Annotated in this window: 56 protein-coding genes and 1 tRNA gene (2 of these 57 cut by a window edge); 26 read left to right on the top strand and 31 right to left on the bottom strand. The window is 67.3% G+C overall.

Going from position 1 to position 54,803, the window contains the following annotated elements; genetic code table 11:
- On the bottom strand, positions 1-616 hold the 5' end (the start) of the coding sequence (locus AC3ANX_RS15230; RefSeq protein WP_488334105.1) for a TonB-dependent receptor. It extends 1,814 nt beyond the left edge of the window; only the first 616 of its 2,430 coding nucleotides appear in the window; it begins with the start codon at positions 614-616; its stop codon lies off the left edge, out of view.
- A 110-nt stretch (positions 617-726) separates the two neighbouring features.
- Positions 727-4,140, bottom strand: a complete 3,414-nt coding sequence (locus tag AC3ANX_RS15225) for an acyl-[ACP]--phospholipid O-acyltransferase (RefSeq protein WP_488334104.1) — start codon at positions 4,138-4,140, stop codon at positions 727-729.
- Positions 4,141-4,262: 122 nt separating this feature from the next.
- Between AC3ANX_RS15225 and AC3ANX_RS15220 the strand changes: the two genes are divergently transcribed.
- The gene (locus AC3ANX_RS15220; protein WP_488334103.1) at positions 4,263-4,865 is read left to right on the top strand and encodes a TetR/AcrR family transcriptional regulator; all 603 of its coding nucleotides are present in this window, start codon (positions 4,263-4,265) and stop codon (positions 4,863-4,865) included.
- Between the two features lie 221 nt (positions 4,866-5,086).
- On the opposite strand, the gene AC3ANX_RS15215 is transcribed toward AC3ANX_RS15220, so the two are convergent.
- The 3 genes from AC3ANX_RS15215 to hflK all read right to left on the bottom strand — a co-directional run bounded on the left by AC3ANX_RS15215 (position 5,087) and on the right by hflK (position 8,738).
- A complete protein-coding gene (locus tag AC3ANX_RS15215) occupies positions 5,087-6,634 on the bottom strand; it encodes a Do family serine endopeptidase (RefSeq protein ID WP_488334102.1) in 1,548 nt (515 codons plus the stop codon).
- 98 nt (positions 6,635-6,732) lie between these two features.
- Positions 6,733-7,596: a protease modulator HflC gene (gene hflC / locus AC3ANX_RS15210; protein ID WP_488334101.1), complete on the bottom strand. Its 864-nt coding sequence runs from the start codon at positions 7,594-7,596 to the stop codon at positions 6,733-6,735.
- Positions 7,593-8,738 (bottom strand): protease modulator HflK, encoded by a 1,146-nt coding sequence (gene hflK, locus AC3ANX_RS15205; protein WP_488334100.1) that lies wholly within the window; start codon positions 8,736-8,738, stop codon positions 7,593-7,595. Before hflK ends, hflC begins: the two co-directional genes overlap by 4 nt.
- A 71-nt stretch (positions 8,739-8,809) precedes the next feature.
- On the opposite strand from hflK, the gene AC3ANX_RS15200 reads away from it, so the two are divergent.
- The 4 genes from AC3ANX_RS15200 to AC3ANX_RS15185 are packed head-to-tail and all read left to right on the top strand — an operon-like array spanning position 8,810 to position 10,983.
- Positions 8,810-9,775, top strand: a complete 966-nt coding sequence (locus tag AC3ANX_RS15200; RefSeq protein WP_488334099.1) for an Mrp/NBP35 family ATP-binding protein — start codon at positions 8,810-8,812, stop codon at positions 9,773-9,775.
- Positions 9,775-10,203 (top strand): CoA-binding protein, encoded by a 429-nt coding sequence (locus AC3ANX_RS15195; RefSeq protein WP_488334098.1) that lies wholly within the window; start codon positions 9,775-9,777, stop codon positions 10,201-10,203. The genes AC3ANX_RS15200 and AC3ANX_RS15195 overlap by 1 nt, the downstream gene beginning before the upstream one ends.
- A 34-nt stretch (positions 10,204-10,237) precedes the next feature.
- Positions 10,238-10,570 carry a PilZ domain-containing protein gene (locus tag AC3ANX_RS15190; protein ID WP_488334097.1) on the top strand — a complete coding sequence of 111 codons (333 nt, stop codon included), beginning with the start codon at positions 10,238-10,240 and terminating at the stop codon, positions 10,568-10,570.
- A gap of 59 nt (positions 10,571-10,629) precedes the next feature.
- Positions 10,630-10,983 (top strand): hypothetical protein, encoded by a 354-nt coding sequence (locus AC3ANX_RS15185; protein WP_488334096.1) that lies wholly within the window; start codon positions 10,630-10,632, stop codon positions 10,981-10,983.
- A gap of 219 nt (positions 10,984-11,202) precedes the next feature.
- On the opposite strand, the gene AC3ANX_RS15180 is transcribed toward AC3ANX_RS15185, so the two are convergent.
- The 3 genes from AC3ANX_RS15180 to AC3ANX_RS15170 form a co-directional block, all read right to left on the bottom strand.
- Complete coding sequence (locus AC3ANX_RS15180) at positions 11,203-12,270, bottom strand: aspartate-semialdehyde dehydrogenase (RefSeq protein ID WP_488334095.1); 1,068 nt, start codon at positions 12,268-12,270, stop codon at positions 11,203-11,205.
- A 345-nt stretch (positions 12,271-12,615) separates the two neighbouring features.
- Positions 12,616-13,902, bottom strand: coding sequence for a homoserine dehydrogenase (locus AC3ANX_RS15175; protein ID WP_488334094.1), 1,287 nt, complete (start codon positions 13,900-13,902; stop codon positions 12,616-12,618).
- A 134-nt stretch (positions 13,903-14,036) separates the two neighbouring features.
- Positions 14,037-14,990: an isopenicillin N synthase family dioxygenase gene (locus AC3ANX_RS15170; RefSeq protein WP_488334093.1), complete on the bottom strand. Its 954-nt coding sequence runs from the start codon at positions 14,988-14,990 to the stop codon at positions 14,037-14,039.
- Positions 14,991-15,097: 107 nt separating this feature from the next.
- Between AC3ANX_RS15170 and AC3ANX_RS15165 the strand changes: the two genes are divergently transcribed.
- The 4 genes from AC3ANX_RS15165 (at position 15,098) to AC3ANX_RS15150 (ending at position 18,009) form a co-directional block, all read left to right on the top strand.
- On the top strand, positions 15,098-16,375 hold the full coding sequence (locus AC3ANX_RS15165) for a multidrug effflux MFS transporter (protein ID WP_488336967.1): 1,278 nt from the start codon (positions 15,098-15,100) through the stop codon (positions 16,373-16,375).
- An 81-nt stretch (positions 16,376-16,456) separates the two neighbouring features.
- Entirely contained in the window at positions 16,457-16,804 is a 348-nt protein-coding gene (locus tag AC3ANX_RS15160; RefSeq protein ID WP_488334092.1) for a DNA primase, read from the top strand.
- 141 nt (positions 16,805-16,945) lie between these two features.
- Positions 16,946-17,647 (top strand): hypothetical protein, encoded by a 702-nt coding sequence (locus AC3ANX_RS15155; RefSeq protein WP_488334091.1) that lies wholly within the window; start codon positions 16,946-16,948, stop codon positions 17,645-17,647.
- Positions 17,648-17,673: 26 nt separating this feature from the next.
- Positions 17,674-18,009, top strand: a complete 336-nt coding sequence (locus AC3ANX_RS15150) for a DMT family protein (protein WP_488334090.1) — start codon at positions 17,674-17,676, stop codon at positions 18,007-18,009.
- Here AC3ANX_RS15150 and AC3ANX_RS15145 read toward each other — a convergent pair.
- Entirely contained in the window at positions 17,965-18,183 is a 219-nt protein-coding gene (locus AC3ANX_RS15145; protein WP_488334089.1) for a hypothetical protein, read from the bottom strand. The genes AC3ANX_RS15150 and AC3ANX_RS15145 overlap by 45 nt on opposite strands.
- 70 nt (positions 18,184-18,253) lie before the next feature.
- Between AC3ANX_RS15145 and AC3ANX_RS15140 the strand changes: the two genes are divergently transcribed.
- Positions 18,254-18,961 (top strand): Crp/Fnr family transcriptional regulator, encoded by a 708-nt coding sequence (locus tag AC3ANX_RS15140; protein ID WP_488334088.1) that lies wholly within the window; start codon positions 18,254-18,256, stop codon positions 18,959-18,961.
- Positions 18,962-18,985: 24 nt separating this feature from the next.
- Here the strand turns inward: AC3ANX_RS15140 and AC3ANX_RS15135 are convergent, their stop codons facing one another.
- Positions 18,986-19,666: an RBBP9/YdeN family alpha/beta hydrolase gene (locus AC3ANX_RS15135; RefSeq protein WP_488334087.1), complete on the bottom strand. Its 681-nt coding sequence runs from the start codon at positions 19,664-19,666 to the stop codon at positions 18,986-18,988.
- A gap of 197 nt (positions 19,667-19,863) precedes the next feature.
- Between AC3ANX_RS15135 and AC3ANX_RS15130 the strand changes: the two genes are divergently transcribed.
- The 5 genes from AC3ANX_RS15130 (at position 19,864) to AC3ANX_RS15110 (ending at position 22,970) form a co-directional block, all read left to right on the top strand.
- Entirely contained in the window at positions 19,864-20,601 is a 738-nt protein-coding gene (locus AC3ANX_RS15130; protein WP_488334086.1) for a TlyA family RNA methyltransferase, read from the top strand.
- A 100-nt stretch (positions 20,602-20,701) separates the two neighbouring features.
- A complete protein-coding gene (locus tag AC3ANX_RS15125) occupies positions 20,702-21,259 on the top strand; it encodes a TspO/MBR family protein (RefSeq protein WP_488334085.1) in 558 nt (185 codons plus the stop codon).
- A gap of 26 nt (positions 21,260-21,285) precedes the next feature.
- Positions 21,286-21,549: an accessory factor UbiK family protein gene (locus AC3ANX_RS15120; RefSeq protein ID WP_488334084.1), complete on the top strand. Its 264-nt coding sequence runs from the start codon at positions 21,286-21,288 to the stop codon at positions 21,547-21,549.
- A 111-nt stretch (positions 21,550-21,660) separates the two neighbouring features.
- Positions 21,661-22,161 (top strand): type III secretion system chaperone family protein, encoded by a 501-nt coding sequence (locus tag AC3ANX_RS15115; protein ID WP_488334083.1) that lies wholly within the window; start codon positions 21,661-21,663, stop codon positions 22,159-22,161.
- Between the two features lie 53 nt (positions 22,162-22,214).
- Positions 22,215-22,970, top strand: a complete 756-nt coding sequence (locus AC3ANX_RS15110) for a pyrroline-5-carboxylate reductase family protein (protein WP_488336966.1) — start codon at positions 22,215-22,217, stop codon at positions 22,968-22,970.
- A gap of 3 nt (positions 22,971-22,973) precedes the next feature.
- Here the strand turns inward: AC3ANX_RS15110 and mtnA are convergent, their stop codons facing one another.
- The 5 genes from mtnA to AC3ANX_RS15085 form a co-directional block, all read right to left on the bottom strand.
- On the bottom strand, positions 22,974-24,005 hold the full coding sequence (gene mtnA / locus AC3ANX_RS15105; protein ID WP_488334082.1) for an S-methyl-5-thioribose-1-phosphate isomerase: 1,032 nt from the start codon (positions 24,003-24,005) through the stop codon (positions 22,974-22,976).
- Between the two features lie 53 nt (positions 24,006-24,058).
- A complete protein-coding gene (mtnC, locus tag AC3ANX_RS15100; protein WP_488334081.1) occupies positions 24,059-24,706 on the bottom strand; it encodes an acireductone synthase in 648 nt (215 codons plus the stop codon).
- Entirely contained in the window at positions 24,703-25,242 is a 540-nt protein-coding gene (locus AC3ANX_RS15095) for a 1,2-dihydroxy-3-keto-5-methylthiopentene dioxygenase (protein ID WP_488334080.1), read from the bottom strand. Before AC3ANX_RS15095 ends, mtnC begins: the two co-directional genes overlap by 4 nt.
- Positions 25,239-25,856: a methylthioribulose 1-phosphate dehydratase gene (locus AC3ANX_RS15090; RefSeq protein ID WP_488334079.1), complete on the bottom strand. Its 618-nt coding sequence runs from the start codon at positions 25,854-25,856 to the stop codon at positions 25,239-25,241. The genes AC3ANX_RS15095 and AC3ANX_RS15090 overlap by 4 nt, the downstream gene beginning before the upstream one ends.
- 21 nt (positions 25,857-25,877) lie before the next feature.
- Positions 25,878-25,951: transfer RNA gene (locus AC3ANX_RS15085), tRNA-Gly, on the bottom strand.
- A 76-nt stretch (positions 25,952-26,027) separates the two neighbouring features.
- On the opposite strand from AC3ANX_RS15085, the gene AC3ANX_RS15080 reads away from it, so the two are divergent.
- Both AC3ANX_RS15080 and AC3ANX_RS15075 read left to right on the top strand, forming a co-directional pair.
- Complete coding sequence (locus AC3ANX_RS15080) at positions 26,028-26,378, top strand: low affinity iron permease family protein (protein ID WP_488334078.1); 351 nt, start codon at positions 26,028-26,030, stop codon at positions 26,376-26,378.
- A gap of 43 nt (positions 26,379-26,421) precedes the next feature.
- On the top strand, positions 26,422-27,723 hold the full coding sequence (locus tag AC3ANX_RS15075) for a methyltransferase family protein (RefSeq protein ID WP_488334077.1): 1,302 nt from the start codon (positions 26,422-26,424) through the stop codon (positions 27,721-27,723).
- On the opposite strand, the gene AC3ANX_RS15070 is transcribed toward AC3ANX_RS15075, so the two are convergent.
- The 7 genes from AC3ANX_RS15070 to AC3ANX_RS15040 form a co-directional block, all read right to left on the bottom strand.
- Positions 27,720-29,093, bottom strand: coding sequence for a glutamate--cysteine ligase (locus AC3ANX_RS15070; protein WP_488334076.1), 1,374 nt, complete (start codon positions 29,091-29,093; stop codon positions 27,720-27,722). The genes AC3ANX_RS15075 and AC3ANX_RS15070 overlap by 4 nt on opposite strands.
- 74 nt (positions 29,094-29,167) lie before the next feature.
- Positions 29,168-29,863, bottom strand: coding sequence for a WecB/TagA/CpsF family glycosyltransferase (locus tag AC3ANX_RS15065; RefSeq protein ID WP_488334075.1), 696 nt, complete (start codon positions 29,861-29,863; stop codon positions 29,168-29,170).
- A 320-nt stretch (positions 29,864-30,183) separates the two neighbouring features.
- The gene (locus AC3ANX_RS15060; RefSeq protein WP_488334074.1) at positions 30,184-31,395 is read right to left on the bottom strand and encodes a hypothetical protein; all 1,212 of its coding nucleotides are present in this window, start codon (positions 31,393-31,395) and stop codon (positions 30,184-30,186) included.
- Positions 31,396-31,556: 161 nt separating this feature from the next.
- On the bottom strand, positions 31,557-32,600 hold the full coding sequence (locus AC3ANX_RS15055) for a glycoside hydrolase family 99-like domain-containing protein (protein WP_488334073.1): 1,044 nt from the start codon (positions 32,598-32,600) through the stop codon (positions 31,557-31,559).
- Positions 32,597-34,045: a lipopolysaccharide biosynthesis protein gene (locus AC3ANX_RS15050; protein WP_488334072.1), complete on the bottom strand. Its 1,449-nt coding sequence runs from the start codon at positions 34,043-34,045 to the stop codon at positions 32,597-32,599. The genes AC3ANX_RS15055 and AC3ANX_RS15050 overlap by 4 nt, the downstream gene beginning before the upstream one ends.
- Complete coding sequence (locus tag AC3ANX_RS15045; protein WP_488334071.1) at positions 34,042-35,163, bottom strand: glycosyltransferase; 1,122 nt, start codon at positions 35,161-35,163, stop codon at positions 34,042-34,044. The genes AC3ANX_RS15050 and AC3ANX_RS15045 overlap by 4 nt, the downstream gene beginning before the upstream one ends.
- A gap of 105 nt (positions 35,164-35,268) precedes the next feature.
- Positions 35,269-35,412, bottom strand: coding sequence for a hypothetical protein (locus AC3ANX_RS15040; RefSeq protein WP_488334070.1), 144 nt, complete (start codon positions 35,410-35,412; stop codon positions 35,269-35,271).
- Between the two features lie 81 nt (positions 35,413-35,493).
- Between AC3ANX_RS15040 and AC3ANX_RS15035 the strand changes: the two genes are divergently transcribed.
- Complete coding sequence (locus AC3ANX_RS15035; RefSeq protein WP_488334069.1) at positions 35,494-36,786, top strand: O-antigen ligase family protein; 1,293 nt, start codon at positions 35,494-35,496, stop codon at positions 36,784-36,786.
- Positions 36,787-36,817: 31 nt separating this feature from the next.
- Here AC3ANX_RS15035 and pepF read toward each other — a convergent pair whose 3' ends face one another.
- Positions 36,818-38,677 (bottom strand): oligoendopeptidase F, encoded by a 1,860-nt coding sequence (gene pepF, locus AC3ANX_RS15030; protein ID WP_488334068.1) that lies wholly within the window; start codon positions 38,675-38,677, stop codon positions 36,818-36,820.
- 152 nt (positions 38,678-38,829) lie between these two features.
- On the opposite strand from pepF, the gene AC3ANX_RS15025 reads away from it, so the two are divergent.
- Entirely contained in the window at positions 38,830-39,369 is a 540-nt protein-coding gene (locus AC3ANX_RS15025; RefSeq protein ID WP_488334067.1) for a hypothetical protein, read from the top strand.
- Between the two features lie 37 nt (positions 39,370-39,406).
- On the opposite strand, the gene AC3ANX_RS15020 is transcribed toward AC3ANX_RS15025, so the two are convergent.
- Positions 39,407-40,399 carry an aldo/keto reductase gene (locus AC3ANX_RS15020; protein ID WP_488334066.1) on the bottom strand — a complete coding sequence of 331 codons (993 nt, stop codon included), beginning with the start codon at positions 40,397-40,399 and terminating at the stop codon, positions 39,407-39,409.
- A gap of 92 nt (positions 40,400-40,491) precedes the next feature.
- On the opposite strand from AC3ANX_RS15020, the gene AC3ANX_RS15015 reads away from it, so the two are divergent.
- Both AC3ANX_RS15015 and AC3ANX_RS15010 read left to right on the top strand, forming a co-directional pair.
- On the top strand, positions 40,492-41,391 hold the full coding sequence (locus tag AC3ANX_RS15015; protein WP_488334065.1) for a LysR substrate-binding domain-containing protein: 900 nt from the start codon (positions 40,492-40,494) through the stop codon (positions 41,389-41,391).
- Positions 41,392-41,455: 64 nt separating this feature from the next.
- Positions 41,456-42,412: a bifunctional helix-turn-helix transcriptional regulator/GNAT family N-acetyltransferase gene (locus AC3ANX_RS15010; RefSeq protein ID WP_488334064.1), complete on the top strand. Its 957-nt coding sequence runs from the start codon at positions 41,456-41,458 to the stop codon at positions 42,410-42,412.
- On the opposite strand, the gene AC3ANX_RS15005 is transcribed toward AC3ANX_RS15010, so the two are convergent.
- From AC3ANX_RS15005 to groES, 4 genes are all read right to left on the bottom strand, one after another.
- Positions 42,409-42,972, bottom strand: a complete 564-nt coding sequence (locus AC3ANX_RS15005) for a Uma2 family endonuclease (protein ID WP_488334063.1) — start codon at positions 42,970-42,972, stop codon at positions 42,409-42,411. The two genes, AC3ANX_RS15010 and AC3ANX_RS15005, sit on opposite strands and share 4 nt — an antisense overlap.
- 36 nt (positions 42,973-43,008) lie before the next feature.
- The gene (locus AC3ANX_RS15000) at positions 43,009-43,581 is read right to left on the bottom strand and encodes a Uma2 family endonuclease (RefSeq protein ID WP_488334062.1); all 573 of its coding nucleotides are present in this window, start codon (positions 43,579-43,581) and stop codon (positions 43,009-43,011) included.
- Positions 43,582-43,792: 211 nt separating this feature from the next.
- Positions 43,793-45,439 (bottom strand): chaperonin GroEL, encoded by a 1,647-nt coding sequence (gene groL, locus AC3ANX_RS14995; protein ID WP_488334061.1) that lies wholly within the window; start codon positions 45,437-45,439, stop codon positions 43,793-43,795.
- A gap of 113 nt (positions 45,440-45,552) precedes the next feature.
- Complete coding sequence (groES, locus tag AC3ANX_RS14990) at positions 45,553-45,840, bottom strand: co-chaperone GroES (protein ID WP_488334060.1); 288 nt, start codon at positions 45,838-45,840, stop codon at positions 45,553-45,555.
- Between the two features lie 219 nt (positions 45,841-46,059).
- Between groES and sppA the strand changes: the two genes are divergently transcribed.
- From sppA to AC3ANX_RS14965, 5 genes are all read left to right on the top strand, one after another.
- Positions 46,060-47,931 (top strand): signal peptide peptidase SppA, encoded by a 1,872-nt coding sequence (sppA, locus tag AC3ANX_RS14985; RefSeq protein WP_488334059.1) that lies wholly within the window; start codon positions 46,060-46,062, stop codon positions 47,929-47,931.
- Complete coding sequence (locus AC3ANX_RS14980; protein WP_488334058.1) at positions 47,925-48,488, top strand: GNAT family N-acetyltransferase; 564 nt, start codon at positions 47,925-47,927, stop codon at positions 48,486-48,488. Before sppA ends, AC3ANX_RS14980 begins: the two co-directional genes overlap by 7 nt.
- A gap of 61 nt (positions 48,489-48,549) precedes the next feature.
- Positions 48,550-51,474, top strand: a complete 2,925-nt coding sequence (gene ileS / locus AC3ANX_RS14975) for an isoleucine--tRNA ligase (RefSeq protein ID WP_488334057.1) — start codon at positions 48,550-48,552, stop codon at positions 51,472-51,474.
- Positions 51,471-52,004 (top strand): signal peptidase II, encoded by a 534-nt coding sequence (gene lspA, locus AC3ANX_RS14970; RefSeq protein ID WP_488334056.1) that lies wholly within the window; start codon positions 51,471-51,473, stop codon positions 52,002-52,004. Before ileS ends, lspA begins: the two co-directional genes overlap by 4 nt.
- Complete coding sequence (locus AC3ANX_RS14965) at positions 51,997-52,413, top strand: DUF3035 domain-containing protein (RefSeq protein ID WP_488334055.1); 417 nt, start codon at positions 51,997-51,999, stop codon at positions 52,411-52,413. The genes lspA and AC3ANX_RS14965 overlap by 8 nt, the downstream gene beginning before the upstream one ends.
- Positions 52,414-52,521: 108 nt before the next feature.
- Here AC3ANX_RS14965 and AC3ANX_RS14960 read toward each other — a convergent pair whose 3' ends face one another.
- From AC3ANX_RS14960 to AC3ANX_RS14950, 3 genes are all read right to left on the bottom strand, one after another.
- A complete protein-coding gene (locus tag AC3ANX_RS14960; protein WP_488334054.1) occupies positions 52,522-53,286 on the bottom strand; it encodes a TorF family putative porin in 765 nt (254 codons plus the stop codon).
- Positions 53,287-53,470: 184 nt separating this feature from the next.
- The gene (gene metC, locus AC3ANX_RS14955) at positions 53,471-54,688 is read right to left on the bottom strand and encodes a cystathionine beta-lyase (protein WP_488334053.1); all 1,218 of its coding nucleotides are present in this window, start codon (positions 54,686-54,688) and stop codon (positions 53,471-53,473) included.
- Positions 54,685-54,803: the 3' end of a sulfurtransferase gene (locus tag AC3ANX_RS14950; RefSeq protein WP_488334052.1), read on the bottom strand. Its footprint extends 724 nt past the window's final position; the window shows 119 of its 843 coding nt (coding positions 725-843); its start codon lies beyond the right edge, outside the window; it ends in the stop codon at positions 54,685-54,687. The genes metC and AC3ANX_RS14950 overlap by 4 nt, the downstream gene beginning before the upstream one ends.

Genomic DNA, 54,803 nt, shown 5'->3' with positions numbered 1-54,803 from the left:
CGCCGAGATCGCCGCTGTCGACGCGTACGAAGGTGCGGTACGTGTTGTAGCTGCCGAACGTCTGCGAAATCGTGCCGCCGCGCTCCGCCTTGGGATCGCTCGAGAAGGTGTCGATCGTGCCGCCGAGGTTGCTGGTCGAGGCGGTGCCGAGATCGCCCGCACCACTCGCCAGCGTGACGCGGCCGACATTCTCCGAGATGATCGCGCGCTGCGGCGAGAGGCCGTTGTAATTGCCATAGGTCTGGTCGCCCAAGGGGATGCCGTCGAGCGTGTAACCGAGCTGCTGCGCGTTGAAGCCGTGGATGAACAGCGAGATGTTCTGTTCGTTATTGCCCCACGGATCGGCGGTGAGGAAGGTGACGCCGGGCAGTGTCTGGATCGCCTTCAGCGGGTTGATGCCGGGCAGCTCCTTCTGGATCTGCGTGCCGTCGAGCTCCACCACCGAGCGCGTGCGCCGGCCGGTGACGACGATCTGGCCTTCGCCGCCGTCGGGGGTGGCCGCACCCTCGGCGGGGGCGACATCCGCCGCCGGTGCCGCCGGAACGTCCTCGGCATGAGCGGCGACCGGCAGGAGTGCGGTCGCCAGCGCGAGCATCGATACGGCGTAGCTGTTCATTCGTCGGCCCCTTACGGCATTGCAATCGAGCCGGCGGGTAGGAGCGACGAAAGACGTTACGGCGTCAGCATGGTTTCAGTTCCGTGAATTTGTGCATCTGCGAAGAGGTGTCACGTCTTTGCATTAGTCTCGCCCGATGCCATCGCGCCCATCGTGACGTAATCGGTCTTGCCAGTGCCGAGCACCGGCAGCGCCTCGACTGTGCGAATGTCGCGCGGGATCGCCAGTTCCGCCACACCGTTGGCGCGGCCCCAAGCCTGCAGATCGGCGACCTTGGCGTCCTTCTGCGTGGTGAACAGAACGAGTTGCTCGCCCTTCTTGGCGTCGGGGCGCGTCACCACCGCGTGGGCAGCATCGGGCCAGACCGCCGCCACATAGCCTTCTACCGCCGGCAGCGAGACCATCTCGCCGCCGATCTTGGCGAAGCGTTTGGCGCGGCCCTTGATAGTGACGAACCCGGCCGCGTCCACATCGACGATATCGCCGGTGTCGTGCCAGCCGCCCTCGGCCGGTTGCAGCACGCCCGGTTTGTCCGCCTTGAGATAGCCCGCCATCACGTTCGGCCCGCGGATCGACAGTTTGCCGCCGCCCTCGATGCCGGGCACCGCGTTGAGCTTGCCCTCGATATTGGGGAGCAGCCGCCCGACGCTGCCGGTCTTGAAGTGCATCGGCGTGTTGACCGCGATCACCGGCCCCGCCTCGGTCGCGCCATAGCCTTCGAGGATGCGCAGCCCGAACTTCTCCATCCAGGCCTTGCGCGTCTCGTCCTTCACCCGCTCCGCGCCGGCGACGACGTAGCGCATCGAATAGAAGTCGTAGTTATGCGCCATCCGCGCATAGCCGGCGAGGAACGTATCGGTGCCGAACAGGATCGTGGCGTTCGCATCATAGGCGAGCGCGGGCACGATCCGATAGTGCAGCGGGTTGGGATACAGGATCGTCTTCACTCCCGACAGGATCGGCAGCAGCACGCCGCCGGTCAGCCCGAAGCTGTGGAATACCGGCAGCGCGTTGAGCACGATGTCGGAGCCGTTGAAGTCGATCCGCGCGCCGATCTGCGCGCAGTTGGCGAGCAGATTGCGGTGCGTCAGCACCACGCCCTTGGGCAGCCCTTCCGAGCCGCTGGTGAACAGGATGACGGCGGGATCGGTCGGCGCGATGCGGCGGCGCGCCTGCGCGCGCTCGGCGAAGTGCGAGGCGACCAGCGCGCGCAGCTTCGCGCCGGTGCCGATGCCGGCGCGCACGTCTTCGAGGTAGCGCACGGCGATCCCCTCGGCGGTAAGCCCCTCGATCACCGCGCCGAGCTTCGCCTGTTCGACGAAGGCGCGCGCGGTCACCACCGTGCGCACCTCGGCGGCTTGGCACGCCGCCTTCAGGTTGGCGAGCCCGGCGGTGTAGTTGAGCATCGCCGGCACGCGGCCGATTGACTGCAATCCGAAGAACGTCACCACCACCGCCGACACGTTGGGCAGCAGCACGCCGATGTTTTCGCGAGGCTTGGTGCCGGGTTCGAGCGCACGGCCGAGCGCGATGCTGCCGGTGACGAGGCGGGAGTAGGTGAGGGGGTGGCGCTGCACATCCTCGACCACCGGCTTCTTCGCGCCGCCGAGGTGGCGCGCGTCGAGCAGCGCCGCGAACAACGTGCGGTCGATATGCGAGGTCGCGAAGATCATCCCGCTCATCTGGTCGTAGAGTTCGCGTCCCGCGGCGGCGCGACGCTGACGCGCGGTCATCTCGCCCTCGATGTGGAAGCGGCGCGGCGGCAGCACGATCAGGCTGATCTTGGGGAACATCCGCAGCCGCACCTTGCCGCGCAGGTATGAGAAGGGCGTGAACTGCGCGCCGTCGATCCGCACCGGCACGATCGGCGCGTCCGCCTTGTCGGCGACCATGCCGGGGCCGTCGAACACCTTCATCAGCGCGCCCGTTACGGTGATGCGGCCTTCGGGGAAGATGACGAGCGTATTTCCCTCCTTCACGCTCCGCACCATCGCCTTGGCCGACATCGGGTTGGTCGGATCGACCGGAAAGGCGCGGAACAGCTTCAGCGCGGGCGCCATCCACCAGCGCTTGGTCACCTCGGTATGCACCGCGAACACCGGCTTGCCCGGCAGGAACACCGCGAGCAGCAGCCCGTCGAGCCACGACACGTGGTTGACCACCACCACCGCGCGCTCGCCCGGCTGCGGCATGTTCTCCGCGCCCTGCACGTCGACGCGGTACAGCAGTTTGAGGCCTGCGCGCATTACCGCCTTGATGACCGTCTCGGGCAGCAGCCAGCACGAGATCAGCGCGACCGCGAGCGTGGAAAAGCCGAGCGTGCCGATCGTACCGGGCACGCTGGTGCCGGTGCTGGCGAGCAGGGTGATCGCGCCGACCAGCAGCACCGTGACGACACCGTTCATCACGTTGTTCGCCGAGATGACGCGCGAGCGTTCCTCGGGCGCGGTGAAGGTCGAGATGATCGCGTACAGCGGCACCACGAACATGCCCCCGCCGAACGCGGTGAGCGCCAGCGCGACTATGACGTGCCAGCCCTGCGGATCGGCGATGAACTGCGCAATGCCGGTCGGTCCGGTCGCGACGAACCGGTCGGTGGCGATCCACAGGTCGATCAGGCCCGCCGCCATCAGCAACGCCGCAGTCGGCACGTATCTGGCGGAAACCTCACCCTTGAGCAGCCGGTTGACCGCGAGTGAGCCGACGCCGATCGCGACCGAAAAGATGACCAGGAACAGATCTACGACATAGGCCTCGCCGTGGATCTGGTCCTTGACCAGGATCGGAACGTCGGTCGCGACGAGGCCGCCCACCGCGAAGAACCAGCTGATGCCGAGCACGGCCAGCCAGATGCCGCGACCCTTGGTCGCCGTGCGCAGGATGTCCCAGGTGCCGCGAACGATGTTGTAGTCGATACGGTGATGCTGACCCGATGGCGGTGCCGCCGGAATCGCCAGCGCCGCGACCAGACCGATCACCGCGCAGCCCATCGCGATGCTCGCCGCGATCGCCGGAGCGACGTTGCCGCCGAGCAACTGGCCGGCGAGGATCGCGAGGAACGTGCCGGCCTCGATCAGCCCGGTGCCGCCCATCATCTCGTTTTCACGCAGGTGCTGCGGCAGGATCGAATATTTGACCGGCCCGAAGAACGTCGAATGCAAGCCAAGCATCAGCAGCGCCGCGAGCAGCAGCCACACCGACGACAGCCAGAAGCCCGCCAGCGCCACCGCCATGATGCCGATCTCGAACGTCTTGATGATACGGATCAGCCGGCCCTTGTCGATCGCATCGGCAATCTGCCCGGCGAGCGCCGAGAACAGGAAATAGGGCAGCATGAATAGCCCAAGCGCGATCGACGGCAGCAGTTCGGGATCGATCGGCGAGGCCGTGCGACCGAGGCCATAGGTCGCGAGGAAGATCATGCCGAAGCGGATGACGTTGTCGTTGAACGCCCCGAAGAACTGCACGACGAACAGCGGGCCGTAGCGGCGCTTGGCGAGGAGCGAGAAATCGGGTGCCGACATTGTCACCTCCAACGGGGCGGATGCGCTTTCGTTGCCGGCGCGGTGCCGACGATCGTATGTCGCACAGAAATGAGCGGTGTTCAATATAAAAATTCGACAGCGTTCAATTTTTGGCGTACACGATGGAGATGGGCCGCCGATCCGACCATAGCCGCGCAGAGCTTGAGGAACTGATACTCGGCCACGCGCACGCGCTGATGGCGGAAGTCGGCTTTCAGGCCTTCTCCGCGCGCGAGGTGGCGAAGCGGATCGGCTATTCGATCGGGACGATCTACAATGTGTTCGGCAGCCTTGATCGGCTGGTGCTGGCGGTCAACAGCCGCACTTTTCTTGCCTGGGCCGCGCTGATCCGTGCGCGGCTGGAGGCAGCAGGCGCGGACCGGATCGCCGCGCTGGTCGAGGGCTATTTCGACTTCGCCGAGGCCAATCCGAAGCTTTGGATGGCGATCTACGATCACCGTCTGGCCCCCGATGCACCATTGCCCGAGGAGTACCTGCGCCAGCGTGCCGAACTGACCGGGCTGGTCGAGGCGGAGGTGGCGGCGGTGCTGCCGCGCGCGCGGCGCGGCGCGGCGGCGGCGCTGGCGCGATCGATGGTGGCGATGGTGCATGGGCATTGCATGTTCGCGCTCAACGGCACCTTCGCATTGCTGGGGGAGACCGATGCGAGAGGTGCGGCACTGGCGCGGGTGCGTGAGGTGCTGGCGGCGCAGCACCGGCCGTAATCGTGGCTCATGTGCTCCCGCGAAGGCGGGAGCCCAGGCTAGGTTCCCGCCTTCGCGGGAACGCAAGGGTTTAGAGAGGGAGGTGTTAAACGCACGTCGCCCCGGCGCAGGCCGGGGCCGCTGCGTAATGAGGCGATTCTCTCACACCAAACACAGCGGCCCCGGCCTGCGCCGGGGCGACGGCGTGCGCCGCCACCTGCTCAGGTGGCGGCGAGTATCGCTTACTTCTTCAGCTTGATCGCCACGAACAGCGCCGGCATCCGCCCGCGTTGCACGTACAGCGCGACCTGCTCCCGGCCCTCGCGCTTGGCCTGCGCGATCACCGCGGCCAGCGCTGCCGGCGTGGTGGTCGGCGTGCCGTTGGCGGAGATGATGACATCACCGCGCTTGAGCTTCTGGCCCGCGTCGCTCGCCGGATCGGTGGTCGAGATCACCACGCCCTGCACCGACGAATCGATGTTGAGGCTGCGCGCGATCGCCGGGGTGAGCGTCTGCACCGTCACGCCAAGCGCGTTGGCCGAGGCCGAAGGTGCGTTCTGCTGGCCGTCGTCGTCACCGCCGAGCGCATCGTCGTCATCGTCGCCCCCGACCTTGGCGGCGAGCGCGTCTTCCGACGGGCGCGTGCCGATCACCGCGTTGACCGTCATCGGCTTGCCCTGGCGGATGATGCCGATCGGCACGCGCGTGCCCGGCGTCACGTTGGCGACGAGGTAGCTCAGCGACTGATCGGGCGTGACGTCCTTGCCGTTCACCGAGGTGACGACGTCGCCAACCTTGAGCCCGGCCTTGGCCGCGGCTTCGTTGGGCTCGATCGAGCGCAGGATCTCGCCGTGGTTCTTCTGGAGGCCCAGCGCCGAGGCGATATCGTCGTCGATCGGCTGCGGGCCGACGCCGAGGTAGCCGCGCGCGATCTTGGTGCCCTTCATCAGCTTGTCGATGACGGGCTTGGCGTCTTCCGCCGGAATCGCGAAGCCGATGCCGATGTTGCCGCCCGACTGGCCGGCGTAGATCTGCGAGTTGATGCCGATCACCGCGCCGGTCATGTCGAACATCGGGCCGCCCGAATTGCCCTGGTTGATCGCCGCGTCGGTCTGGATGAAGCGATCGTAGGCGCCGCCGCCGGTGACGCGGTGCAGCGCCGAGACGATGCCCGCCGTCACGGTCGAGCCGATGCCGAACGGATTGCCGATCGCGATCACCCAGTCGCCGACGCGCGCGCGGCTCGAATCGCCGAACTTGACGAAGGGCAGGTTGGTCGCGTCGATCTTGAGCAGCGCGAGGTCCGAGGTCGGATCGCGGCCGATCAGCTTGGCCTTATATTCCTTGCGATCGATCATGATCGCGGTGATCGAGTCGACCGTCGCCCCCTTCGCGCCGGGCGCGACGACGTGATTGTTGGTCACGATATAGCCGTCGGGCGAGATGATGAAGCCCGAGCCGAGCGAGGTCGCCTCGCGCGTGATCGGCGCGCCGCCCTGGCCCTGGCCCTGGCCGCCGCCCATCTGCCCGAACAGATCGCCGAACGGCGTGCCTGCGAACGGATTGGCGGGCTGTTCGACCTTGATGTGCTGGCTGGTCGAGATGTTGACCACCGCCGGCTGCAACTTGGCGACCATGTCCGCAAAGCTCATCGGCGCGCCGGCGCGCGGCACGGTCGCAGCGATCGCGCCCGGTTCGTTCTGCGCGGTCTGCGCGGGCGGTTCTAGCGCGACGGCGGCTGCGGTGCCGCTGAGAAGGATGGCAGCAGTAATGGCGTAAGCGTATCGCACGTGGGTTGATTCCTTCCGTGTGCCTTAGTGGGGCAACGCGCCGACCTTAGCTAAGGTTGCTGAACGGTGATTGAATATGAACAAGCGGAAAGACGCGATCAACGCCGCCCCTGAAACTCTTTCAGATACGCATTGTCGGGCGACAGCACCATCGACGTCTGCCCCTTGGCACTATCGCCAAAGGTATAACGGTACGACTGCATCGCGCGGTAGAAATCGTAGAAGTCGGGGTCTTTGTTGAAGCTTTCGGCATAGATCTGCGCGGCGCGGGCATCCGCCTCGGCACTGATGATCTGCGCGGTCTGCTGGCCCTTCGCCTGGATGGTGAGCGCTTCCTGTTCGCGCGCGGTCTTCATCCGGTCGAGCGCGCTTTGCAGCGGTGCGCCGTCAGGCAGGTCGGCATGCTTGATCCGAACGTCGACGATCTGCACGCCGTATTGCGCGGCGAGGCGTTGCAGGCCGGCCTGGATGTTGTCCATCACCTGACCGCGCTCGGGGCTGAGCAGAGCCGCGAACGGCCGCTTGCCGAGTTCGTTGCGCAAGGCCGAGCTGAACAGCGGCTGGAGCTGGTCGATTACGCGCTGTTCGGTGACGGAGGTGCTGCCGGTCGACACCACCGCCTTCAACGGATCGACGATGCGGAAGCGGGCATAGGCGTCGACCTCGAGCCGGAGCTGGTCGGTCGAGAGTACCGGCTGGTTCTCCAGATCGACGTCGAGCACGCGCTTGTCCACCCACACGATCCGGTCGATGAACGGGATGCGGGCGACGAGGCCCGCGCCCGAGCGGCCGAACACCTCATGCGGCTGCCAGCGGTTGATCGCCCCGCCGACGGGTTGCTCAAAGCGCAGGATCACCGCCTGCTTGGTCTCGGGCACGATCGCGAAGGTGCTGGCGATCAGGATCAGTGCGAGCAGCACGACGATGCCGATCGCGATCGGGTTGCGGAGCGAGCGCGTCACTGGGCGTCTCCCTGCGCGGGCACGGGCGTTTGCGGGGCGGTCGTCTGCACGTCCGGAACGCGGCGCGCGTTGCCGGGCAGCGGCAGGTACGGCACGACGCCCGGCGCCTCGATGATCGTCTTGTCGCTGCGCGCCATCACCTGTTCCATCGTCTCATAATACAGACGCTTGCGCGTCACCTCGGGCGCGAGCTTGTACTGGGCGTAGATCACGTCGAACGCCGCCGCGTCGCCCTGCGCGAGCGCGAGCTTCTGCTGCGCATAGCCGCGCGCCTTGTTGATGTTGCCTTGCGCCTCCTGCTGCGCGGCAGATACCTTCTTGAACGCCTCGACCACCTGTTCGGGCGGCTGCGCGCCCTTGATCGCGACGCCCTGGATGCGGATGCCGGCATTATAGCTGTCGAGGATCGCCTGCATGTTCTGCTGGACCTTGACCTCCATCGCATCGCGGCCCGAGCCGATCGCATCGTCGAGCGTGGCGTTAGCCATTACCGCGCGCATCGCGCTCTCGGCGGTGGCGCGCAGCGTCGATTTGGGATCGGCGATCTGGAAGACGTAATCCTGCGGGTTGCTGATATCCCAGCGCACCGAATAATCGACATCGACCACGTTCTGGTCGCCGGTCAGCATCAGGTTCTCGCCACCATTCTCGGGAAAGGTGTCGGTCTTGATCTCGCGTACGTCGACCTTCATCACGGAGTTGAACGGCGCGGGCAGCGTCAGGCGGATGCCGGGCTCAAGCGTGCCGGCATAGCGGCCGAAGAAGGTGACGACCGCGCGCTGCTGCGGGCCGATCGCGTGGATCGAGGTGAACGCGATCCACATCACCACGATGATGGCGACGCCGATCAGCCAGAGCGTGCCTGCGCTCGGCGTGCCGGGAATGCGCGGACGGCCACCGCCGCCCGATCCGCCGCCACCGCCACTCCGCGCGCGCTTGATGAACTCGTCCAGCGCGCTCGGCCCCGGGATACGCCGGCCGCCGCCGCTGCCCGGCTGCGGCGCCCACGGATTGCGCGGGCCCTTGCCGTCGTCGCCGCCGCCGCCCGAACCCCCGCCGGAACCGGAGCCGCCGCCCCACGGGCTCTTGTCGTCGCTGTTGAGGAGAGGGGGACGCTGGAACCAGCCCGTAAGGATCGTCATCACACCTCTATAGGTACGGGTTTGCGCGAAAAATAGTGCCAAGCGGCCGTAACGACCCTATCTGCCCGGCGATGACCGATCCAGCCCTGTTGAATGCCGCCCTCGCGCCCGTCGCCGGCACCCGCGCCACCGCCCGCGTGGAGGACACCCGCGCCAGCATCATCCTCGACGTGACCGGCCTCGCGCCCGAGGAACACGAACCGCTGGAGGCGCGGGTGCGCGCCGCCGCGCTGGCGGTGCGGGGAATCGAGACGGTGCGCGTCGCGCTCACCAGCCAGCGCACGCGCCGCCTGTCGATCGCGGTGGCGAGCGGCAAGGGTGGGGTCGGCAAATCGACCGTCTCGGCCAATCTCGCGATCGGCTTGCAAACGCGCGGGCGGCGGGTCGGGCTGGTCGACGCCGATATCTACGGCCCGTCGCAGCCCAAGCTGATGCGCGTCGAGGGCAGCAAGCCGACAGCGCAGGACAAGGTACTGCAACCCGTGACCACTCCGTTCGGGGTGCCGCTGCTGTCGATGGGGATGCTGGTCGCCGCCGATCAGGCGATCGCGTGGCGTGGGCCGATGGCGGCGGGGGCGCTCGGCCAGTTGGTCGATGCCAACTGGGGCAATGCCGATACTCTGGTGCTCGATCTGCCGCCCGGCACCGGCGACGTGCAGCTCACCATGATCCAGAAGCACCGCCCCGCCGGCGCGGTGATCGTCTCGACCCCGCAGGATCTCGCGCTGATCGACGCTCGCCGTGCGATCGACCTGTTCGCCAAGGCGGGCATCCCGATCATCGGCCTCGTCGAGAACATGGCGGGCTACGCCTGCCCGCATTGCGGCGAGGTGTCGAACCCGTTCGGGCAGGGCGGCGCGGAGGCGGCGGCGCGCGAACTCGGCATCGCCTTCCTCGGCCGCATCCCGCTCGATATCGCGATCCGCACGGGTTCGGACGCAGGCATGCCGCCCGCCGCCGGGAACGGTCCCGAAGGTGCCGCGTTCGGATCGATTGCCGACGCTGTGGTGCGCTGGATCGAAACGGAGGCAAGCTGATGCCGATCACCGATGATGCAGGGATCAAGGCGCTCCTCGAGGAAACGCGCACCATCGCCCTGGTCGGCGCGTCCGACCGGCCGAGCCGCCCGTCCTGGGGGGTGATGAAGCGCTTGCAGGATCACGGCTACCGCGTGATCCCGGTCAACCCGCAGATCACCGGCGAGCATATCCACGGCGAGTTCGTGTTCCGCGATCTCGATCAGCTTGGCGACCCAATCGACCTTGTCGATATCTTCCGCAACTCGGCCGCCGCCGGCGACGCGGTCGACGACGCCATCCGCATCGGCGCGAAGGCGGTGTGGATGCAGTTGGGCGTCGTGAACGAAGCCGCCGCCGCGCGCGCCGAGGCGGCGGGGCTCAAGGTGGTGATGGATCGCTGCCCGGCGATCGACATTCCCCGGCTCGGCGTCGCGCCGGTGGCGTGAGGATTCGTTAACCCTCGCGCGCTATGCTGATCCGATGGAAGAGCAGGACACCAATCGCAGCGAAACGCGCGCCGCCGCCCGCAGCACGGTGGCGATCCGCGCGCAGGTGCGGATGATGGGGACCGACAAGCTCGACATCGACGTGACCGACCTGTCGTGCACCGGCTTCCAGATCGAGACGATCTACCGTATCCAACCCGGCGCGACGATCTGGCTGAGGATTCCGGGCATGGCCGGGCTCGAGGCGACGGTGAAGTGGAATCGCCGCCATTTCTACGGCTGCGCGTTCGTGCGCCCGCTGCATGCGGCGGTGTTCGACCATATCGTCGCGCTCGCCGCGCCGAAGCGGGCCGCCGCCGCGCGTTGACGACGTTCTGCGGCGGGTTCATCGTCGCTGCCTGATCCCGATTCGTCCGTGAGGCTGCAATGGCGATCGCGCTGCTCCTGCTGCTTGCCGCACCCGATACGCCCGCCGCTGCCGCCATCGCCACCTATGAAAGCCTGACCCGGGCGACGCCCGCGTGCGGGCGCCCCGATGGTGACGATGTCGTGGTGTGCGGCCGCCGCGCCGCCGATCGCTACCGCGCGCCGCTTGTCGAGCATGATCCCGGCGACCCGATGTACGAAGGCGTCCCCGCCGAGCGCGAGCGGCTGTTCGCGCGCACCAACAATTGCCAGGAGAAGTCGCTTTTTCTCGTCGGCTGCGGCTCCGGCGTTGGCGTCACCGCCAGCACCGCCAGCGGTGTCCACCCGAGCGGCGAGCGGCCGCTCGCGCCGTAAGCATCTGGGCGGCGGCGAAGGGGCACGCCCTTCGACTTCGCTCAGGGCGAACGGTTGGAGGCGAGCGCGCCGCATACATTGATGGATTCGAGATCGTAAGAGCTGCCGGTTGCTCCCAGCTAAGGAGGAGGGCGGGAGTATGTGTCCGTTCCTCTCTCCCGTTCGTGCTGAGCGAAGTCGAAGCACGTGCCCGCACGCGACCTCGCCCAGCTCGTTCCGTTACGCGGCGACGCGCTGCTCGGCCGCCTGTTCGAGCAGCACCTCGGCGATCTGCACCGCGTTGAGCGCGGCACCTTTGCGCAGATTGTCGCCGGTGACGAACAGCGACAGTCCGTTCGCCACGGTCGGATCGGGGCGCACGCGGCCGACGAACACCGCGTCCTTGCCGGTGGCGGCGAGCGGGTTGGGCACCGCTACCAATTCGACGCCGGGGGCGCTCCGCAGCAGCCCGTTCGCCTCGCTCACCGAGATCGGCCGTTCGAACGCGACGTTGATCGACAGCGAGTGGCCGGTGAACACCGGCACGCGCACGCACGTCGCCGAGACGGCGAGATCGGGCAGGTCGAGGATCTTGCGGCTTTCGTCGCGCAGCTTCAGCTCCTCCTCGGTATAACCGTCCTCGACCAGCACATAGTTGAGCGGCACCACGTTATAGGCGATCGGCGCCGCCCACTTGCGCGGCACGCCGAGCTTCACCGCGGCCCCGTCCTGCGCGAGCGTGGCGCAGTCGGCCGCGCCCGCGACGATCTGCTCCTCGAGTTCGCGCACACCCTCCATGCCGCCGCCCGACACCGCCTGATAGGTGCTCGCCACCAGCCGGGTGAGGCCCGCCGCATCGTGGAGCGGCTTGAGCACCGGCATCGCCGCCATCGTCGTGCAATTCGGGTTGGCGACGATGCCCCTGGGCAGATGCCGCAGCGCGTCGGGGTTCACTTCGGCGACGACCAGCGGGACCAGCGGGTCGCTGCGCCATGCCGAGCTGTTGTCGATCACCACCGCGCCTGCGCCTGCGACTTTCTCCGCCAGCGCCTTCGATGTGCTGCCCCCGGCCGAGAAGAACACGATGTCGAGCCCGCTGAAATCGGCGGTCGCCGCATCCTCCACGGTGATCGCGTTGCCCTTGAACGGCACCGTCGTGCCGGCTGAGCGCGCCGAGGCGAACAGCCGCAGCGCGGTGAGCGGGAAGCGGCGTTCGGCGAGCATGTTCAGCATCATGCTGCCGACGAGGCCGGTGGCACCGACGATCCCCACGGCGAGGCGATCGGGCGAGGGGCGGAAATTGGTCATGGGTACGCGTCTCCTGTCTGTGCGGAGGCGCGGGGTTCGATGGTCCTGTCGATCAAGGCCGCCCCGCGTATCCGCGGGGCTGTGTCCGGATGGGCTTGAGGTTAGACCTTCAGCACGACCGGACCGCCCCGCAAAAGCGGGTCGGCTTGGTGCTAATGGTTTTGGCCATCATGGACATGGGGTGCCCCGATAGCGGGGCGATTGCCCGATGTAAACAGGCTCTCGTCGCTGCTGCGCGGTGGCCCCCATCCGTGTTCCCGCGCAGGCGGGAACCCAGCACCCCTCGCACTGGCAGTCGCAGCGTCTGGCGCTCTGGGCTCCCGCCTGCGCGGGAGCACGACGGGACTATTCGAGGATGTGCATCCACAGCGGCTGGCCGGTCAGGCTCTGCGAGCCGCGCAGCCGCTCCAGCGCCTGCTCGATCGCGCGCTCGGGTGCATCGTGGGTGACGATCGCGACCAGCACGCTGCCGTCGGCGTTCGCGCCGCGCTGGATCAGGCTCTCGATCGAAACGCCGGCGTCGCGCATCGCCGCGGCGATCTCGGCCAGCACGCCGACCTTGTCCGCCACCGCGAAGCGCACATAGGCGCGCCCGCGCCGCTCGCCCGAATCCGCCGCGCCCTGCGCCGCCAGCGCGGAGGAGGGCATGGCGAAGGCCGGCCCGAACTCGCCGCGCGCGATATCGATCAGGTCGGCGACGACGGCCGAGGCGGTCGGCCCGTCGCCCGCGCCCGCGCCCTGGAACAGCAGGCGGCCGACGTAATTGCCTTCCGCCACCACCGCGTTGGTCGCGCCGGTGACATGCGCGAGCGGATGGCTGATCGGCACCAGATGCGGGTGAACGCGCTGGAACAGCCCGCCCGGCCCATGATCCGCAAGTCCAAGCAGCCGCACGCGGTAGCCGAGCGCCGCGGCTTCCGCGATATCGGCGGCGAGAACGTGGCGAATGCCGCTGGCGGCGACATCACCGAACGCGGGCTGCGTGCCGAACGCGATGCTGGCGAGGATCGACAGTTTGTGCGCGGCGTCGATGCCGTCGATATCGAAGGTCGGGTCGGCCTCGGCATAGCCGAGCGCCTGCGCCTCGGCGAGCACATCGGCGAAGTCGCGGCCTTCCGCCTCCATCTTCGACAGGATGAAATTGCAGGTGCCGTTGAGGATGCCGTACACCCGGCCGATCGCGTTGGCGGCCGCGCCCTCGCGCAGTCCCTTGATGACCGGGATGCCGCCCGCCACCGCCGCCTCGAACTTCAGCGCCGCGCCGGCCTGTTCGGCGGCGGCGGCGAGTTCGAGACCGTGATGGGCTATCATCGCCTTGTTGGCGGTAACGAAGCCCTTGCCCGCCGCCAGCGTTCGCCGCGCGAGCGTCAGCGCGGGGCCGTCCGACCCGCCGACCAACTCGACCACCACATCGACCTCACGCGAGGCGAGCTCGGTCGTGTCGTCGACCCATTCGAAGCGGGAGATATCGACCCCGCGATCCTTGCCGCGATCGCGCGCGGACACCGCCACGATCTCGATCGGGCGCCCCGCACGCCTGGCGATCAGCGCGCCATTTTCGTCGAGCAGGCGAATGACGCCGCCACCAACGGTGCCGAGGCCAGCGAGCGCGATACGGAGCGGTTGAGTCATGTCGTCTTCCTGATCGTCACCCCGGACTTGTTCCGGGGTCCACCGTGCCGCGCCCGCTTCGAGCGGAAGCGCGCGACAGCAATGGATGCGCTAGACGATCGGTGGATGCCGGAACAAGTCCGGCATGACGAAATCTATTTCTTCACCAGCCCGATCTCGACCAGCCGCTCGTGCAGGTAATCGTGCGAGGAGATCGGCGTCGGATAGCGGTCGGGCCGTTCGGCGGTGATGCAGCCGGGCAGCGTCTCGATCAGGAAATCGGGGTTGGGGTGCAGGAAGAACGGCATCGAATAGCGCGACACGCCGCGCCGCTCGGGTGGGGGGTTGACGACGCGGTGGCTGGTCGAGGGCAGGACGTGGTTGGTCAGCCGTTGCAGCATGTCGCCGACGTTGACGACCAGCGCGCCCTCGGGCGGCTTGACGGGCAACCAGCGGCCATCACGGTCGAGCAGTTCGAGCCCCGCTTCCTCGGCGCCGAGCAGCAGGGTGATGAGGTTGATATCCTCATGCGCGCCCGCGCGCACGCCCTCGGCATCGACCGGGATCGGCGGGTAATGGAGCAGCCGCAGGATCGAATTGCCGTTCGCCACCGCAGGATCGAACCAGTCGGGCGCGAGCTTCAGGTGGCGCGCGATCGCCGAGAGCAACCGGTCGCCGGCACGGTCGAACGCGGCAAACAGCTGGAGAAACGTGTCGCGGAACCCCTCGGGCCGGTCGGGCCAGACGTTGGGGGGCATCCGGTCGGACAGCGGATGACCTGCAGGCAGGTCGCGGCCGACGTGCCAGAACTCCTTGAGATCGACCGCCGACGCGCCCTTGGCGATCTCGGTCTTGAACGGCGTATAGCCACGCTGGCCGCCGCCGCCGGGCGCGAAGTAGCGGCGCTTCTCGTCTTCGGGCAGCGCGAAGAACGCGGCGGTTTCGGCCCAGCCGCGCGCAATCAGATCGGCGGGAATGCCGTGATCGGCGATCACCGCGAAGCCGAACCGCTCGAACGATCCGCCCAGCGCGGCGGCGAAACCTTCGGGGTCGCCATCGCCTTGCGCGAGCGAAAGCGTCGGGATCGAGGAGAGCGGAGTATCGAGCATCGTTGGTCTTCCGTGGCCGTTTCCCCCAACATAGGCGTGGCGGGCGTGTGCCAGCAAGGTTCGTGGGCGGCGAAGGGCGCGCCGGGTGCTGCGTGCGTTCGCGGGCGATGCGCTTGCGCGTGACCCGGGCGGCGATGTCGGGCATGGCGCGGGCAATGTCGATCGAATCGCCTCCTGCCACGCCCAATTCCGCGCCGATCCCCTTCTACGAGTTCGTCGCGCTGGTCGCCGCGCTGATGTCGCTCGGCGCGTTCGGCATTGATTCGATGCTGCCCGCGCTGCCCGAGATCGGCCGCCGGCTCGGCGCGGACAGCGTCGGGGAACGCACCCTCGTCGTCACCGTGTTCGTGGTCGGCTTCGGGCTCGGCCAGCTCGCACAGGGGCCGTTGACCGATCGGTTTGGGCGGCGGCCGGTGCTGATCGGCGGGCTGCTCGGCTATATCGTGTGCTGCCTGCTGGCGGGTCTCGCCGGCAGCTTCGCGCTGCTGCTCGCCGCGCGTTTCGTCGGCGGGCTGGCGATCGCGGCGGGGCGTGTCGTCACCGTGGCGCTGGTGCGCGATTGCTTCACCGGCCGCGCGATGGCGCAGGTATCGAGCCTCGCCTTCATGGTGTTCATGGCCGCCCCGATCCTGGCGCCGAGCGTCGGCCAGCTCATCCTGCTCGCCGGTTCGTGGCGGCTGATCTTCGAGGTGATCGCCGGGCTTACGCTGCTGGTGCTGCTGTGGTTCGCGCTCCGCATGCCCGAAACGCTCGCCCCTGCGAACCGCGTGCCGCTGTCGGTCGCGCAACTGCTGCGCGGCTGGCGGCTGACGCTGACCGACCGCGCATCGCTCGGCTATCTGGTCGCCGGGCTGATCGTTCAGGGTGCACTGTTCGGCTATATCGGACTGATCGAACCGATCATGGAAAAGGTGTTCCACGCACAGCATCTGCTCGGCCCGGTGTTCGCCGCGTCGGCGGGCACGATGGCGGTGGCAAACCTGCTCAATTCCCGGATCGTGATGCGCGTCGGCATGCGGCGCATCTCGCAGGCGGCGCTGGTGGTGATGGCGCTCGCGGCGGCGGGTGGCCTCATCGCCGACCAGCTCGGCGCGGAAAGCCTGATCCTGTTCGTTGTGCTTCAGGCGACCGCGATGGCGGGCTATGGCCTTGCCGGATCTAACATGTCGGCGATGGCGATGGAAAATATGGGCGCGATCGCGGGCACTGCCGCGAGTCTTCAGGGGGCGCTCGTCGTCACCGGCGGCGCGGTGCTCGGCTCGTTCGTGGCGAGCTTCTTCGACGGCACGACGACCGCGCTCCATGTCGGCTTCCTGCTCGCCGGCGTGCTCGGCCTCGGCATCGCCGCGATCGTCGAGCGCGGGCGGCTGTTCCGGCCGAGCTGATTTTCGCTTGGAGCCGGAACCGACGCCGGGTTGTGATGTTCGCCTCCTATCCCGCGCCTCCCGCGCGGCAGGAGAGCTACGATGGCGATCAGCGGCGGATACAAGGTGCCCGGCGAAGGCCCGGGCGACGACGGGTATGACGAGGAAGGCTATGACGAGAGCCAGCGTGCCGAGATCCTCGAGGCGACCAGCGGTGGCCCGACCGACGGCGCGATCCTGACCGACCTCGAACCCGACATCGCGGACGATGATGATGAGGACGAGGACGATCTCAAGATGGGCGGCGACGAGATCGGCGAGGAGGATGACGACGCCGATCAGGACGAGGACGACCAGGACGAGGATTCGCTCCAGGAGGACTTCGACGACGACGATCTCGAGGATGACGACGATCTCGACGACAAGGACGACGCGGCGCTCAAGCCGTAACCGTGGAGGCGCGGCCGGCGATCGCCGGCCGCGCCCATTCCGTGGCATCGGCCGTTTGCAACGCCTGCGGAACGAAATATGCGGAACGGACCGTTCGGCCTGTCGTTGAACGGTCCTGCTTCCCAGGAAAGGTTCGTTTTAGTGCGCGTCACCGCTGTCCTGCCGTTGCTGCTACTCGCGGTCGCCTGTTCGCCGCGCACCGATGCCGGCGTGAACAACAGCGTCGATATCGACGCCGCGGCCGAGCGCGCGCAGGACAGCATCAACGCATATCACCCCGAGGCGGTCGGCGACGATGATGCCAATGCTGCCGCCTCGGCGACCGATCCGCTGCCGTCGCCCACGCCGACGCCCACCGGCAATGTGCCGCAAGGGCTCGACGAGCCGCTCGCGCCGCCCCCGCCGGGCGCACCGGGTGGTCTGCCCGACGATCGCACACCGATCGCGGAAGGTCCGTTCGCACCCGACAGCGCGCAGGGTGCGGCGCAGGTCGTCCAGCAATATTATGCGCTGATCGGCGCGGGCAAATATGCGCGGGCATGGCATCTGTGGCACGGCGACGGCGCGGCGTCGCGGCAGACACCGGAGAGTTTCGCCCGCAATTTCGATGCGTTCAGCGAATATCACGCCAATGTCGGCGCGCCGGGCCGGATCGACGCCGGAGCCGGGCAGCGTTACATCACCGTGCCGGTGCAGGTCTATGCGCGGCTGAAGGATGGTCGCATGCCGTTCTACGAGCTCGGCACCGTAACGCTGCAACGCTCCGACGTGGACGGTGCGGATGCCGCACAGAAGGCGTGGCGCATCCAGCAGGTCGCGATGAAGCCGGTGCGCCGGAAGTAACGCTGCGCGGCGGCGGGGGGAGGATTATGCCGACGATCGCGCTGCTGATCGCGTCGAACTGCTTCATGACGATTGCGTGGTACTGGCATCTCAAGGGCGGGATGACCAAGCCGCTCTACGTGGTGATCGCGATTAGTTGGGGGATCGCGCTGTTTGAATATTGCCTTGCCGTGCCCGCCAACCGGCTCGGGTATGCGCACGGCTGGAGCGCCGGACAGCTCAAGGTCGCGCAGGAGGTGATTGCGCTGACCGTGTTCGGGATCTTTGCGGTGACGGTCCTGGGCGAGCCGCTCGGCTGGCGGCAGGCGGGCGCGTTCCTATGTCTGGTCGGGGCCGCCGCCTTCATGTTCGCCGGGCGGTGATGCCGCGTCCGGATGCTGGTGGCGTGCTTCCCGCGCGGCGAGGCGCAACGCCTGCGCGGTGCGCGTTGCCGCATCCGGCGTGAGCGAGACAGCCACGCCGTCAGGCCCATCGACAATCACCATGCCTTGCTCCGCATTCACTTCGGCTGGTGATTTTTCCGCCTGCTTGCTCATGGACGTGTCCTCCGATGGCGAATAACGTGCGCGGCGGGGGCAGCGTTCCGATGTGGGGTGAAGGCGGGCGATGATAACGCGATTGTTCTTGCAGGCGCATCGCACGCCGGTGCTCACGCCTGAACAGGTCGCGGTGCTGGAGGGCGCGGTCTCCCGCACTGCGGACTTCAACGCGCGGCGCATCATCGTGCGCCCGCAGGAGCCGCTCAACCAGTGTACGCTGCTGCTTGAGGGCTTTGTCGAACGCTACAAGGACACGCCCGAGGGCCGGCGCCAGATCCTTGCGCTGCACGTACCGGGCGATTTCGTCGATCTGCACAGCTATCCGCTCAAGCAACTCGAACACAGCGTCGCCGCGCTGACCCCGGTTCGGGTCGCGCTGTTCCCGCATACCGAGATCCGCGCGCGGACCGAACGCTCGGCGACGCTCACCGAACTGCTGTGGCGTTCGACGCTGATCGACGCGGCGATCAACCGCGAGTGGATCGTCTCGGTCGGAGCGCGAGCGGCGGCGGTGCGGATCGCGCATCTGTTCTGCGAGATGTACGTGCGGCTGGAGCGCGTCGGCATGGTCGACGGCGCCCGCTTCACGTTGCCGCTGACCCAGATCGACATCGCCGATGCGACCGGGCTGACCGCGGTGCACGCCAACCGCATGCTCCGCCAGTTGCGCGAGCGAAAGCTGATCGAGTTTCGCCAGGGAACGGCGGAAATCCTCGACTGGCCGGCGCTCAAGCGGTTCGCCGAATTCGATCCGGCCTATCTGTACCTCGACTGAGGCGGCACCCTGCCGCCTCAGTCCTCAGCCCGCCCGGTCGCCGAGATAATGCGTCTGCGCGGCGTCGGTCGCGTTGATCGCCAGGATCGAACGTGCCTCGCTGGGTGCACGCGGCTTGCCCTTGCGATCGGCGGCGGCGTGGACGACGCGATCGAGCAACTCGCGGCCCTCGTTCCACCAACCGATGCCGCTCGCCGCGTTGAGATGTCCCTGCGCGCCGGCATCGACGAAGTGGCTGCCCCAATCGACCGCAAGACTGTGCGCGCGATCGATGTCGATCCACGGATCATCGGTGCTCGCCACCACGATCGAGGGGAAGGGGAGCGGCGTGCGCGGTGCGGGGGCGAGCGCCTTCAATTCGCCTTGCGCGCCCGCGCGATCCACGTCGGCGGGCGCGACGAGCAAAGCGCCCGCGACCGGCCAGCCATAAGGCTGCGGGCTGAGTTCCGCCCACCACGCGACCGCGAGGCAGCCGAGGCTGTGCGCGGCGAGCACCACCGGCGCCTGCGCGGTGCGGATCGCCTGATCGAGCTTGGTCACCCAGGCGTTGCGATGCGGGGTGTTCCACATGCCGAGTTCGACGCGCACCGTGTCGGGCCGCGCCTCCTCCCACAAAGTCTGCCAGTGCGACGGCCCGGAGCCGCCAAGGCCCGGCACCGTCAGGATCGTCGGCTGCGTCGGGTCGTAATGCGAAAAGCTGCCCATTGTGCCTCTCCAATCTCTCAAGGAAACGTGGCCGTCCGTCGCTCTAGGGGGACGCCGTTCGACCACGCTTCCCAGCCGCCAAGATATTCCTACCGCTACGGGGGACAATAGCCGCTGCGCCGGAGCGAAGGCGGGTTGCGACGGCCCGAAATTCCCTGTGCCTTTGCGTCGGTGAAGCGCCGCTGTTAGGAGGCGAAATGCCGAAAATGCGTGCCGACCAGATGCTCGTCGATCGTGGACTCGTGGAGTCGCGTGCGCGGGCGCAGGCGCTCATCATGGCCGGGCTGGTGTTCGCGGGCACGAAGAAGATCGACAAGCCGGGGCAGGCGATCGCCGAGGACGTGACGCTCGACGTGCGCGGGCGCGATCACCCCTGGGTGTCGCGCGGCGGCATCAAGCTCGCGCATGCGCTCGCGCATTTCGCGATCGATGTGGCAGGTGCGGTGGCGATCGACGTCGGTTCCTCGACCGGCGGCTTCACCGACGTGCTGCTTAACGGCGGCGCGGCGCGCGTCTATGCGGTCGACAGCGGCACCAACCAGCTCGCGTGGAAGCTGCGCGAGGACGAACGCGTCGTCGTGCATGAGAAGACCAGCGCGCGCATCCTCACGTCCGCGCACATCCCTGAACCCGTCGACCTGATCGTGTGCGACGCCAGCTTCATCGGGCTCGCCAAGGTGCTCGACGTGCCGCTCGGCTTCGCAGCGGCGGGCGCGCGGCTGGTCGCGCTCATCAAGCCGCAGTTCGAGGCGGGGCGCGGTGAGGTCGGCAAGGGCGGGGTGGTGCGCGATCCCGCCGTCCACCAACGCGTCTGCACTGAGGTGTCGGACTGGCTGACCGCAAAGGGCTGGCAGGTCGATGGCCTTACCGAAAGCCCGATCACCGGGCCCGAAGGCAACGTCGAATTTCTCATAACGGGGCACTTGCCCGGCTGAACAGGCTCTGCGCGCGGAACTATGACGCACTGCGGCAATTGTGTTTCGAGGCCGCAATGATAAACGAAGCCCCTATTGCAGCGGGCGGAAGGACCGACGATTGAGCGAGATCGCGTCTAAGCAGCAGTTGAGGCTGGCGTTCCTGCGCTGGGCGATCGTGACGGTGCCGCTGATCCTGCTGCTCGGCTTCGTCTCCGCGCGGATCGCGCCGGCGGGCGACGATAACCGCTGGTATGCGGCCCTCGCCAAGCCATCGGTCAACCCGCCGGGGTGGGCGTTCCCCGTGGCTTGGACGATAATCTACGTGCTGATGGGGCTTGCGCTCGCGGTGGTGATCCATGCACGCGGATCGCGGTGGCGCGGGCCGGCGATCGGGCTGTTCGTCGTGCAACTGGCGCTCAACCTCATCTGGTCGCCGGTGTTCTTCGGCATGCACCGGATCGGCTGGGCGACCGCGATCATCGCGGCGATGCTGCTGGCGGCGATCGCGACGACGTTGCTGTTCGGGCGCGTCCGCACGCTGGCGGCGTGGCTGATGGTGCCGTATCTGGTGTGGATCAGCTTCGCGGGCGTGCTGTGCTGGCAGATCGGCCGGCTCAATCCGAATGCGGGAGCCATTGCGCCGACGTCCGGCAGTACCCAAGTGATAGATCTGTAATCCCTTTCTCACGGAAGTTTCGCATCATGCAGGCCGACAACAAGATTTTCGACGATTTCGTCAAGCTGATGAACAGCGCAGCGGGCACGATCGCGGGCGTCGGTCGCGAGGCCGAGGCGAGCGTGAAGGCACGCGCGAAGGAGTTCATGGGCGGGCTCGATTTCGTCAGCCGCGAGGAGTTCGAGGCGGTGAAGGCGATGGCGGCTGCCGCACGCGACGATGCCGATGCGCTGCGCGCGCGTATCGCGGTGCTCGAGGCGAAGGCCGCAGGCGCGGCGAGCGACGCCTGATCCCGAACTTATCCACAGCTTTATCGACAGGGGTGGGGGCAAGCACTTGTCCACATCCCTGTCGCGCGCCACGCTTGAGCCCAGCCCGCTCACGGCGTAAAGGCTAGGCATATGCTCGACGAAGCCGATTACGAACGCGACGACGCCGCCCCCATCGACATGCTCGAAAGCTATTTCGCGGCACATGGCTGGGATTACGAGCGGCAGGATGACGAGGTCATCGCCAAGGTCAAGGGAAGCTGGACGCAGTATGAGCTTCGCGCGCTGTGGCGCGAGGAAGACAGCGTCATCCAGTTCCTCGCCTTTCCCGACATCCGCGTTACCGACGATCGCCGGCCCGCGCTGTACGAGACGGTCGGGCTCATCAACGAACAGCTCTGGGTCGGCCATTTCGAACTGTGGTCGGCGAGCGGCATCCTGCTCTATCGCCACGCCGCGATGATCGATGGGGAGGGCGGCACGCTTTCGCTCGCCGCCGCCGAGCTGCTGGTCGAATCGGCGATCGACGAATGCGAGCGCTTCTATCCGGTGTTCCAGTTCGTATTGTGGGGCGGCAAGAGCCCCAAGGACGCGCTCGCCGCCGCGATGACCGAGACGCAGGGGGAGGCGTGAGCCTGTCCGCCGCCGCGCTGCCGGGCCGCATCCTGCTGGTCGGGGCGGGTAACATGGGCGGCGCGATGCTGCGCCGCTGGGTCGACGCCGGCATTGTCGCGGAAAATATCACCGTGCTCGATCCGGGCACGCCGCAGCTTCCCGAAGGCGTGCGGCATGTGACCGCGCTGGCGGACGACTATCTTGCCGACACGCTCGTCCTCGCGATCAAGCCGCAACAGCTCGACGCGTTCGTGGCCGCCGCACCGGGGCTCGCGCCACGGCTGCTGGTGTCGATTCTCGCCGGGGTCGAGGAAGCGTCGCTTGCCGCGCGGTTCGCAGGCGCGGGCGCGATCGTGCGCGCGATGCCCAACCTGCCGGTGTCGATCGGCAAGGGCGTGGTCGCGCTCCACGGCGCGGGCGACGATGCCGAGGCGCATTATGCCGCCGAGACGCTGATGCAGCCGCTCGGGCTGGTCGAATGGATTTCGGACGAATCGCTGTTCGACGCGGTGACGGCGCTGTCGGGCTGCGGCCCCGGCTTCGTGTTCCGCTTCGCGCAGGCGCTGGCGGAGGCCGGCGCGGCGCTCGGCCTGCCCGCCGATCAGGCCGACCGGCTGGCGCGCGCGACGCTCGAAGGATCGGGCATCATGGCCGCCGCCGCCGAGGAGAGCCCCGCCACACTCGCTGACCGCGTCGCCAGCCCCGGCGGGTCGACGCGTGAGGGGCTCAACGTGCTCGACGCGGACGATGCGCTCAAGACGCTGCTGCGCGAGACGCTCGCCGCGTCGGCCAGGCGCAACGCCGAGATGGCCGCCGCCGCGCGCTAAGCGTCAGATCGTGTCGAGCAATCCGCGTTCGGTCAGATAGCCGCTCACCAGCCGCGCTGGCGTCACGTCGAACGCCGGGTTCGCCGCGCTCGACGCGGTGACGCGGATGCTCCCGCCTTCGCCGGCGACATGCGTCACCTCGTCGCCGTTCCGCTCCTCGATCGGGATGTCGCGGCCGGTTGCGGTGTCCGCGTCATAGGTGGTGTAGGGCAGCGCCACGTAGAACGGCACCTCATTGTCGTGCGCCGCCAACGCCTTGAGATACGTGCCGATCTTGTTGCAGACGTCGCCATTGGCGGTGACGCGGTCGGTGCCGACGATCACCGCGTCGACCTGCCCCTGCATCATCAGATGCCCGCCGGCATTGTCGGCGATGACGGTATGCGGCACGCCGTGCCCGGCCAGCTCGAACGCGGTGAGCAGCGCGCCCTGGTTGCGCGGCCGCGTCTCGTCGACCCAGACGTGGACCGGGATGCCCGCGTCATGCGCGAGATAGATCGGCGCGGTGGCGGTGCCGTAATCGACCGTCGCCAGCCAGCCGGCGTTGCAATGGGTGAGGATGTTGAGCGGCCGATCCGGATTCTTGGCGTGGAGATCGCGCAGCAGCGCGAGGCCATGCCCGCCGATCGCCTTGTTGAGCGCGACATCCTCGTCGCAGATCGAATCGGCGCGCGCGAAGGCGGCGGCGGCGCGCTCGGCTTGCGGAAGCGGGCGCACGGCGGTGGCGACCTGCTCCAACGCCCAGCGCAGATTGACCGCGGTCGGCCGCGCCTCGGCGAGCAGGTGGAAGGCGGCGTCGAGCGCGGCGTCGGAGGCATCCTCGGCCAGCGCCATCGCGAGGCCATAAGCGGCGGTCGCCCCGATCAGCGGCGCGCCGCGTGTCCACATCTCGCGGATCGCGACCTCGGCATCCTGCGCCGAGCGCAGTTCGACCCACACGATCTCCCACGGCAATCGCCGCTGGTCGAGGATGCGCGCACCCTTGCCGTCGGCGGTGCGGGTGATCGAGCGTTGGTGCGTGTCTTCGAGGATCATCTGCGTCTGGCTCTCACATCCGGTCGTGCCTCGACTACGCTCGGCATGAACGGTTAGGGGTGGGTTTCAGGAATGGCGATTGCGTCGAAATCCGCGATGTCGCCGCCTCCGCCGCTGCGGGCGATCAGCAGCGCTTCCATCCCGGCACCGCGCGCGGCGAAGACTTCTTCCGCAATGTCGGACAGGAACAGCACCTCGCCCGGCGCAAGCCCGACGGCAGCGGCGATCCTGGCATAAGACGCCGCCTCGCGCTTCGGCCCCGTGGTGGTGTCGAAATAGCCCGAGAACAGCGGCGTAAGGTCGCCCGCGTCGCTATGCCCGAACAGCAGCTTCTGCGCGGCGACCGACCCTGACGAGAACACGTACAGCGCCACCCCCGCCTCATGCCAGCGCCGCAGCGCCGCCGCCGCATCGGTATAGACGTGGCCGGTGAACGCGCCGCTCGCATAGCCGTTCGCCCAGATCATGCCTTGCAGCGTCTTGAGCGGGGTCGCCTTGCGATCCTCATCGATCCAGCGCAGCAGGGTCGCGACCGGATCGCCCGGCTCCGCCGCCGCCACCTCGGCGAGGATCGGCGCAACCTCGACTGCATGCGCCGCGACATATGCGGGCAGGTGCGCGCGGGCATAGGGGAACAGCACGTCCGCCACGAACGAGAGGCTGGTCGTCGTGCCTTCGATATCGGTGAGAATCGCCTTCACGCCAGAGCGGGCTCGTGGCGGGGGAAACGCTCAGCGATCGCATCGCCAGTGAAACGCGCGATCCAGCCGTCCGGGTTGCGGAACAGCCGGATCGCGGTGAAGCGGGGGGTCGGCCCCATGTCGAACCAGTGCGGCATGCCCGCGGGCACCGAAATGAGATCGTCCTGCGTGCACAGCATGTTGAACACGCGGCCCTCGGCATGGAGCGTGAACAGCCCTTCGCCCTCCACGAAGAAGCGCACTTCGTCCTCGCCGTGCGTGTGTTCGGACAGGAACTTGCCCCGCAGCGCACCGCGCTCGGGGTGGTCCGGCGCCATCGCGATCGTATCGACCGAGAGATAGCCGCCTTCCGCCTTCAGCCGCGCGATTTCGGGCGCATAGGCGTCGAGGATCGGGGCATCGCCGATATCGCGCGTCGGCCAGCGTTCGAAGCGCACGCCGATGGCGGCGAGTTCGGCGGCGATGCGCGCGCCATCGGTCGTGTCGAGCAGCGGCGTCGCGCCATCCGCCTCGTCGAACACCTGCAATCGGCTCATGCCCTGAAACTCCGTTCGGCAAGCTCGGTGGCGACCATGAACTCCACGGCCTCGATCACCCGCTCCGCCTCCGCCATGTCGCTGCCCCAGCCGTACAGGCCGTGGCTGCGGATAAGATAGGCGGGCGGCGCGGCGGGCGCCAGCAGGGCGGGGGTGATGGCGGCGTCGATCGCCGCCATGTCCTGGCTGTTGTCGACGATCGGCAGCAGCACGGCGGCGTCGTGCGTGGTGTTGCCGGGCAGCGCCTTGAGCATCTCATGGCCCGCGAAGGTGAAGCCATCCCCCACCACCGCGCGACTCAGCCCTACGCTGGTGGCCGAGTGGCTGTGCAGCACCGCGCCCGCTTCCGGGAACAACCGATAGATCGCGAGGTGCAGCGCGGTCTCCGCCGAGGGTTTCTTGCCGTCGAGCGATGCGCCGTCAGCCGAGACGCGCATCACGTCCTCCTCGGTGAGCCGCCCCTTGTGGCGACCGGACACGGTGACGGCGAAGCTGCCGTCGTCCAGCCGCGCGGAATAGTTGCCGGAGGTCGCCGGCGCCCAGCCTTTGCCGTCGAGCCAGCGCCCGACCGCGACGATCCGCGCCCGCGCCTCTGAAAAGGAGATGGCGGTCATGGGGCGCGCTCTATCGAAAGGTGGAGCGGGTAACGGGAATCGAACCCGTGTATTCAGCTTGGAAGGCTGCTGCACTACCATTGTGCTATACCCGCATTATGTTGGCGGATACCGGCAACCCGCGTGTGGCGCAAGCCGCCGCGATACGGCGGAGCGGCGAGGAGCATGTTTTTGGGCGAACGTCTGTACGGTTTCGGGTGCAAGCTTTCGGCGATCGGCTCGAGCGTGGCGGCGCATCCGTTCGCCATCTTCGGTGTCGCGGCCTTCTGTGCGACGTGGTTCCTCCTGACCGGACAGGCCGGCGAAAACCTGCTCACCCTGATCCTGTCGGTGCTGGCGATCACGCTCACGCAGATGGTGCTCAACCAGCAGCAGCGCAGCGAACAGGCGTTGCACATGAAGATCGACGAACTTGTTCTGGCGATGAAGGGCGCGCGCGACGAGATCGCCGGCATCGAAACCAAATCGCGTGAGGAGATCGAGGCGTTGCGTCGCGAGGTTCCGACCAGGACGGCGGACTAGGCTTCACGCCTCGCTAACCAATGCCGCGCTACAGGTCGTGGCGATGTTCCATGACACCGCCCTTGCTCGCGCGGCGCGCAGTGCCGATCCTCGGCCGCTCTCGGCGGTCAGCACCGGTTGCGGGCTGGCGGGGCTGGCCGGGCTGCTCGCGTGGGTGGCGGTGGCGCGCACCTATGGACTCGACGGGCCGTATTCGGCGCTCGTCAACGTGGCGGCGTGCGGTTTGCCGATGGTGCTTTGGTCGGTGTTCATCGACAAGGTGCATCGCAATCCCTCGACCGGCATCGACTGGTCGGCGGCACGGCCGCTGCGCGAAACCTATGAGATCAGCCTGACCAAGCTCGCCGGGTTGTGGCTCACCTGGGCGGCGATCGGCGTGGTGTACGGGGTCGAGCGTTTCTATTGGGACGGCAATTACATCTTCGCGATGGAGTGCCTCGGCGTCGTCGCGCCGGCGCTGTTCGTGCTGTCGGTGCCCTACATGCTGTGGATCGACCGCCGGCTTGCCGAGCCGAAGGACGGCGCCTGGGCGCTGGGCGCGTGGCTGATGGGGCTGAACGAGCCGGTCGACGCTCAGGCGATCTACGCGCATCTGCGCAGCTGGGCGGTGAAGGGCTTCTTCCTCGCCTTCATGCTGGCGATCGTGCCGCCGGGCTTCGGCGACTTCATCCGCGCCGACACGTCGCGGGTGCTGCACGATCCGGTTGCGCTCGCCAACTGGCTCATTACCTTCATGTTCGTGATCGACGTGGCGTTCGCGACCGTCGGCTACATCCTGACGCTACGCCCGCTCGATTCGCATATCCGCAGCGCCAACCCGTTGATGGCGGCGTGGACCGCGGCGCTGATCTGCTATCCGCCGTTCGTGCTGATGGGCGACGGCGGCGTGCTCGATTATCACCCCGGCACGCATGGCGGCGACGGCTGGTCGATCTGGCTGGCGGGGCATCCGGTCCTGCTCGGCATGGTCGGTGCGGTGCTGGTCGTGCTGACGGCGATTTACGCCTGGGCGACGATGGCGTTCGGCCTGCGCTTCTCCAACCTCACGCATCGCGGCATCCTCACGCACGGGCCGTACCGCTTCACGCGCCACCCGGCCTATCTGTCGAAGAACCTGTTCTGGCTGATCTCGACCTTGCCGTTCCTGACGACGGGCAACTGGGTGGACGCGGTACGTGCCTGCGCGCTGATGGCGGTCACGGCCGGGGTCTATTACTGGCGCGCCAGGACCGAGGAGAAGCATCTCGGCCTCGATCCCGCGTACCGCGCCTACTCGGAGTGGATGACCCGCAACGGCGCGGTTCCGCGCCTGTTCGCATGGATCGCGGGCAAGCGCCCCGCCTAGAACTTCATGTCCGCATAGACGCGCGACACGTCGCCGCCCCAGGTGCCGTTATATCTCTCCAGCAGCACCTCCGCAGGCACCTTGCCGGTGCGCACCACCTCGCGCAGCGGATCGAGGAAGCCGGTTTCGTTGCTACCGCCCGCATCGAAGCGCGCCCGCGCCGACAGGCCGGCGTGCGCGATGTCGAGCACCGCGCCGGCGATGTCGCGCAAGGTGCGCCCGCCCGCGATCGGCGCGTCGAGCCCGAGCCTCGGCACCGAAGACCGCAGCGTCTCGCGCTCCTCCATCGTCCAGTGTTTGACCACGTCCCACGCCGCATCGAGCGCGCTGTCGTCGTAGAGCAGCCCGACCCACAAGGCCGGCAGCGCGCAGATCCGCCCCCACGGCCCGCCGTCCGCGCCGCGCATCTCGAGGAAGGTCTTGAGCCGCACCTCGGGAAAGGCGGTGGAGAGATGGTCGTTCCAGTCGTCGAGCGTCGGCTTCTCGCCGGGCAGCACCGACAGCTCGCCCTTGAGGAAGTCGCGGAACGAGAGGCCTGCCGCGTCGAGGTAGCGGCCGTCGCGATAGACGAAGTACATCGGCACATCGAGCGCGTATTCGGCATAGCGTTCGTAACCGAACCCGTCCTCGAACACGAACGGCAGCATGCCGGTGCGCGCGGGGTCGGTGTCCGACCAGATGTGGCTGCGGTACGAGAGCATGCCGTTGGGCTTGCCTTCGGTGAACGGCGAATTAGCGAACAGCGCGGTCGCCAGCGGTTGCAGCGCGAGGCCGACGCGGAACTTCTTCACCATGTCCACCTCGCTCGCATAGTCGAGGTTGACCTGGATCGTGCAGGTCCGCAGCATCATGTCGAGGCCCATGCTGCCGACGCGTGGCATGTGGCGGAGCATGATCGCATAGCGGCCCTTGGGCATGATCGGCAGTTCGGCGCGGGTCTTGTCGGGCCACATGCCGAGCCCCAGGAAACCGATGCCGAGTTCGTCGCCGACCGTCTTGACCTGTTCAAGGTGGCGCCCGGTCTCGGCGCAGGTCTGGTGGAGATTGTCGAGCGGCGCGCCCGACAGCTCGAACTGGCCGGCGGGTTCGAGGCTGAGGCTGCCGTCCGCGCCGGTCATGGCGATGACGTTCCCGTTCTCGACCACCGGCTCCCAGCCGAACCGCTGGAGACCCATCAGCAGATCGCGGATGCCGCCCGGCTCGTCATAGCTCGGCGCGTGATGATCGGAGAGCGCGTACACGAACTTCTCGTGTTCGGTGCCGATCCGCCAGCGGTCCTTGGGCTTCTCGCCTTTCGCGAAGCTCGCGATCAACTGGTCGCGGTGCTCGATGACCGCGTGCTTGGCGGAGGAGGCGGTCTTGGTGCTCATAGCCGCGCCTTAGCGGGGCGTTCGGGCGCGCGCTAGGGGGATGCTGCACGCGTGAAACCGATCAGTACAGAATGCTACGGCCGCTCGCGCGATTTCGAGATCAGATGGTAGAGCGCGGAGAAGTTGGTCGAGAGATAGCGCGGCGCAAGCCGGCGCGGTTCGATCATCGTGCGGTGCAGCCATTCGAGCCCGACGTTCTGCATCCACACCGGCGCACGGGGCACATGCGCGCCGATATGGTCGAACAGCCCGCCGCAGGTGCGGACCCACGCCAGCCCTTGAAGCTGCGCACGGCGGCGGATCGCGAAACTCTCCTGGCGCGGCGTGCCCATGCCGACCCACAGCACGTCCGCACCGGAAGCGCGGATCTCCTCGCAGATCGCATCCTCCTCCTCGATCGAGAAATAGCCGTGGCGGGTGCCGACGATCTCGATGCCGGGATAGGCGGCGCGCAGCGTCTCGGCGGCGGCGGCGGCGATGCCGGGGCGGGCGCCGAGGAAATAGAATTTGATGCCGTCGCGCGCGGCGCGCGCAGCCGCGTCGTAGATGAAGTCGGTGGTGGCGAGCCGCTCGGGCAGCGGCTGCTTCCAGAAGACGCGGGTGAACAGCACCAGCGGCATGCCATCGGCGTCGATCAGGTCGACCGCGTCCATCGTCTCGCGGAACTCGGCGCTGCGGTGATAGAGCGCGATCACGAAACCGTTCGAGGACACCATGACGCGCGGCAGCGCCAGCTCGCCCGCGCGCGATGCCACGACATCGCGCGCCATCGCTTCCGCCATGTCCGCACGGGTTGCGCAGACGGTTGGAAGCCCGCCGACCACAGCAATTCTGGGCGAAACGCGAATTGGTGACACTCTCATGCTATTCGAGGGACCGGCGGCGGCGACTATGCCGGATACGGGATATGGATTTTACGAAGACGACGGGACGCCCCGTTTGATCATCGGCGGGTTTCCTCTACCTGGTCTTCGCTTCGACCTTTGTGGAAGGCGCGACGCCTTTGGCGATCATGACGAAGCTGTTATCGTTTCACTTTCGACGTTTCGCTGTACGCCGTCAACCGCTGTCCATGCGAAAAGCCCGCCGCTCATCGTATCGCCGCCGCGCCCGCGCCGGACAGCGGATCGCCCGAGGGCAGGCGATAGCCGCGCCGATAGACCAGCGCGCTGATGAACAGATACACCGCGATCGTCGGCGGGTAGATGAAGGCCGCGTCGAAGAAGGCGATCAGCAGATAGCCCGCGCACCCCACCGCCGCCGCGCGCCGCAACATCGACAGCCGCGTGCCGCGCCCGAGCGCATAGGCGATCGGATACAGGAACGCGACCAGCGCGACGAGCGTGCCGACCACGCCGAAGCTGCGCAACAGCCCGGCGTAGAGGATCTCGGCGATGCGGAACTGATCCTCGCCGAACGGCGTCAGCGTGAGATCCGTCCATTGGTACAGTCGGCCGCCAAGGTTGGTGTCGAGCAGCGAGTGGCTCGACCAGCCGAGGCTGATCATCACGCTTGCCGCCAGCGCGACCAGTGCCGCGAAGGCGATCCAGAAATAGCCGCGCGACAGGCGGATCTGCCCGGTCAGCACCATCAGGCTGCCGATCGACAGCAGCCCGAACCAGGTCGTGCGGCTGAGGCTGAGCAGCACCGCGACGAGGAACGCGACCATCCACACGCGCGATTTCTCGAAATAGAGATACAGCGGCCCGAGCATGATCATGCATGCACCGAAGATGTTGCCGTTGTTGTAGGTACTGATGAGCTTCATCAGATCGCCGCGACGGTTGTTCTTGTTGAACACGCTCGACACTTCGCCGGCGTTGATGGTGACGTACTTGATCTCGATGATGTGCTTGATGAGGATGTACAGCACGAAGTTCATCATGCCCCACACGATCACGAGGCGGATGCACCATTTGAAGATGCCGCCAAGCTGGCGTTCGCTGAGATATTCGAGATGCGCGCATAGAGCGATCAGCAGGATCATCGGCAGGCCGATGAACAAGGCGAAGCTCAGCACGACCGACGAGGCGGCGGCGCCGAACAGGAAGGTCTTGTACAGACCGATCAGCCCGACGATCAGATAGGCGATGAAATTGCCGATCGCCGCCGCCTGCAAGGTCGGGCGGCGGACCAGTGCGATCAGTCCGACCGGTGCCATCACCCCGAGCAGGATGTAGCCGAACGTGAGCGGCAGGCCATATACCTCGATGCCCGCCTTGGGCGAGGCGACGTTCGAGATGATGAGGACGACATAGACCCAGTAGATCGCCGAGGCGCGCGTGCCCGCGGCGTCGAGCATCTGCCGCCCCTGCGCCAGCGGTGCGGCCCAGGGGCGGGGGAGCGCTTGATCGGGGGAAAGCGATTGGCCGAACATGACAGCGCCGAACTGGAGGAAACCGGTTGGGACTGATCCCTGCCGCCCGGTGACTCGTCAAGCGCTAATCGTGCGTCGGCGCCGGCTCAGCGCGGGAACACCGCCGCTACGTCGTTCACGAACGCCTTGCCGTATTTTTTGGTCGGCTCGATGAAGCTGCCCTCGCCATATTCGTTCCAGCAGCAGATCACGCCCGCGTCGAGCTGCTTGGCCGCCATCACCGCGCGTGCTGCGGTGAGGTGCGCCTTGAACTCGTCCGGGGTCGACATCGAGCCGTCGCGCAGCGGCTGCGGTCCCCACGGGCGATGGTCCCAACCCGACATCATCGGCAGGATCGGCTTCACCGTTGGCGCGAAACGCGTCATACGCTGCCATTGCGCGCGATAGGCGGCGTCGAGGTTGGAATAGCCCTTGATCTCGGTGCGGTCGTTCGGGCGCGCGTGCATGCCGTAGGAACTGACCGTCGCGAAACCGAGCTTGGTGGCGTTCGGGATGATCGGATCGTCGCCGCTATAGACGCCCGCGACGAGGTACAGCGGCGGCAGCCCCTGCGCCTTCATCTGGCTTTGCGCATAGGCGATCCAGTCGGTCACGCTCGCGCCCGCCGCGGTGGCATCACTGGCGAGGCGCTGGCCGTCGAACACGAACACGACGTTCTGGCCGTTCAGTCTGAAATAGCCGGGGCTCTTGAAGTAGCCGGCCCACGCGTCGACGATCGCGTGCCAGTCGGCGGTGGTGGTGTGGTTGCCGTGGTTGGCCCACAGCAGGCTCAGCTTGGGGCGGGCGGTGGTGAGCGCCATATAGGCCTTGAGCGGGCCGCTCAACTGCACCGCGCCGTTCTCGTAATACCAGTCGAACACGACGTAATCGAGATGCGCCGCGTTCATCCACGCCGCCTGCTGGCGCAGCGTCGCGGGGTCGCTGCCCGGATACCAGCCGTTGAGCGGCTCGCGATCTGGAAAGGGCTTGATCTTGGCCCAGCCGTCGGCGGCGGGGTTCCGGGTGTTGGCGCCGAACGAATCGTGCGACCAACCGGGGAAGTAATAGACGCCGATCTTGGGTGCGGCGCTGGCGGTGCCGGCGAGCGCGACCAGCGCGGCGGTGGCGGCGAACAGCGTGCGAAATCTCATGCCGGCTGCATCCTCGTCTTGCGATGGACGAGACCGATGATCTCGTCGACTCCCTGCCGGTTGAGCACAACGCTTAAGGCGAGGAAAACGGTTCCGCCGCAGACGAGCGACAGAGCGGTACGCTCGACGAAGCTGCCCCACGCCAGCCCGCGCACCAGCCACACCATCAATGCCGCGCCGACGACGGACACGCCCGGCGCGAAGATCTGGTGGTGATAATCGAGGAAGCGCACTGCCGAGAGCGGGCGCAGCACCGCGACCCAGGCGATCTCGATGAAGACGAGGTACACGCCCGCCATCGCCAGCGACAGCACCACCGGCCCGTACATCGACCCGAAATAGGCGGCGATCGCGACGAGCGCGGCAAAGGCGAGCTGGTAATAGAGCGCCGCCCGGCTCTTGCCGAGCGCGTACATATAGGTCCCGAGCGGATTGACCGAGGAGCGCAGTGCGAACCAGATCGCGATATACGGCGTCAGCGCGCCCGCCGCGCGCCAGCGTTCGCCGAGCACCTCCGGCAGCACATCCGCGCCGAGCAGGCCAAGGGCTGCATAGACCGGGAAACATACCGACGAGGACATGCGCAGCACGCGCAGGTAGATCTGCCCGACACGCACCGGATCATGCTGTTCGCGCGCCATCAGCGGCAGCCCGACGCGCGAGATCACCGGGTTGATCGCGGTCATGATCTTCATGCTGAGATCGCGCGGCTGGCCGAAGCTGCCGAACGTCTGTTTGGAGAAGAACAGCCCGGCGATGAGGATATCGAGCTGGATGGTGAACGAGATCGCCGCGTTCACCAGCAGCATGTCGATGCCGTAGGACAGGAACCGCTTCACGTCGGCCCAGGCAAAGTGCAGCCGGGGGTGCCAGTCACGCGCGAGCATCGCCCACGCCAGCGCGAGCAGGCTGATCGAGGTCGCGACCTGCCCCCACACCACCGAATATGGCCCGACCCCGCGCAGCGCGAGCAGCACCGTCACGATGAAGCCGACCACCGACGAGCCGACCTCGACCTTGATGACCGTGTCGAACCGCAAGTCGCGTTCCGCCAGCACGCGCAGTTGCAGGTAGAAGCCGTTGGCGATGAACAAAGTGCTGGCGATGCGCAGCATCGTTTCGAGCTGCGGCGCCGAGTAGAAATGCGCGAGGAACGGTGCGGCAAAGTTGGTGAGCAGCGCCATCGCCATCCCGACCGCGACGTTGAGCCAGTAGAGCGACGATTTCTCGTCCTCGGTCACGTCGCGGAAGCGGATCAGCGCGGTCGACAGCCCGGCGTCGGAGATGTTCTGCGCGAGCAGCAGCAGCGAGGTGAGCAGGATGACGAGCCCGAAATCGGACACCGCGAGCAGACGCGCGACGATCAGCAACTGCCCCGTCGCCAGCACCGAGCGCAACACGTTGCCGACCGCGGTCCAGCGGACCGACTTGCGCGCCTCGCTCATGCGGGCGACTGCCCGAGCGCGCGGCGGAACACCGCCTCATATTGGTCGCACGCGATCGGAATCGAGAATTCGCGAGCGCGGGCGATCTGCTGGTCGCGCGGGGCGGGGTCGCGGATCACGCCGAGGATCGCCTCCGCCATCGCCGCCGCGTCGCCGACCGGCACCAGCGTGCCGAAGCGACCGTCGGCGACGATCTCGCGCGGGCCATCGGGGCAATCGGTGGTGACGATGCTCGCACCCGAACCGAGCGCTTCGATCAGCACGTTGCCGAACCCCTCCCATGCCGAACTCAGCACGAAGATGCCGCCCGCGATGATCGACGGGTTGATATCCGGCACGAAGCCCGGCAGCGCGACGCGGTCGCCCAGGCCATGCTCGGCGACCAGCGCCTCCAGCGCGGCGCGCTCGGGACCGTCGCCGAAGATCACCGCGCGCACCGGCTGTTTCGCCTGCACCAGCGCCATCGCGCGGATCAGCGTGGCGAAATCCTTCTGCTCGACCAGCCGCCCGGCCGCGACGATCACCGGCCCCTGGCCGTCGCGCGTCCACGGGTGTGCGGCGGCGGCGATCTCGGCGTCGCTGTAGGTCTCGGCGCGATAGGCGGGGTTGTAGATGACGGTGATGCGCTTGCGGTCGAGATGCGCGAAGCGCGCGAGCGAATCGGCGAGGCCGCCCGACACCGCGACGATCTCGGCAGCCATCGGGTAAGCGATCGCCGAAGCCTTGTGCCACGCCTTCTGCTTCCAACCGTCGAGCCGCACGTAATCGGCCTGCGGATTGGTCCGTTCGGTCAGCACGTTACGCGCAGATGTGCGCGACAGGATGCGCGCGAAAACGGCGGCGTTGTTGAACTGCGGCATCGCGCTCAGCACGATATCATAGCGGCCGGCGCGCAGCAGCCTGGCGAGCGCGCCGATCGTGCCGCGCGCGCTGTTGGTCGGATGACGAAGCCAGTGGATATCGACACTCGGCGCCACCGCATAATCCTTGTCGGTGGGCGATCCCGCGAGGATCAGCGTCAGGCTGTGCCCGCGCGCGAGCAGTTCATGCGACAGGTTGGCGATCATGTGCTCGACGCCGCCGGGCTTGAGCCCCTCGTAGAAGAAGGCGATCTTCACAGCATTTTCCCCGTTCGCCCCGCATGCGACCGTTCCCGCGCCTATCGCAGCTACGCTGCGAGCGGAAGGGGCCAGAATGGAGCATTTCCGCACCACGACGCGTTTTTACCACGTATCCACGCTGCACTGCACAAAAGTCTGCCGTGCCGACCAGAAAAGGATGGCAACGCCCTTCGTAATGGCATACCCGAAGGTGACATGCCGTGCGCCTGCGGGCGCGTTCGACAGGTGGGTGACGTTGGTGGCCATCGCGTATCTTGACGGGTTCACCGCGGCGATGCGCGCGCCACATCTTTCGCACCTCTCCGACTCCGAAGCACGAGGCCGTTCGTGAAGATTCGTACGCTCTACATTCCGGTCTTCCTGCTGGTTTTGCTGGTCTTCTCCGGCCTCACCTGGTCGACGATCGATTCCCAGGTGATGGCGGACAGCGGCTATGGCGGCGATGATGCCGTCGTGAACGGGCTGTTCAGCGGCAAGGTGCCGCTGCTCGCCGCGCTCGCGCTGGTTGTGCTGTTCCTGTTGAAAGCGCGTAATCCGCTGCGGTCGCTTGGGCCGGCGCTGTGCGTGTTCTTCTGCCTCGCGGCGGCCTCGGTCGCCTGGGCGAGCAATGCGGGCACCGTGGTGTTCGCGGTCGCCAATCTGTTCCTGCTGCTCGCCGCGACGATGGTGGCGCACACCTTGCTCGGTTTTGAGCGGACCTTGCGACTGATCTGGCTGCTCAGCACCGCACTGATCCTCATATCGGTCGCGCTTGCCGCGATCGGCGATGCGCACGCGCTGATGGGGGGCTTGCACGCCGGGCGCTGGCGCGGCGTGTTCCCGCACAAAAACACGTTCGGGCCGTTCCTCGCGGTCAATCTGCTGATCTCGCTGTTCGCGCAGCGCAGCACTAGATTGCCCGCGCTGCTGGTCTATCCGATGGTGGCGGTCGATCTCGTCACATTGGTGTTCGCCAATTCCGCCACCGCCGATATCGCCGCGCTCGCCGGGCTGGCGGTGGGCATTGCGATGCTGCCGATCCGCAATCGCGGGCTCCGCAGCCTGTGGCGGATCGCCACGGTCGGAAGTGCCGGCTTCATCATGGCAGTGCTGCTGCTGCAACCCAGCCTCGCTGGCGACCTGCTCGGCCGCGATACCTCGATGACCGGGCGTTCCGAACTCTGGGCACAGGCGATGCCGCTGACGCGGCAGCACACGCTCGGCACCGGTTACGGCACCGCCGGCGGTTCGCAGGTGACGATCGAAATGCAGAAGCGCATGCACCGTGATACCGATGTCGGCGTGCAGAGCGGCTACATCAACCTCGCGCTCGAACTCGGCTGGGTCGCGGTCGGTCTGTATCTGCTGTGGGCGGGCGGGGGCGTGCTGTCGGTGGTGTTCAGCCGCGAGGCCTCGACGGCGCAGACGCTGCTGGTGGCGCTGCTCGCCGCCAATCTGGTCGAGAGCATCTCGGAGGTGAACGGCTGTTTCGCGCCGAGCTGGCTGCTGCTCGTCACCATGCTGCCGATGATCGAGGTTCGGCGCGAACGGCCGGTGCGTTTCCGGCTGACGCGGCGGCGCTACACCTCGGTGACCCCGAACCTCCCGCCGCGCGCACCCGTCGAAGTTCCTGCGGGATAAGCGGGCGCCCGACCGGGCGCCCGCCACCCGCTCACGCCATCAGCGCCTCGCACTGGTCGAGCGTGTCCTTGAAGCTGGCGACGATCGCCTGATATGGCGTCGCGCTCGCCATATCGAGCCCGGCGCGCTTGAGGATGTCGACCGGATAGTCCGACCCGCCCGACTTGAGCACCTTCAGATACGTGTCGCGCTCCTTGGGCCCGCCCTTCAGGATCGAGCGCGCGAAATAGGACGCCGCCGAGATCGAGGTGGCGTACTGATAGACGTAGAAGCTCGTGTAGAAATGCGGGATATACGCCCATTCGGAACCGTACACGTCCGAGATCGCCACGTTCGGCCCATGATAGCGACGCAGCAGATCGAGATAGAGTTTGGTCAGCGTCGCGCCCGACAGGCCTTCGCCGGCTTCCGCCTTGTCGTGCACCATCAGCTCGAACTCGCCGAACATCGCCTGCCGGTAGAAGGTGCCACGGATCGATTCGAGCTGCTGGCCGAGGTAGAACAGCTTCTCCGCCTTGGTCTTGGCGTTCGCGACCATATAGGCGGCGAGCAGCGCCTCGTTGCAGGTCGAGGCGATCTCGGCGAGGAAGATCGGGTAATTGGTCTTCTCGTACACGTTGTTCTTGTTGGCGAGCAGCGTGTGCATCGCATGGCCCCATTCGTGGGCGTAGGTCGTCATCCCCTCGTAATTCTCGCCGAGGTTGAGCAGCAGATAGGGATGCACCTCGAACGCCGCGCCGGGGTTCATGTATGCGCCGGATTTCTTGCCGGGACGCGGCAGCGGGTCCATCCACTTCTTCGCGGTCGCATCGGCGAAGATCGCGCCGTATTCGGGGCCGAGCGGCTTCAGCGCCTCGATCACGGTGGTGCGCATCTCGGGCACGCTCACCTTGCGGTCGAGCTGCACGAGCGGCGGGTAGATGTCGTAATAGGCCATGTCGGGCAGTTTGAGCAGCTTGCGGCGCAGCTCGAAATAGCGGTGGAGCTGGGGCAGGCCAGCGTTGGTCTCCTTCACCAGCGATCGGTACACCGCCTCGGGCACGTTGCCGCCCGACAGCGCCATCGCCAGCGAGGTCGGATATTTGCGCGCCTTCTTGGCGTAGATATCGGCCTTCACATGGCTGAGATAGGCCGCGCCGAGCGACGCCTGGAACTTGCCATACTCCGCCCAGAAGGTGTCGAACACGAGCTTGCGGTCGGCGCGCACGGGCGCATCGCGGTTGAGCGTATAGGCCTGATCGTCGAGCCGCACCGTCTTGCCGGTCGACAGCGTGACGCTCGGCCACGGGATGTCCGAGGCGACGAGCTGTCCGCGGATGTCGCCGGGGCCGCTGAAGGGTGCGGATGTGCCCGCCAGCAGCACCTCGCCCTCGGGCGACAACGTATGCGCTTCCTGCCGCAGCACGTCGGCGAGCTGGAAGTCGAAATGCGTCTTGAGCGTCCGGTTGGCGGCGACGAACTGGTCGATCTTCGCCTTGCCCACGGTGAGCAGTTCGGGCGCCACCCACGAGGTCGCCTCGCCGAACGCGGTGTAGAGATCGGTGGCGAGCGCCTCCTTCTCCTGATTGGCCGAGACGCGCAGATCGGCATCGGCCTTGAGGCTGGCATAGGTATAGACGCGCGAGATCGTGCGATCGAGCGCGCTTTGCGCCGACAGCGCCGCCGCCAGCGCATCCGCGCTGGTGCCGAGCGTGCCCTTGTATTTGGCGAAACCGGGCAGCGCGGCGAGGGCCGCCTTGCGCGCCGCATCCCAGGCGGCATCGTCCGCGTAAAGGTCGCTCAAATCCCACGCCGCGCCGTCTGCGGGTGCCTGTGCGAAGGCAGGAAAAGCGGCGGCGAGCGTGGCGAGGCTGCCGGCGGCGATCGCCTCGCGGCGGGACAGGTCTGGCATGTAATTCCCCCAAGAACGTGATGACGGATGATGCCAAAGCGCCCGGCGCTTGGCTAGGTGGGGGCGGGTGTCTGAAAAATGTGTCACCTGCGTAACCACCGCGCGCAAAGTGCGTTTGGGGCAGCATCATCTTCGTTGAAGGAGGCTCCGCCATGCGCATCATCTCCCATTTCGCTTCGGGCGCGATCGTCGCCGGGCTGCTGTTCGCCCCGGTCACCGGTGCAAGCGCGCAGCAGCAGCGCGACGGCCTTGGCCATATCGCGACCGAGCCGTTGCGCGACGCGCGCATCCGCGAGGAGAAGATCCCCGAGGTGCTGCAACGCGCCGCCTCCGCGCCGTATTCCTCGGCCGGCACGCAAAGCTGCGCGGCGATCGGCGCGCAGATCCGCGCGCTCAACGGCGCGCTTGGCGCGGACGTGGATACGCCTGCGAAGCAGAAGGGCGAGGGCTCGGCGATCGCGGCGGCGGGCGCGCGCGCGGTGGTGGGCACGCTGATCCCGGGGCTCGGGCTGGTGCGGGTCATCACCGGGGCGGACAAAGCGCAGCGTCGTGCGGAGGCTGCGGTCTATGCCGGCGCGGTGCGGCGCGGGTATCTCAAAGGGCTCGGCCTCGCCAAACGCTGCGGCGCACCCGCCGCGCCGACCGCCGCCTCGCTGGCCGCGCGCCCGGAACTGCTCGCCGCCGACAAGTGAGTGTCGCCGGGGCGGCGGATCCGCCCCGGCCCGTCGCTCAGCGCTCGCTGTCGAGGTGCGCCATCTGCTGCGCCGGATAGCGATCGCCGACGGCCGAACCCTGCGGCACCGCCGCCTCGATCGCGGCGAGGTCTTCGGGCGCGAGCGTCACGTCCGCCGCGCCGAGCGCCTCGCTCAACCGCGTGCGCGTGCGCGCGCCGACGACGGGGAAGATGTCCTCACCCTGCGCCGCCACCCAAGCGATCGCCGCCTGCGCGGTGGTGATGCCGCGCGCCTCGGCGACCTTGCCCAGCGCCGCGCCAAGCGCGAGATTGTGGTCGAGCGCGCCGGGCTGGAAACGCGGCGTGTGCGTGCGGTAATCGCCAGGCGCGGACTGGCCCGGTTGATAATGGCTGCTGAGCAGCCCGCGCGCGAGGACGCCATATGCGGTCACCGCAATGCCGAGTTCGCGCAGCGTCGGCAGGATATCGCGCTCGATGCCGCGCGAGATGAGCGAATATTCGATCTGGAGGTCGCAGATCGGGTGCGTTGCGGCGGCGCGGCGGATCGTCTCCGCACCGACTTCGGAGAGGCCGATGTGACGCACATAGCCGGCCTGCACCATCTCGGCGATCGCGCCGACCGTCTCCTCGATCGGCACCGACGGGTCGAGTCGCGCCGGGCGGTAGATGTCGATATGGTCGACGCCGAGCCGTTCGAGCGTATAGGCCAGCGCGGTCTTCACCGCCTGCGGACGCCCGTCGAAACCAATGAACGCGCCATCGGGCGAGCGCAAAGCGCCGAACTTGACGCTCAGCTGCACCGCATCGCGATCGCGGCCCTTGAGCGCCTCGGCAATGAGCAGCTCGTTATGGCCCATGCCGTAGAAGTCGCCGGTGTCGATCAGCGTCACGCCCGCGTCGAGCGCGGCATGGATGGTGGCGATGCTTTCGTCGCGGTCGGACGGTCCGTAGCTGCCCGACATGCCCATCGCGCCGAGCCCAATCGCTGAAACGCGCGGGCCGGTCTTGCCGAGAAGTCGTGTCTGCATGGGATGCTCCTTGATGATGCGGACTATCTAGGGCGGCGCAGATTGTGCGATAATCCCGTCTTCGGTGAACAGCATGTGCGGATTTCAGAACAATGGCCGATGCCGACCTAGGCGATCTCGCCGCCTTCGCCGCGGTTGCCGAGCAACGCAGCTTCCGCCGCGCCGCGACCCTGCGCAACGGTTCCGCTTCGACGCTCAGCGCCAGCGTGCGACGACTGGAGGAACGGCTCGGCGTGCGGCTGCTCCACCGCACCACGCGCAGCGTCACGCTGACCGAAGCGGGCGCGGATCTGCTGGCGTCGGTCCGCCCCGCGCTCACCGAGATCGGCCGCGCGGTCGAGGTGGCGGGCGGCTCAGCCGATGCGCCGCGCGGCACCTTGCGGCTCAACGTGCCGGTGGGCGTCGCCGACCTGATCCTGCCGCCGATCCTCGCGCGCTTCGTGGCGCGCTATCCCGACATTCGCGTCGATGTGACCGCGGACGACACGTTCGTCGACATTCTCGCCGGCGGGTTCGACGCGGGCATCCGCTACGACGAGCGGCTGGAGCAGGACATGATCGCGGTGCCGATCGGCCCGCGCCATGATCGCTACGTCACCGTCGCCGCGCCCGCCTATCTCGCGCGGCGCGGCGTGCCGGTCCACCCGGACGAGGTGGTGGCGCACGATGCCGTCCTCTACCGTTTCGTCAGCGGGCGGATCAGCGAGTGGGAATATGAGAAGGGCGACGAGACGATCTTCGTCGCGCCCACGCCCCGCATGGTCGGCAACCGCATGGCGCTGCTGCTCGCGGCGGCGGAAGCGGGGGCGGGGCTGTTCGCCGGGTTCGAGGCCTATGTCGCGCCGGGTATCGCGCGCGGTGCGCTGGTGCCGGTGCTGGAAGACTGGTCGGTGCGGTTCAGCGGGCCGTTCCTCTACTTCGCCGGGCGGCGGCTGATGCCCGCGCCGCTGCGCGCCTTCGTTCATTTCCTGCGTGAGGATGCGCACGGGTGATGCGGAATCTTTACAACGCTCGTGAATAAACATAACACGCTATATAGCGTGTAAGGAAATCATGATGCCGCGTGACATTCTGGAGGATCTGGGTCCGCTTTTCCTCGGCAGCCGTCTGAAGCGCCTGGCCGAACGGATGCAGGCCGGTGCCGCCGCCGCGATCCGCGAGGCGGGTCTGCCGGTCCAGCCGAGCCACTTTCCGCTGATCGCCGCGCTCGATCGTTATGGCCCGCTAACAATGGGCGAGACAATCGAGGCGCTCGGCGTCAGCCAGCCGGCGGTGACGCGGATCGTGACCGCACTCGTCGCGCTCGATCTGGTCGCGGTGTCGCGGGAGCATAAGGATCAGCGGCAGAAGACGCTCGCGCTCACCCCCGCCGGCCAAGCGCTGACCGAACGCGCGCGCGGGGAGTTCTGGCCGCGTGTCGAAGCGGCGGCGGTGGAGCTGTGCGAAGGCGCGTCCGGCCCGTTGCTCGATCAGATCGCGATGCTGGAGGCGGCGCTCGCAGCCAAGCCGCTCGAACGCCGCATTGCCGAGCGTGGAGCATCGTCGCTGGTGCTTCACGAATTCAGCGACTCTCTCGCGCCGGTGTTCCGCGACATCAACGCCGCCTGGATCGCGCAGATGTTCACGCTGGAGGCGACCGACCGCGAGGTGCTCGACAACCCCCGCGCGCGGATCATCGAGCCGGGCGGGGCGATCCTGTTCGTCGAGGCGCCCGGTGCGGGCATCGTCGGCACCTGCGCGTTGCAGAAGACCGGCGAAGGCCAGTTCGAACTCACCAAGATGGGCGTGACCGAGGCGGCGCGCGGCCGCAAGGCGGGCGAGTTCCTGCTCACCGCGATGATCGCGCGCGCCAGGGCGATGGGGGCGGAGACGCTCTACCTCCTCACCAGCCGCAAATGCGCAGCCGCGATCCACCTCTACGAGAAGCTTGGTTTCGAGCACGATGCCGACATCATGGCACGCTTCGGCGCCCGCTATGCGCGCTGCGACGTGGCGATGCGCTATCGCGGTTAGTCGCGCGCGAAGATCTCGGCGTGCGGAAGGGTGATGCCGAGCGCCGGGAGGTCGATATCGTGCGGTTCGGCGAACAGATCGTCGCGCCACGATGTAGGCCCGAGCCGCTGGATCACACGCGTCAGTTCGCTCGCCGGATCGACGAACACGAGCGTGTCGAGCGAGGCGAGGCGGCGATATTCGTCCGCCTTCTCGCCCTGATCGTTCTTGCTGGTGGAGGGCGACAGCACCTCGAAGATCACCCTTGGGCGCTCGAACGTCTGGAGCGTATCGGTCTCGGGGAGCGGCGGCTCGTCGCAGATCACACTGACATCGGGGTAGCGCAGGTTGATGTCGTCGATGCGGATACCCGCGTCGGACCCGTATGGGCGGCAGTCTTTGCCGCGCAACACACCGCGTAGATAGGCGATGATGTTGATCGCGACCCGGGCATGCGCGCGTGTGCCACCGGTCATCATGCGGATTTCACCGTCGATCAGCTCGAACTTCTTGTCCTTGCCGAACGTGATCGACAGGAACTGCTCTACGGTGATCGGCTTGAAGACGGGATCGTGTCGCATCGGCACCTCTGCGCGCGAGCATAGCGCAAATGTCAGTTAGTCGCGTGCGAAAATCTCAGCGTGCGGAAGGGTGATGCCGAGCGACGGCAGCGCTACGTCCGCGCCCGTCGGAAGCCAGGTGTCCGCCCAGTCGTCACCAGACACGCGGCGCACGACGCGGACGCGTTCGTCAGAGGTATCGACCAGCACGATCGCCTCCACACCGGCGAGCGCGCGATACTCGAGCAGCTTGACCTTCTGGTCGAAGGCGGATGTCGAAGGCGACAGCACCTCGAACACCACGCGTGGATCGCCGAGCAGCTTCTTGCGCGCGTTCTCGGGCGCGGCGGGGTTGTTGCAATAAACGCTGATGTCGGGGAAGCGCGCGGTCCGCTCGTCGGTGCGAGTCGCGAAGTCGGAGCCGTAGAGCCGACAGCCCGAGCCGCGTAGCGCGCGGTGGAGATAGGCATAGATGTTGCCTGCGACCCGCGCATGTTCCTCGCTGCCGCTCGCCATCATGTAGATCAGGCCGTCTTCCAGTTCCGCCTTCGCGCCGCCGAAATCCATGTCGAGGAACTCCTCGACCGAGACGCGGCGGTAGGCGGAATCGATTGCGACCTTCTGGGCCATGTGTGCATCATAACAGATCGGGCGGGACGCACAAAGGGCCGGGGATGGCTCCTCCGGCCCTTCGTTTTGGTCCAGCTTGGTGGGCTGGGTGCTTGGAACGGGCGACGGCAAAGCCGCCGCCTTGCGTCGGACGGGATCGACGGCTTTGCCGCCGACCCGCCGGCCGTTCTGATTTTCCGTCCGGGGCAGCTTTCGCTGCCCCGGTCGAAAATCAGAAGTCCATGCCGCCCATACCGCCCATGCCGCCGCCGCCCATTGCGGGCATCGCGGGCTTGTCTTCCGGCAGCTCGCTCACGGCCGCTTCGGTCGTGATGAGCAGGCCGGCGACCGAGGCTGCGTTCTGGAGCGCGGTGCGCACGACCTTGGTCGGGTCGATCACGCCGGCCGAAACCAGGTTCTCGTACACGTCGGTCGAGGCGTTGAAGCCGAACGAGGTGTCGGTCTGGTCGAGCAGCTTGCCCGAAACCACCGCACCGTCATGGCCGGCGTTGGTCGCGATCTGGCGAACCAGTGCGGTCAGCGCCTTGCGGATGATGTCGATGCCGCGGGTCTGGTCCTCGTTGGCGCCGGTCAGGCCTTCCAGAGCACGCGTGCCGTACAGCAGCGCGGTGCCGCCGCCGGGAACGATGCCTTCTTCGACAGCCGCGCGGGTCGCGTGCAGCGCGTCGTCGACGCGATCCTTGCGCTCCTTCACTTCGACTTCCGAAGCGCCGCCGACCTTGATGACGGCCACGCCGCCAGCGAGCTTGGCGAGACGCTCCTGGAGCTTCTCACGGTCATAGTCCGAGGTCGTGATCTCGATCTGCTGACGGATCGCATCGGTGCGGCCCTTGATCGACTCGGCTTCACCCGCACCATCGACGATGGTGGTGTTGTCCTTGTCGATGGTGACGCGCTTGGCGGTGCCGAGCATGCCGAGCGTGACGGTCTCGAGCTTGATGCCGAGGTCTTCCGAGATCACTTCGCCCTTGGTCAGGACGGCGATGTCCTCGAGCATCGCCTTGCGGCGATCGCCGAAGCCCGGTGCCTTGACCGCTGCGACCTTGAGGCCGCCGCGCAGCTTGTTGACCACGAGCGTGGCCAGAGCCTCACCCTCGATGTCCTCGGCGATGATGAGCAGCGGGCGACCCGACTGAACGACGGCTTCCAGGATCGGGAGCATCGCCTGAAGGTTCGACAGCTTCTTCTCGTGGATCAGGATGTACGGGTCGGCGAGTTCGACCGTCATCTTCTCCGGGTTGGTGATGAAGTAGGGCGAGAGGTAGCCACGGTCGAACTGCATGCCCTCGACGACGTCGAGTTCGAAGTCGAGACCCTTGGCCTCCTCGACGGTGATGACGCCTTCCTTGCCGACCTTCTCCATCGCTTCCGCGATCTTCTCGCCGACTTCCTTGTCGCCGTTGGCCGAGATGATGCCGACCTGCGCGACTTCCGACGAACCCGAAACCGGCTTCGAACGGCCCTTCACGTCCTCGACAACCTTGGCGACGGCGAGATCGATGCCGCGCTTGAGGTCCATCGGGTTCATGCCGGCCGCAACCGACTTCATGCCTTCGCGCACGATTGCCTGGGCGAGCACGGTGGCGGTGGTGGTGCCGTCGCCAGCGACGTCGTTGGTCTTCGAGGCGACCTCGCGAACCATCTGCGCGCCCATGTTCTCGAACTTGTCCTTGAGTTCGATTTCCTTGGCGACGGTGACGCCGTCCTTGGTGATGCGCGGTGCGCCGAACGACTTGTCGATCACGACGTTGCGGCCCTTCGGCCCGAGCGTGACCTTCACCGCATCGGCGAGGATGTCGACGCCGCGCAGGATGCGCTCGCGCGCGTCACGGCTGAATTTTACGTCCTTGGCTGCCATTGTTCTAGCCTTTCAAAAGATCGTCATCCCAGCGGACGCTGGGATCTTGTTGGGGTGGGCGGTCGCCCGGCCCCGGGGAGACCCCAGCGTGCGCTGGGGTGACGGAAATGGGTTCAGCCGACGATCCCGAGGATGTCCGACTCTTTCATGATGAGCAGGTCTTCACCGTTGACCTTGACCTCGGTGCCCGACCATTTGCCGAACAGGATCTTGTCGCCGGCCTTGACGTCGAGCGGCGTCACCTTGCCGTCCTCGGCCTTGGCGCCGGCACCGGCGGCGACGACTTCGCCTTCCTGCGGCTTTTCCTTGGCGGTGTCGGGGATGATGATCCCGCCCGCGGTCTTCTCTTCCGCCTCAACCCGGCGGACGAGAACGCGATCGTGCAACGGACGAAAGTTCATGCGCTGTCCTTCATTTCAGTGCCTGATGAAAGTTGTTAGCACTCGCCGAAGGTGAGTGCCAGCGGCGCTCATATGTGCCTGTTCCGGCGCATCGTCAACCATCGGCAACCGAGCGCGCGACCAATTTTTCGACTGTGTTGCCCGCCTAGCACGGGAGTTTACGCGGTCGTGGCGATGCTCTAGCGAGTGGAGGTCATCCGCCAACAGGAGAGCGGCAGAGTGAAACTCGTTCGGGGTGCGTGGAAGCTATTGGTCGGGATCAAGGACGCGCTCGTCCTGATCGCGATGCTGCTGTTCTTCGGGGTGCTGTTCGGCGCGCTCGCGGCGCGGCCGGCTGGCTCCTCGAACCGGCAGGGCGCACTGCTGCTCAAGCTCGACGGGCCGATCGTCGAACAGCCGGGCGAGCCGGGCACGCTCGCCTCGCTGAGCGGATCGCCGACCACCACCGAATACCGGCTGCGCGACCTCGTGCGTGCGCTCGACAAGGCGAAGGGCGACGCCGACGTGAAGGTGGTCGTGCTCGATCTCGACTCGTTCGGCGGCGGCTATCCGGCGGCGCTCGGCGAAGTCGGCGATGCGATCCGCCGCGTGCGCGACAGCGGCAAGCCGGTGCTCGCTTATGCCACCGCCTATACCGACGGTGCCTATCGCCTCGCCGCCAACGCCAGCGAAGTCTGGGTCAACCCGATGGGCGGCTCGCTGTTCATGGGGCCGGGCGGCACGCAGCTTTACTATAAAGGCCTGATCGACAAGCTCGGCGTCAATGCGCACGTCTATCGCGTCGGCAAGTACAAGTCCTTCGTCGAGCCCTACACGCGCGACGCCGCTTCGCCAGAGGCCAAGGAAGAGGTCGTCAAGCTCTACCAGGTGCTGTTCGGCCAGTGGCAGGAGGCGATCGCCAAGGCGCGTCCCAAGGCCAAGGTCGGCCCGTTCCTCACTCAGCCCGATCAGGTGATCGCCGCCGCGCAGGGCGATATCGCCAAGGCCAATCTCGACGCGGGGCTGGTCGACAAGCTCGGCACCCGGCTCGATTTCGCCAAGCGTGTCGCGGAGATCGCCGGCACCGACACCAGCAAGCCGGTCGGTTCTTTCAAGACGATCGCCTATGACGGCTATGTCGCGCGCAATCCGCTGGCGACCGGCGGCGACGCGGTCGGCGTGCTGACGATCGCGGGTGATATCGTCGACGGCAAGTCGACCGGCGGCAGCGTCGGCGGCGACACGATCGCGCGGCTGATGCTCGACGGGCTCGCCAAGAAGACCCTCAAGGCGCTGGTGGTGCGGGTCGACTCGCCGGGCGGCTCCGCGCTCGCGTCGGAGACGATGCGCCGCGCGATCCAGGAGGCGAAGGCGCAGAAGCTGCCGATCGTCGTGTCGATGGGTTCGGTCGCGGCATCGGGCGGCTATTGGGTGTCGACCGCGGGCGACCGCATCTTCGCCGAGCCGAACACGATCACCGGTTCGATCGGCATCTTCGGCATCATCCCGACCTTCGAGAACACGCTTAAGAAGATCGGCATCACGACGGACGGGGTGAAGACCACGCCGCTGTCGGGCCAGCCCGACATCTACGCGGGCACCACCCCGCAGGCCGACGCGATCTTCCAGGCGGGGATCGAGAACGGCTACAGGCAGTTCATCGGCCGCGTCGCCGCCGCGCGCCACCTGACCCCGCAGCGCGTCGACGAGATCGGGCAGGGGCGCGTGTGGGATGGCGGCACCGCCCGGCAGATCGGGCTGGTCGACCAGTTCGGCGGGCTCGACGATGCGGTTGCGGCGGCGGCCAAGCTGGCTGGCCTCAGCAGCTACCATGCCGAATATCTCGAGAAGAAGCCGAGTGCGTTCGCTCGGTTGATCGCGCAATTCACGCGTGATGATGACGACGACGCGAAAACCGCGGGTGACGCCTTCACGCGCATCGCCGCGCAGCACCGCGCCGCCTTCGCGCAGGCGATCGGCGACGTGAAGCGGATCGGCACGGGCGCGGCGATCCAGGCGCGCTGCCTCGAATGCGAGGGCCTCGGCGCGACTGCGCCGGCACAGGGGGACGTGACGCTGATGAACACCATTCTGGCGCACTTCGGATGGTAATCGCGGTCCGCCCCGCCACGCCCGATGACGCTGCGGCGATCGCGGACATCTACCGCCCCTATGTCGAGGCGGGTACGGTGTCGTTCGAGAGCGACGCGCCTGACGCAGAGCAGATGCGCACGCGCATGCTCGCGTCCGACGGCTATTTCCCGTGGCTGGTCGTCACCGAAGGCGAAGCGCAGACGGTGATCGGCTACGCCTATGCCGGCACGTTCCGCGACCGCCCGGCCTATCGCTACACGATCGAGACGTCGGTCTATCTCGCGCAGCCGGCGCAGGGTAAGGGCTATGGCCGCCAGTTGTACGACGCGCTGATCGACACGGTGCGCGCGCAGGGGTTCACCCATGCCGTCACCGTCATCACGCTTCCCAACGACTGGCTGATGCGCCTCAACGAATCGGTCGGCTTCAGGCGCACCGGCGTGCTGCGCGAGGCAGGCTACAAGAACGGCCGCTGGATCGACGTCGGCTTCTGGCAGGTCGAACTCAACGACGCAACCATCCCGCCCAAAGAGCCAAAGCCGTTCAGCCAAACCGGCATGGTGTGGAACTGGTGAGGGCCTGATGGGTGGGCGGGGGCTTTATAGTGGCGCGTCGCTCGGCTAAGGCGCGCGCTTCATGACCGACACTTCCGCACCCGAGAGCCCGCGCGACTGGCGCGACACCGTCTTCCTGCCGAAGACAGACTTCCCAATGAAGGCGGGCCTCGCCGCCAAGGAACCCGCGATCCTCGCGCGGTGGGAGAAGCTCGGCCTGTACGAGCGCCTGCGCGAGCAGCGCGCCGGGCGCGAGCGCTTCATCCTCCACGACGGCCCGCCTTATGCGAATGGCGACATTCACATGGGTCATGCGATGAACAAGGTGCTGAAGGACATCATCGTCCGCAGCCAGTCGCTGATGGGCAAGGACGCGCCCTACGTGCCGGGCTGGGACTGCCACGGCTTGCCGATCGAGTGGAAGGTCGAGGAGGCGTACCGCGCCAAGAAGCTCGACAAGGATCAGGTGCCGGTCGCGCAGTTCCGCGCCGAGTGCCGCGCCTATGCCGAGAAGTGGGTGGCGGTGCAGCGCGCGCAGTTCGAGCGGCTCGGCGTGATGGGCGACTGGGCCGACCCGTATCTGACGATGAAGTATGAGGCGGAAGCGTCGATCGTCGGCGAGCTGCTCAAGTTTGCGGAGTCGGGCCAGCTCTACCGTGGCGCCAAACCGGTGATGTGGTCCCCGGTCGAGAAGACCGCGCTCGCCGAGGCCGAGGTCGAATATGAGGACGTGGTGTCGACGCAGATCGACGTCGCGTTCGAGATCACCGAAGCGCCGAACGCGCCCGAGCTGGTCGGCGCGCATGCGGTGATCTGGACGACGACGCCGTGGACGATCCCGGTCAACCAGGCTTTGGCTTATGGGCCTGAAATTGCTTACACAGTCGTTGATATTGATGGGCGACGCTACGTGGTTGCCAGCAATCTTGTGAAAGCGCTCGTTGAGCGGATGGAGCAATTTCGAGAGCCAAATCCAAATTTCCGTTGGGTCAAGCCCTCGGCTACGCTTATTCTCGGATCTAGCGCGTTTACCGGTGCCACCGCTCGCCACCCGATGCACCACCTCGGCGGGTTCTTCGCCAAGCCGCGCCCGTTTCTCGCCGGCGACTTCGTCACCACCGACGCCGGCACCGGCCTCGTCCATATGTCGCCGGACCATGGCGAGGACGACTTCCTGCTGTGCAAGGCGAACGGCATCGACCCCGTGTTCGCGGTCGACGGCGCGGGGATGTACCGCGCCGACTGGCTGTGGCTGGGCGGACAGGGCAGCGTCATCAACAAGAAGTTCGTCAGCGCCGAGGGGCCGATCTGTTCGGACCTGCGCGAGGTGGGCGCGCTGCTCGCCGCGTCGGACGACTTCGCGCACTCCTATCCGCATAGCTGGCGTTCGAAGGCGAAGGTGATCTTCCGCGCCACGCCGCAGTGGTTCATTCCTATGGACCGTAGCGAGGTATCGCCCGCCACCACCGTCACCCCAGCGGAAGCTGGGGTGACGGGCGAAGGCGCGGGGCAGGAGCCGCGGGAGACCCCAGCTTCTGCTGGGGTGACGGCTGTTGGGAGCGTCGGGGCGACGGCGGCTGGCAACGGCGCGACGCTCCGCCAGATCGCGCTCGACGCGATCGAGCAGACGCGCTGGGTGCCGGAGCGATCGAAGAACCGCATCAACGCGATGGTCTCACAGCGGCCCGACTGGGTGATCAGCCGCCAGCGCGCGTGGGGCGTGCCGATCGCGCTGTACGTCCACCGCCAGACCGGCGATTACCTCCGCGATCCCGCAGTCAACCAGCGCATCCGCGAGGCGTTCACCGCCGGCGGCGCGGATGCGTGGTTCGCGGCCGATCATCAGGCGCTGCTCGGCCCCGACTATGATCTTGCCGAGTACGAGGTTGTCACCGACATTCTCGATGTGTGGTTCGATTCGGGCTCGACCCACGCCTTCGTGGTCGAGGCGCGGTACGGCGCGGGCGTGCGCGCCAACCTCTATCTCGAAGGGTCGGACCAGCATCGCGGCTGGTTCCAGTCGTCGCTGCTCGAATCCTCGGGCACGCGCGGGCGCGCGCCGTATGACGCGGTGCTGACGCATGGCTTCGCGCTCGACGGCAACGGCCGCAAGATGTCCAAGAGCCTCGGCAACGTGGTCGATCCGCTAAAGGTGATCGGCGAAAGCGGTGCGGACATCCTGCGCATGTGGGTCGCCTCGGTCGATTATTTCGAGGACGTGCGCATCGGCAAGGAGGTGCTCGCCACCACCAGCGACGCGTATCGCAAGCTGCGCAACACCTTCCGCTATCTGCTCGGCGCGCTCGACGGGTTCAGCGACGACGAGAAGGTCGCGCCCGCCGACATGCCCGAGCTGGAGCGCTACGTCCTCCACCTGCTCGGCGGCCTCGACCGAGAGTTGAAGACGGCGGCGGAAGCGTATGAGTTCAACCGTTACCTGCGGCTGCTCACCGATTTCGCGCAGGAGGATCTGTCGGCCTTCTACTTCGATATCCGCAAGGATTCGCTGTATTGCGATGCGCCCGGCGACATCAAGCGGCGCGCGGCGCGCACCGTATTCGATCTGCTGTTCCACGCGCTGGTGCGCTGGTCCGCGCCGATCCTGTGCTTCACCGCGGAAGAAGCTTGGGCTGCGCGTTTTCCGAGCGAGGACGGGTCGGTCCACTTCCTCGAATGGCCCGAGCTGCCTGCCGTCCCGGGCGACGACGGTGTGTCCACGCTCTGGGCCGAAGTCCGGGCGCTTCGCGCGCAAGTGACCGAGGCGATCGAGCCGCTGCGCCGCGAGAAGGTGGTGCGTTCCAGCCTGGAGGCGGAGGTGACGGTGCCTGCGCTGCCGGTCTCGGCCGAAGCGCTGGCCGAGGCGTTCATCGTCGCGAAGGTATCGAAGGGCGATGCCATCGCGGTGTCGCGCACCGAATACCACAAATGCGGCCGCTGCTGGCGACTGCTGCCCGAGGTGGTCGAAGACCTCGCGCTGTGTGACCGCTGCGAAAGCGTGGTGGCATGAGCCGACTTCCGTTCGCCGGACTCGCGGCCGCCGCTCTGCTGTTCGCCGCCGATCAGGCGTCCAAATACGGCATCACGCAGGTGCTGCGGCTGGACGATCTTACCGACGCGCGCGAGATCACGCCGTTCTTCAACCTCCGTTTCGTCGCCAACCACGGCGTTTCGCTGGGGTTGCTCCACGCCGACAGCGACACGATGCGCTGGGCGCTGGTGGCGATGACCGGGCTGATCGCGGTCGGCGTGCTGGTGTGGATGCTGCGCGAGCCGAAGCGGATCGAGCAGGTCGCGCTCGGCTGCATCTTCGGCGGCGCGATCGGCAATATCCTCGATCGGGTGCGGCTCGGCTATGTGGTCGATTTCGCCGATTTTCATATCGGCGCGTGGCAACCGTTTTTGGTCTTCAATGTCGCCGATGCGGCGATTACGGTAGGTGTGCTCGTCTTGTTCGTCCGCGCGCTTCTGGTACGCGACAAGCCCAGCAGCGAACGACAAGCGACACGAGATTCTGTGGAGACTTCTGGCAATGCGTAAATTGGTGTGTGTCGCGGGCGTGTCGAGCGTCGCGCTGTTGCTCGGCGGGTGCGGCCATTCGCGCATGGGGAAGCCTGGCGGCCCCGACGAATTCGCCGTCGCGCGTCAGGCGCCGCTGGTGATCCCGCCCGACTTCTCGCTCGCGCCCCCCAAGCCCGGTGCGGCGCGCGCCAACGACGTGAGCCCCAACGCACAGGCGCTCGATGCTTTGTTCGGCGGCTCGGCCCCGCGCAGCGCGGGTGAGGGCGCGACGATCGGCGCGGCGGGAGCGGAAAGCGACGATCCCGGCATCCGGTCCTCGGTGGATGATCCCGCGACGACGGTCGCCGACAAGGGCGCTTCGACCCGCGACGTGGTCGCAGCGCCGGTCGGCGACGGGCAGAGCGCACGCGCCTCGACACCCAACTGATCGGGTCGGGCACGGAAACAAAAAGGGGGAGCGGTGCACCGCTCCCCCTTTTTCGTATCCGGTCGGAAGCGGTTGCCCGGAGCGATCCGGGGCAACCGCCGCAGCGGCTTAGAAAGCCGCGCCCAGCGAGACCACCACGCCACTCTTGGCGATGTTGCGCGTTTCGCCGTGCTGATCGGTGATGAACGAGTCCTTGTTGGTGTCGACGTAGCTGACGCCGAGCGTGAGGTGGTTCCACGTCACCGTGCCGCCGAGACCCCAGTCGGTATATTCCTTGCCGATCGACAGGTAGCTCGGGCCAAAGGTATGGCCGAGGTGCGCGGTGAGGCCGAACGGCGTGTTCGGAACCGATGCGGCGAGATCGCCGGCGAGATAGACGTTGTCTTCCGAGTGGATGCCATCGACCGTCAGCGCCTTCTGCTTGGGCGCGTAATTGACCGTCACCTTGCCGTTGACCGGGCCCATCTGGGTCGAGATGTCAAAATAGGGCTCCGCGAAGTCGGTGTTTGCGTGGCCGCCGCCGGGATAGTAATAATAGAGCACGCCGCCATCGAGCTTGATGCCGTTGATCGTCTTCGAATAGCCCGCGATCAGATCGACTTCCTGATCGCTGCCGTTGGCGATGTAGTCGTCGATCGTGGAGCCCCAGACGGTGGCGTACAGGCCCGATTCGTGGGCAACGGTGAAGGTGCCCTGAAGCGCGACCTTCTTGTCGGTCTGCGAAATGCCGCGGAAGCGATAGTCCGAGATCAGCGTGGCGCCGCCCGAGACGGTGATCGCCGGCGCCGGAGCCGTGGGTGCGTCGTCCGCGAAAGCGGGCGTGGCGGTGGCGGCGAGCAAAAGCGCGCCGAGCGAGAGTGTGGAGAAGCGCATCGTTTCCCTTTCGAAAATGCGTCGTCCCCGCCTGCTTCCGCGAGCATGTGCGTCTGTAAGGGCGAACCCTCCGCGCTACTGGCCGTTGGAAGCCGCAACTTGGCTGCGCTTATGATGCAGCACAACATAATTTTGCTGGTCTGTGTCTGGTTTGTTGCTGGTGTGGCGCGCGCGCCACACGTCTTCACAGCAACGCGCGGAACCTCGCGAGACCGGCCTCGAGATCGGCGATAAGGTCGTCGCTGTCCTCCAGCCCGATCTGGAGGCGGATCATCGGCCCGGCATCGTCGCGGCGGGTGGCGGTGCGGTAGCGTGCAGGATCGACCGGCAGCGCGAGGCTTTCGAACCCGCCCCAGCTATAGCCGATGCCGAAATGCGCGAGCCCGTCGATCAGCGCGGCGCGGGCCGCCTCGTCCCCGCCGTTCAGCACGAACGAGAACAGCCCGGACGAGCCGAGGAAATCGCGCGCGAACACGTCGTGGCCGGGGCAGGAGGCGAGCGCGGGATGCAGCACGCGCGACACCTCCGGTCGCCCGGCGAGCCACTCGGCAATGCGCAGCGCGCTCGCCTGGTGCTGGCGCAGCCGCACCGCCATCGTGCGAAGCCCGCGCGCGCCGAGCCACGCGTCGTCGGGGCTCGCCACCTGGCCAAGCTGGAAGCTGGTGTCGCGCAATCTCGCGAAATGCCCCGGCGCGGCGGTGACGGAGCCGAGCATCACGTCGGAATGGCCGACGATGTATTTCGTGGCGGCGAGGATCGACAGATCGACTCCGTGCCCGATCGCAGGGAAGAACAGCGGCGTCGCCCAGGTGTTGTCGATCAGCGTCGTCACCCCGCGCGCCTTGGCCGCCGCGCAGATCGCGGGCACGTCCTGCACCTCGAAGGTGAGGCTGCCGGGGCTCTCCATCAGGATCGCGCGCGTGGCCGGGCCGATCAGATCGGCGATGCCGGCGCCGATCAGCGGATCGTAGAAGCGGGTGGTGATGCCCATCCGCTTGAGCAAGGTGTTGGCAATCCCGCGCGACGGATCATAGGCGCTGTCGACCAGCAGCAGTTCGTCGCCGGGGGACAGCACCGACAGCAGCGCCGCCGCGATCGCCGCCACGCCCGAGGGGTAGAGGAACGTCCCCTCCGCGCCGGGCTCGAGTTCGGTCAGCGCATCGGCAAGGCTCCACTGGGTTGGCGTGCCGCGCCGGCCGTAGAACAGCCGGTGGTGGGTGTCTGTCGCGCCCGAGGCGCGCAGGTCGGCGACGCTGTCGTAGAGGATGGTTGAGGCGCGCCACACGGGTGTGTTGACGATGCCCTGCGTCCATTCCTTGCGCCGCCCCGCACCGACGACGCGGGTGGAATCACCGCTGCCCCCGCCGACCTTGTCCCCGCCGACCTTGCCTCCGCCGCTCATGCCGCCGCGCCCGTCGCCTTGGGGGTGGTCGCATCCGCGCCCCATTCGGACCAACTGCCGTCGTAAAGCGCGCCGTCGGCCCCGAGCAGATGCGCGCCGAACAGCAACCCGGCGG

The organism is Sphingomonas sp. BRN-1R (genome assembly GCF_057748035.1).
Note: the sequence above shows the minus strand (reverse complement) of the source record. Positions and strands in the feature narration are given on the sequence as shown.

What these genes read in the sequence shown, in the direction of transcription:
- AC3ANX_RS15165 (WP_488336967.1), top strand. Translation starts at nt 15,098, where the DNA reads ATGCGCTTGCGCGTGACCCGGGCGGCGATGTCGGGCATGGCGCGGGCA.
- AC3ANX_RS15185 (WP_488334096.1), top strand. Translation starts at nt 10,630, where the DNA reads ATGGCGATCGCGCTGCTCCTGCTGCTTGCCGCACCCGATACGCCCGCC.
- AC3ANX_RS15135 (WP_488334087.1), bottom strand. Translation starts at nt 19,666, where the DNA reads ATGGGCAGCTTTTCGCATTACGACCCGACGCAGCCGACGATCCTGACG.
- AC3ANX_RS15075 (WP_488334077.1), top strand. Translation starts at nt 26,422, where the DNA reads ATGTTCCATGACACCGCCCTTGCTCGCGCGGCGCGCAGTGCCGATCCT.
- AC3ANX_RS15190 (WP_488334097.1), top strand. Translation starts at nt 10,238, where the DNA reads ATGGAAGAGCAGGACACCAATCGCAGCGAAACGCGCGCCGCCGCCCGC.
- AC3ANX_RS15000 (WP_488334062.1), bottom strand. Translation starts at nt 43,581, where the DNA reads ATGGCCCAGAAGGTCGCAATCGATTCCGCCTACCGCCGCGTCTCGGTC.
- metC (WP_488334053.1), bottom strand. Translation starts at nt 54,688, where the DNA reads ATGAGCGGCGGAGGCAAGGTCGGCGGGGACAAGGTCGGCGGGGGCAGC.
- AC3ANX_RS14980 (WP_488334058.1), top strand. Translation starts at nt 47,925, where the DNA reads ATGGTAATCGCGGTCCGCCCCGCCACGCCCGATGACGCTGCGGCGATC.
- AC3ANX_RS14960 (WP_488334054.1), bottom strand. Translation starts at nt 53,286, where the DNA reads ATGCGCTTCTCCACACTCTCGCTCGGCGCGCTTTTGCTCGCCGCCACC.
- AC3ANX_RS15055 (WP_488334073.1), bottom strand. Translation starts at nt 32,600, where the DNA reads ATGAGATTTCGCACGCTGTTCGCCGCCACCGCCGCGCTGGTCGCGCTC.
- groL (WP_488334061.1), bottom strand. Translation starts at nt 45,439, where the DNA reads ATGGCAGCCAAGGACGTAAAATTCAGCCGTGACGCGCGCGAGCGCATC.
- AC3ANX_RS15020 (WP_488334066.1), bottom strand. Translation starts at nt 40,399, where the DNA reads ATGCAGACACGACTTCTCGGCAAGACCGGCCCGCGCGTTTCAGCGATT.
- AC3ANX_RS15065 (WP_488334075.1), bottom strand. Translation starts at nt 29,863, where the DNA reads ATGGCGCGCGATGTCGTGGCATCGCGCGCGGGCGAGCTGGCGCTGCCG.
- AC3ANX_RS15115 (WP_488334083.1), top strand. Translation starts at nt 21,661, where the DNA reads ATGCTCGACGAAGCCGATTACGAACGCGACGACGCCGCCCCCATCGAC.
- AC3ANX_RS14965 (WP_488334055.1), top strand. Translation starts at nt 51,997, where the DNA reads ATGCGTAAATTGGTGTGTGTCGCGGGCGTGTCGAGCGTCGCGCTGTTG.
- AC3ANX_RS15150 (WP_488334090.1), top strand. Translation starts at nt 17,674, where the DNA reads ATGCCGACGATCGCGCTGCTGATCGCGTCGAACTGCTTCATGACGATT.
- AC3ANX_RS15170 (WP_488334093.1), bottom strand. Translation starts at nt 14,990, where the DNA reads ATGCTCGATACTCCGCTCTCCTCGATCCCGACGCTTTCGCTCGCGCAA.
- AC3ANX_RS15015 (WP_488334065.1), top strand. Translation starts at nt 40,492, where the DNA reads ATGGCCGATGCCGACCTAGGCGATCTCGCCGCCTTCGCCGCGGTTGCC.
- AC3ANX_RS15005 (WP_488334063.1), bottom strand. Translation starts at nt 42,972, where the DNA reads ATGCGACACGATCCCGTCTTCAAGCCGATCACCGTAGAGCAGTTCCTG.
- AC3ANX_RS15220 (WP_488334103.1), top strand. Translation starts at nt 4,263, where the DNA reads ATGGAGATGGGCCGCCGATCCGACCATAGCCGCGCAGAGCTTGAGGAA.
- AC3ANX_RS15120 (WP_488334084.1), top strand. Translation starts at nt 21,286, where the DNA reads ATGCAGGCCGACAACAAGATTTTCGACGATTTCGTCAAGCTGATGAAC.
- AC3ANX_RS15140 (WP_488334088.1), top strand. Translation starts at nt 18,254, where the DNA reads ATGATAACGCGATTGTTCTTGCAGGCGCATCGCACGCCGGTGCTCACG.
- AC3ANX_RS15060 (WP_488334074.1), bottom strand. Translation starts at nt 31,395, where the DNA reads ATGCTCGACGCCGCGGGCACGCGCGCCTCGGCGATCTACTGGGTCTAT.
- AC3ANX_RS15225 (WP_488334104.1), bottom strand. Translation starts at nt 4,140, where the DNA reads ATGTCGGCACCCGATTTCTCGCTCCTCGCCAAGCGCCGCTACGGCCCG.
- AC3ANX_RS15145 (WP_488334089.1), bottom strand. Translation starts at nt 18,183, where the DNA reads ATGAGCAAGCAGGCGGAAAAATCACCAGCCGAAGTGAATGCGGAGCAA.
- AC3ANX_RS15070 (WP_488334076.1), bottom strand. Translation starts at nt 29,093, where the DNA reads ATGAGCACCAAGACCGCCTCCTCCGCCAAGCACGCGGTCATCGAGCAC.
- AC3ANX_RS15095 (WP_488334080.1), bottom strand. Translation starts at nt 25,242, where the DNA reads ATGAGCCGATTGCAGGTGTTCGACGAGGCGGATGGCGCGACGCCGCTG.
- mtnA (WP_488334082.1), bottom strand. Translation starts at nt 24,005, where the DNA reads ATGATCCTCGAAGACACGCACCAACGCTCGATCACCCGCACCGCCGAC.
- hflK (WP_488334100.1), bottom strand. Translation starts at nt 8,738, where the DNA reads ATGACGATCCTTACGGGCTGGTTCCAGCGTCCCCCTCTCCTCAACAGC.
- AC3ANX_RS15110 (WP_488336966.1), top strand. Translation starts at nt 22,215, where the DNA reads ATGGGCGGCGCGATGCTGCGCCGCTGGGTCGACGCCGGCATTGTCGCG.
- AC3ANX_RS15180 (WP_488334095.1), bottom strand. Translation starts at nt 12,270, where the DNA reads ATGACCAATTTCCGCCCCTCGCCCGATCGCCTCGCCGTGGGGATCGTC.
- ileS (WP_488334057.1), top strand. Translation starts at nt 48,550, where the DNA reads ATGACCGACACTTCCGCACCCGAGAGCCCGCGCGACTGGCGCGACACC.
- AC3ANX_RS15160 (WP_488334092.1), top strand. Translation starts at nt 16,457, where the DNA reads ATGGCGATCAGCGGCGGATACAAGGTGCCCGGCGAAGGCCCGGGCGAC.
- pepF (WP_488334068.1), bottom strand. Translation starts at nt 38,677, where the DNA reads ATGCCAGACCTGTCCCGCCGCGAGGCGATCGCCGCCGGCAGCCTCGCC.
- AC3ANX_RS15175 (WP_488334094.1), bottom strand. Translation starts at nt 13,902, where the DNA reads ATGACTCAACCGCTCCGTATCGCGCTCGCTGGCCTCGGCACCGTTGGT.
- groES (WP_488334060.1), bottom strand. Translation starts at nt 45,840, where the DNA reads ATGAACTTTCGTCCGTTGCACGATCGCGTTCTCGTCCGCCGGGTTGAG.
- AC3ANX_RS15010 (WP_488334064.1), top strand. Translation starts at nt 41,456, where the DNA reads ATGCCGCGTGACATTCTGGAGGATCTGGGTCCGCTTTTCCTCGGCAGC.
- AC3ANX_RS15130 (WP_488334086.1), top strand. Translation starts at nt 19,864, where the DNA reads ATGCCGAAAATGCGTGCCGACCAGATGCTCGTCGATCGTGGACTCGTG.
- AC3ANX_RS15050 (WP_488334072.1), bottom strand. Translation starts at nt 34,045, where the DNA reads ATGAGCGAGGCGCGCAAGTCGGTCCGCTGGACCGCGGTCGGCAACGTG.
- AC3ANX_RS15200 (WP_488334099.1), top strand. Translation starts at nt 8,810, where the DNA reads ATGACCGATCCAGCCCTGTTGAATGCCGCCCTCGCGCCCGTCGCCGGC.
- lspA (WP_488334056.1), top strand. Translation starts at nt 51,471, where the DNA reads ATGAGCCGACTTCCGTTCGCCGGACTCGCGGCCGCCGCTCTGCTGTTC.
- AC3ANX_RS15025 (WP_488334067.1), top strand. Translation starts at nt 38,830, where the DNA reads ATGCGCATCATCTCCCATTTCGCTTCGGGCGCGATCGTCGCCGGGCTG.
- AC3ANX_RS15195 (WP_488334098.1), top strand. Translation starts at nt 9,775, where the DNA reads ATGCCGATCACCGATGATGCAGGGATCAAGGCGCTCCTCGAGGAAACG.
- AC3ANX_RS15090 (WP_488334079.1), bottom strand. Translation starts at nt 25,856, where the DNA reads ATGACCGCCATCTCCTTTTCAGAGGCGCGGGCGCGGATCGTCGCGGTC.
- AC3ANX_RS15040 (WP_488334070.1), bottom strand. Translation starts at nt 35,412, where the DNA reads ATGGCCACCAACGTCACCCACCTGTCGAACGCGCCCGCAGGCGCACGG.